52 protein-coding genes (1 of these 52 running past the window's edge) are annotated in these 57,671 nt (G+C 45.2%); 24 read left to right on the top strand and 28 right to left on the bottom strand.

Features of this window, described 5'->3' with window-relative positions; translation table 11 throughout:
- The 4 genes from cax to AAFP14_RS21590 form a co-directional block, all read right to left on the bottom strand.
- Nucleotides 1–1,057 carry the 5' portion of a calcium/proton exchanger gene (cax, locus tag AAFP14_RS21605; protein WP_341734265.1) on the bottom strand. 44 nt of this gene lie to the left of the window's left edge, so the window shows 1,057 of its 1,101 coding nt (coding positions 1–1,057); its start codon is at nucleotides 1,055–1,057; its stop codon lies off the left edge, out of view.
- Between the two features lie 204 nt (nucleotides 1,058–1,261).
- Nucleotides 1,262–1,975 (bottom strand): MORN repeat-containing protein, encoded by a 714-nt coding sequence (locus AAFP14_RS21600; protein WP_341734273.1) that lies wholly within the window; start codon nucleotides 1,973–1,975, stop codon nucleotides 1,262–1,264.
- Between the two features lie 102 nt (nucleotides 1,976–2,077).
- Nucleotides 2,078–2,830: an MORN repeat-containing protein gene (locus AAFP14_RS21595; protein WP_341734264.1), complete on the bottom strand. Its 753-nt coding sequence runs from the start codon at nucleotides 2,828–2,830 to the stop codon at nucleotides 2,078–2,080.
- A 216-nt stretch (nucleotides 2,831–3,046) separates the two neighbouring features.
- On the bottom strand, nucleotides 3,047–4,543 hold the full coding sequence (locus AAFP14_RS21590) for a hypothetical protein (RefSeq protein ID WP_341734263.1): 1,497 nt from the start codon (nucleotides 4,541–4,543) through the stop codon (nucleotides 3,047–3,049).
- 432 nt (nucleotides 4,544–4,975) lie between these two features.
- Here AAFP14_RS21590 and gpmI point away from each other — a divergent pair, with 432 nt between their 5' ends.
- The 4 genes from gpmI (at nucleotide 4,976) to AAFP14_RS21570 (ending at nucleotide 8,679) form a co-directional block, all read left to right on the top strand.
- Nucleotides 4,976–6,574, top strand: a complete 1,599-nt coding sequence (gpmI, locus tag AAFP14_RS21585; protein ID WP_341734262.1) for a 2,3-bisphosphoglycerate-independent phosphoglycerate mutase — start codon at nucleotides 4,976–4,978, stop codon at nucleotides 6,572–6,574.
- 347 nt (nucleotides 6,575–6,921) lie between these two features.
- Nucleotides 6,922–7,161 carry a preprotein translocase subunit SecG gene (gene secG, locus AAFP14_RS21580; RefSeq protein ID WP_341734261.1) on the top strand — a complete coding sequence of 80 codons (240 nt, stop codon included), beginning with the start codon at nucleotides 6,922–6,924 and terminating at the stop codon, nucleotides 7,159–7,161.
- Nucleotides 7,162–7,358: 197 nt separating this feature from the next.
- Nucleotides 7,359–8,084 carry a peptidase gene (locus tag AAFP14_RS21575; protein ID WP_472851076.1) on the top strand — a complete coding sequence of 242 codons (726 nt, stop codon included), beginning with the start codon at nucleotides 7,359–7,361 and terminating at the stop codon, nucleotides 8,082–8,084.
- A gap of 127 nt (nucleotides 8,085–8,211) precedes the next feature.
- Nucleotides 8,212–8,679 (top strand): bis(5'-nucleosyl)-tetraphosphatase, encoded by a 468-nt coding sequence (locus AAFP14_RS21570; protein WP_341734259.1) that lies wholly within the window; start codon nucleotides 8,212–8,214, stop codon nucleotides 8,677–8,679.
- 100 nt (nucleotides 8,680–8,779) lie between these two features.
- Here the strand turns inward: AAFP14_RS21570 and AAFP14_RS21565 are convergent, their stop codons facing one another.
- Nucleotides 8,780–9,259, bottom strand: a complete 480-nt coding sequence (locus tag AAFP14_RS21565; RefSeq protein WP_341734258.1) for a rhodanese-like domain-containing protein — start codon at nucleotides 9,257–9,259, stop codon at nucleotides 8,780–8,782.
- A gap of 534 nt (nucleotides 9,260–9,793) precedes the next feature.
- Here AAFP14_RS21565 and AAFP14_RS21560 point away from each other — a divergent pair.
- From AAFP14_RS21560 to AAFP14_RS21550, 3 genes are read left to right on the top strand one after another with little or no spacing between them, the layout of a single operon-like run.
- Nucleotides 9,794–10,504 carry a hypothetical protein gene (locus AAFP14_RS21560; RefSeq protein ID WP_341734257.1) on the top strand — a complete coding sequence of 237 codons (711 nt, stop codon included), beginning with the start codon at nucleotides 9,794–9,796 and terminating at the stop codon, nucleotides 10,502–10,504.
- A gap of 47 nt (nucleotides 10,505–10,551) precedes the next feature.
- Entirely contained in the window at nucleotides 10,552–12,531 is a 1,980-nt protein-coding gene (locus tag AAFP14_RS21555) for a P-loop NTPase fold protein (RefSeq protein WP_341734256.1), read from the top strand.
- Between the two features lie 2 nt (nucleotides 12,532–12,533).
- Nucleotides 12,534–14,000, top strand: a complete 1,467-nt coding sequence (locus tag AAFP14_RS21550) for a DUF1802 family protein (protein WP_341734255.1) — start codon at nucleotides 12,534–12,536, stop codon at nucleotides 13,998–14,000.
- A gap of 35 nt (nucleotides 14,001–14,035) precedes the next feature.
- Here the strand turns inward: AAFP14_RS21550 and AAFP14_RS21545 are convergent, their stop codons facing one another.
- From AAFP14_RS21545 to AAFP14_RS21505, 9 genes are all read right to left on the bottom strand, one after another.
- Nucleotides 14,036–14,752, bottom strand: coding sequence for a Uma2 family endonuclease (locus AAFP14_RS21545; RefSeq protein WP_341734254.1), 717 nt, complete (start codon nucleotides 14,750–14,752; stop codon nucleotides 14,036–14,038).
- Between the two features lie 84 nt (nucleotides 14,753–14,836).
- Nucleotides 14,837–15,427 (bottom strand): YdcF family protein, encoded by a 591-nt coding sequence (locus AAFP14_RS21540; RefSeq protein WP_341734253.1) that lies wholly within the window; start codon nucleotides 15,425–15,427, stop codon nucleotides 14,837–14,839.
- A 792-nt stretch (nucleotides 15,428–16,219) separates the two neighbouring features.
- Complete coding sequence (locus AAFP14_RS21535; RefSeq protein ID WP_341734252.1) at nucleotides 16,220–17,053, bottom strand: GUN4 domain-containing protein; 834 nt, start codon at nucleotides 17,051–17,053, stop codon at nucleotides 16,220–16,222.
- 377 nt (nucleotides 17,054–17,430) lie between these two features.
- Nucleotides 17,431–18,573, bottom strand: a complete 1,143-nt coding sequence (locus AAFP14_RS21530) for a hybrid sensor histidine kinase/response regulator (RefSeq protein WP_341734251.1) — start codon at nucleotides 18,571–18,573, stop codon at nucleotides 17,431–17,433.
- 176 nt (nucleotides 18,574–18,749) lie between these two features.
- The gene (locus AAFP14_RS21525) at nucleotides 18,750–21,392 is read right to left on the bottom strand and encodes a GAF domain-containing protein (protein ID WP_341734250.1); all 2,643 of its coding nucleotides are present in this window, start codon (nucleotides 21,390–21,392) and stop codon (nucleotides 18,750–18,752) included.
- Nucleotides 21,393–21,765: 373 nt separating this feature from the next.
- Entirely contained in the window at nucleotides 21,766–21,921 is a 156-nt protein-coding gene (locus AAFP14_RS21520) for a hypothetical protein (RefSeq protein ID WP_341734249.1), read from the bottom strand.
- 142 nt (nucleotides 21,922–22,063) lie between these two features.
- Nucleotides 22,064–23,197 carry a glycosyltransferase gene (locus AAFP14_RS21515; RefSeq protein ID WP_341734248.1) on the bottom strand — a complete coding sequence of 378 codons (1,134 nt, stop codon included), beginning with the start codon at nucleotides 23,195–23,197 and terminating at the stop codon, nucleotides 22,064–22,066.
- A 297-nt stretch (nucleotides 23,198–23,494) separates the two neighbouring features.
- Nucleotides 23,495–24,643, bottom strand: coding sequence for an NAD-dependent epimerase/dehydratase family protein (locus AAFP14_RS21510; protein ID WP_341734247.1), 1,149 nt, complete (start codon nucleotides 24,641–24,643; stop codon nucleotides 23,495–23,497).
- 112 nt (nucleotides 24,644–24,755) lie between these two features.
- Entirely contained in the window at nucleotides 24,756–25,346 is a 591-nt protein-coding gene (locus AAFP14_RS21505; RefSeq protein WP_341734246.1) for a chromophore lyase CpcT/CpeT, read from the bottom strand.
- Nucleotides 25,347–25,407: 61 nt separating this feature from the next.
- On the opposite strand from AAFP14_RS21505, the gene AAFP14_RS21500 reads away from it, so the two are divergent.
- The 3 genes from AAFP14_RS21500 (at nucleotide 25,408) to AAFP14_RS21490 (ending at nucleotide 26,162) form a co-directional block, all read left to right on the top strand.
- On the top strand, nucleotides 25,408–25,581 hold the full coding sequence (locus tag AAFP14_RS21500) for a KTSC domain-containing protein (protein ID WP_341734245.1): 174 nt from the start codon (nucleotides 25,408–25,410) through the stop codon (nucleotides 25,579–25,581).
- A gap of 106 nt (nucleotides 25,582–25,687) precedes the next feature.
- On the top strand, nucleotides 25,688–25,894 hold the full coding sequence (locus AAFP14_RS21495) for a hypothetical protein (RefSeq protein ID WP_341734244.1): 207 nt from the start codon (nucleotides 25,688–25,690) through the stop codon (nucleotides 25,892–25,894).
- 52 nt (nucleotides 25,895–25,946) lie between these two features.
- Nucleotides 25,947–26,162, top strand: coding sequence for a hypothetical protein (locus AAFP14_RS21490; RefSeq protein WP_341734243.1), 216 nt, complete (start codon nucleotides 25,947–25,949; stop codon nucleotides 26,160–26,162).
- 197 nt (nucleotides 26,163–26,359) lie between these two features.
- Here the strand turns inward: AAFP14_RS21490 and petL are convergent, their stop codons facing one another.
- On the bottom strand, nucleotides 26,360–26,461 hold the full coding sequence (petL, locus tag AAFP14_RS21485) for a cytochrome b6-f complex subunit PetL (RefSeq protein WP_340523689.1): 102 nt from the start codon (nucleotides 26,459–26,461) through the stop codon (nucleotides 26,360–26,362).
- A 77-nt stretch (nucleotides 26,462–26,538) separates the two neighbouring features.
- Here petL and aroB point away from each other — a divergent pair, with 77 nt between their 5' ends.
- Nucleotides 26,539–27,633 carry a 3-dehydroquinate synthase gene (gene aroB / locus AAFP14_RS21480; RefSeq protein ID WP_341734242.1) on the top strand — a complete coding sequence of 365 codons (1,095 nt, stop codon included), beginning with the start codon at nucleotides 26,539–26,541 and terminating at the stop codon, nucleotides 27,631–27,633.
- Between the two features lie 160 nt (nucleotides 27,634–27,793).
- Here aroB and AAFP14_RS21475 read toward each other — a convergent pair whose 3' ends face one another.
- Complete coding sequence (locus AAFP14_RS21475) at nucleotides 27,794–28,564, bottom strand: tetratricopeptide repeat protein (RefSeq protein ID WP_341734241.1); 771 nt, start codon at nucleotides 28,562–28,564, stop codon at nucleotides 27,794–27,796.
- Nucleotides 28,565–28,747: 183 nt separating this feature from the next.
- Here AAFP14_RS21475 and AAFP14_RS21470 point away from each other — a divergent pair, with 183 nt between their 5' ends.
- Nucleotides 28,748–29,587 (top strand): SPFH domain-containing protein, encoded by an 840-nt coding sequence (locus AAFP14_RS21470; RefSeq protein WP_341734240.1) that lies wholly within the window; start codon nucleotides 28,748–28,750, stop codon nucleotides 29,585–29,587.
- Here the strand turns inward: AAFP14_RS21470 and folP are convergent.
- The 6 genes from folP to purL all read right to left on the bottom strand — a co-directional run bounded on the left by folP (nucleotide 29,578) and on the right by purL (nucleotide 39,007).
- Complete coding sequence (gene folP, locus AAFP14_RS21465; RefSeq protein WP_341734239.1) at nucleotides 29,578–30,447, bottom strand: dihydropteroate synthase; 870 nt, start codon at nucleotides 30,445–30,447, stop codon at nucleotides 29,578–29,580. The two genes, AAFP14_RS21470 and folP, sit on opposite strands and share 10 nt — an antisense overlap.
- A gap of 81 nt (nucleotides 30,448–30,528) precedes the next feature.
- Nucleotides 30,529–31,611: an aromatic ring-hydroxylating dioxygenase subunit alpha gene (locus tag AAFP14_RS21460; RefSeq protein ID WP_341734238.1), complete on the bottom strand. Its 1,083-nt coding sequence runs from the start codon at nucleotides 31,609–31,611 to the stop codon at nucleotides 30,529–30,531.
- A 264-nt stretch (nucleotides 31,612–31,875) separates the two neighbouring features.
- Entirely contained in the window at nucleotides 31,876–33,465 is a 1,590-nt protein-coding gene (locus AAFP14_RS21455; RefSeq protein ID WP_341734237.1) for a B12-binding domain-containing radical SAM protein, read from the bottom strand.
- Nucleotides 33,466–33,655: 190 nt separating this feature from the next.
- Entirely contained in the window at nucleotides 33,656–34,669 is a 1,014-nt protein-coding gene (locus tag AAFP14_RS21450; RefSeq protein WP_341734236.1) for an NAD-dependent epimerase/dehydratase family protein, read from the bottom strand.
- A gap of 283 nt (nucleotides 34,670–34,952) precedes the next feature.
- Nucleotides 34,953–36,017, bottom strand: coding sequence for a uroporphyrinogen decarboxylase (gene hemE / locus AAFP14_RS21445; protein WP_341734235.1), 1,065 nt, complete (start codon nucleotides 36,015–36,017; stop codon nucleotides 34,953–34,955).
- Between the two features lie 308 nt (nucleotides 36,018–36,325).
- Nucleotides 36,326–39,007: a phosphoribosylformylglycinamidine synthase subunit PurL gene (gene purL / locus AAFP14_RS21440; RefSeq protein WP_341734234.1), complete on the bottom strand. Its 2,682-nt coding sequence runs from the start codon at nucleotides 39,005–39,007 to the stop codon at nucleotides 36,326–36,328.
- Between the two features lie 106 nt (nucleotides 39,008–39,113).
- Here purL and AAFP14_RS21435 point away from each other — a divergent pair, with 106 nt between their 5' ends.
- The 3 genes from AAFP14_RS21435 (at nucleotide 39,114) to AAFP14_RS21425 (ending at nucleotide 42,756) form a co-directional block, all read left to right on the top strand.
- On the top strand, nucleotides 39,114–39,719 hold the full coding sequence (locus tag AAFP14_RS21435; RefSeq protein ID WP_341734233.1) for a pentapeptide repeat-containing protein: 606 nt from the start codon (nucleotides 39,114–39,116) through the stop codon (nucleotides 39,717–39,719).
- 58 nt (nucleotides 39,720–39,777) lie between these two features.
- Entirely contained in the window at nucleotides 39,778–40,950 is a 1,173-nt protein-coding gene (locus tag AAFP14_RS21430) for a flagellar assembly protein H (RefSeq protein ID WP_341734232.1), read from the top strand.
- 69 nt (nucleotides 40,951–41,019) lie between these two features.
- A complete protein-coding gene (locus AAFP14_RS21425; protein WP_341734231.1) occupies nucleotides 41,020–42,756 on the top strand; it encodes a DUF3352 domain-containing protein in 1,737 nt (578 codons plus the stop codon).
- A gap of 90 nt (nucleotides 42,757–42,846) precedes the next feature.
- On the opposite strand, the gene mrdA is transcribed toward AAFP14_RS21425, so the two are convergent.
- Nucleotides 42,847–44,670, bottom strand: coding sequence for a penicillin-binding protein 2 (gene mrdA / locus AAFP14_RS21420; protein ID WP_341734272.1), 1,824 nt, complete (start codon nucleotides 44,668–44,670; stop codon nucleotides 42,847–42,849).
- A 273-nt stretch (nucleotides 44,671–44,943) separates the two neighbouring features.
- Between mrdA and cysE the strand changes: the two genes are divergently transcribed.
- Nucleotides 44,944–45,750 (top strand): serine O-acetyltransferase, encoded by an 807-nt coding sequence (gene cysE, locus AAFP14_RS21415; protein ID WP_341734230.1) that lies wholly within the window; start codon nucleotides 44,944–44,946, stop codon nucleotides 45,748–45,750.
- Nucleotides 45,751–45,880: 130 nt separating this feature from the next.
- On the opposite strand, the gene AAFP14_RS21410 is transcribed toward cysE, so the two are convergent.
- The gene (locus AAFP14_RS21410) at nucleotides 45,881–46,462 is read right to left on the bottom strand and encodes an Npun_F5749 family FMN-dependent PPOX-type flavoprotein (RefSeq protein WP_341734229.1); all 582 of its coding nucleotides are present in this window, start codon (nucleotides 46,460–46,462) and stop codon (nucleotides 45,881–45,883) included.
- A 165-nt stretch (nucleotides 46,463–46,627) separates the two neighbouring features.
- Between AAFP14_RS21410 and AAFP14_RS21405 the strand changes: the two genes are divergently transcribed.
- Both AAFP14_RS21405 and AAFP14_RS21400 read left to right on the top strand, forming a co-directional pair.
- Nucleotides 46,628–47,743, top strand: a complete 1,116-nt coding sequence (locus AAFP14_RS21405; RefSeq protein WP_341734228.1) for a tocopherol cyclase family protein — start codon at nucleotides 46,628–46,630, stop codon at nucleotides 47,741–47,743.
- Nucleotides 47,744–47,857: 114 nt separating this feature from the next.
- A complete protein-coding gene (locus tag AAFP14_RS21400) occupies nucleotides 47,858–48,358 on the top strand; it encodes a plastocyanin/azurin family copper-binding protein (RefSeq protein WP_341734227.1) in 501 nt (166 codons plus the stop codon).
- Nucleotides 48,359–48,390: 32 nt separating this feature from the next.
- Here AAFP14_RS21400 and clpS read toward each other — a convergent pair whose 3' ends face one another.
- On the bottom strand, nucleotides 48,391–48,684 hold the full coding sequence (gene clpS, locus AAFP14_RS21395) for an ATP-dependent Clp protease adapter ClpS (protein WP_340521737.1): 294 nt from the start codon (nucleotides 48,682–48,684) through the stop codon (nucleotides 48,391–48,393).
- A 230-nt stretch (nucleotides 48,685–48,914) separates the two neighbouring features.
- The gene (gene sodB / locus AAFP14_RS21390) at nucleotides 48,915–49,517 is read right to left on the bottom strand and encodes a superoxide dismutase [Fe] (RefSeq protein ID WP_341734226.1); all 603 of its coding nucleotides are present in this window, start codon (nucleotides 49,515–49,517) and stop codon (nucleotides 48,915–48,917) included.
- Nucleotides 49,518–50,317: 800 nt separating this feature from the next.
- Between sodB and AAFP14_RS21385 the strand changes: the two genes are divergently transcribed.
- Complete coding sequence (locus tag AAFP14_RS21385; RefSeq protein ID WP_341734225.1) at nucleotides 50,318–50,812, top strand: phosphate-starvation-inducible PsiE family protein; 495 nt, start codon at nucleotides 50,318–50,320, stop codon at nucleotides 50,810–50,812.
- A 132-nt stretch (nucleotides 50,813–50,944) separates the two neighbouring features.
- Here AAFP14_RS21385 and AAFP14_RS21380 read toward each other — a convergent pair whose 3' ends face one another.
- Nucleotides 50,945–51,490 (bottom strand): peroxiredoxin, encoded by a 546-nt coding sequence (locus AAFP14_RS21380; RefSeq protein ID WP_341734224.1) that lies wholly within the window; start codon nucleotides 51,488–51,490, stop codon nucleotides 50,945–50,947.
- Between the two features lie 130 nt (nucleotides 51,491–51,620).
- On the opposite strand from AAFP14_RS21380, the gene AAFP14_RS21375 reads away from it, so the two are divergent.
- Entirely contained in the window at nucleotides 51,621–52,955 is a 1,335-nt protein-coding gene (locus AAFP14_RS21375) for a peptidylprolyl isomerase (protein WP_341734223.1), read from the top strand.
- 58 nt (nucleotides 52,956–53,013) lie between these two features.
- On the opposite strand, the gene AAFP14_RS21370 is transcribed toward AAFP14_RS21375, so the two are convergent.
- On the bottom strand, nucleotides 53,014–53,769 hold the full coding sequence (locus tag AAFP14_RS21370) for a tetratricopeptide repeat protein (RefSeq protein ID WP_341734222.1): 756 nt from the start codon (nucleotides 53,767–53,769) through the stop codon (nucleotides 53,014–53,016).
- 107 nt (nucleotides 53,770–53,876) lie between these two features.
- Here AAFP14_RS21370 and AAFP14_RS21365 point away from each other — a divergent pair, with 107 nt between their 5' ends.
- The 4 genes from AAFP14_RS21365 to AAFP14_RS21350 all read left to right on the top strand — a co-directional run bounded on the left by AAFP14_RS21365 (nucleotide 53,877) and on the right by AAFP14_RS21350 (nucleotide 57,356).
- Nucleotides 53,877–54,077 (top strand): hypothetical protein, encoded by a 201-nt coding sequence (locus tag AAFP14_RS21365; protein WP_341734221.1) that lies wholly within the window; start codon nucleotides 53,877–53,879, stop codon nucleotides 54,075–54,077.
- A 51-nt stretch (nucleotides 54,078–54,128) separates the two neighbouring features.
- Nucleotides 54,129–54,860 carry a pentapeptide repeat-containing protein gene (locus AAFP14_RS21360; RefSeq protein ID WP_341734220.1) on the top strand — a complete coding sequence of 244 codons (732 nt, stop codon included), beginning with the start codon at nucleotides 54,129–54,131 and terminating at the stop codon, nucleotides 54,858–54,860.
- Nucleotides 54,861–55,022: 162 nt separating this feature from the next.
- Entirely contained in the window at nucleotides 55,023–55,754 is a 732-nt protein-coding gene (locus tag AAFP14_RS21355) for a cytochrome c biogenesis protein CcdA (protein ID WP_341734219.1), read from the top strand.
- 213 nt (nucleotides 55,755–55,967) lie between these two features.
- The gene (locus AAFP14_RS21350) at nucleotides 55,968–57,356 is read left to right on the top strand and encodes a cytochrome c biogenesis protein (RefSeq protein WP_341734218.1); all 1,389 of its coding nucleotides are present in this window, start codon (nucleotides 55,968–55,970) and stop codon (nucleotides 57,354–57,356) included.
- The last annotated feature ends 315 nt before the right edge of the window (nucleotides 57,357–57,671 follow it).

Genomic DNA, 57,671 nt, shown 5'->3' with positions numbered 1-57,671 from the left:
AGGTTGCTAAAAGCAGCACTCCTTCGAGCCAATTAGAGCGCCCATCGAGACTAATTAGATTCGCAATAGTCACGGCTATAGCCACTGCCACTACTTCAAAAGGATTAAAGTTCAAATCCATTGGCTGATGAATTACAAATCCGATAATCACCAAAACTGGCGCCACCAACAAAGCAACTAACAAACTCGAACCCATCGCCACAGAAACCGATAAATCCATATTGTTTTTCAGTGCTACTCCCACCGCTGTTACATATTCCGCAGCGCCACCCACAATCGGCAACAAAATCACGCCTGTAAACAGTGGTGTCAATCCCAATCCTTTGGTAGTTTCTTCCACAACTCCCACAAAGATTTCTGATTCAAAAGCAACAGCAACAGTTGAGGCAACTAGCACTCCTATCCACAGCCACAAATTCGGTTTGTGCGTAGTAGATTCCTCTTTAGTATTTTGAGGATTTTCTGACTCTAGTTCGAGTAATCCAACTTCGTAAAGATAGCTGTGAGTTTTTAATGAAAATAGCAGAGTTAGAGCGTAAACTGTAATTAGGACGATCGCAGTTATTAAGGAAAGATTCTGAATCGCTGCGGGTTCGACTCCATTGGAGGTATAAATGACCATTGTCGGCAGTAGAATTGCAATCACTGCTAGAGTCATGGTAGAACCGTTTACCCGCGCGATAATGGGTTTAAATTCCTGTTCTTTGTAGCGGATTCCTCCTAGAAGCATGGAAAGTCCCATGACTAAGAGCAAGTTGCTGATAATTGAGCCGGTAATGCTGGCTTTCACAATGTCAATTAATCCGGCTTTGAGGGCGACTATGGCAATAATTAATTCTGTAGCATTGCCGAAGATTGCATTTAGTAAGCCGCCGATGGAAGGCCCAGTGACGATCGCCACTTCTTCTGTAGCAGTGCTCAACCAAATCGCCAGAGGTACGATAGCTAAAGCGGATGTGATACAAACTGTGAGGGAACCCCAGTGCAGATACTCAGCGAGGATGGAAATGGGGACAAAAATTAACAAGGCTAGGGAAATGATTTTTTTGATTGACATAGGAACTCGGATAAATAAGAAAGAATCAATTTGAACAAGCAGCCGAAAGATTGGTGACGAAGTTACCTGAGTTAGGAGTCAATCCGAGCCCATTGAGAACTAACAATTTTATACGATTTCCCCGACTTCTTAAAGAAGTCAGGGTTCTTGATCTGTTTGGCAGTGGACTTACTTAATAGCGGACGATCGCACTTATTGCCATTTTTAACGTTCGACCCGCTGGCCGTCGCGGAACACTCCCGGAAAGCGCTTGCCACTGGTATTAATAATTGTGCCTTTACCGTGAGGTAATCCCTTGCGAAATTCTCCCTCATAGCGGATACCATTGGAGAACGAACAACTACCCCTAGCATCGAGTTCTTGATTAAAAAATTGTCCCGAACACCGGGTACCATCGGCGCGGGTGAATACCCCCGCACCTAAAGGTTTACCTCCCAAAAATTGACCGACAAATCGATCGCCATTAGCAAAAATGAATTGCCCCTGTCCAGTCGGCGTACCCACTTTCCAATCCAGAGAAAACGGCCCAATGTAGCGATCGCCATTCGTAAAAATAGCTGTTCCAGTGCTAATTTTGCCATCTCGGAATATACCCTCAACGCGGGCATCATCCTTAAAGATAAATTGTCCTCGACCGTTTGGCTGACCCAGGCGAAACTGCCCCTCATAGCGATCGCCGCTGGAGTAGATGTATACCCCCGTGCCACCGGGCAAACCGTTAACAAAGTCTCCGATGTAGCTGTCGCCACTGTCGTAATCGCACCTAACTCTACCTGTAGCGATCGCAGGGACACAGCGACCACTTCTAGCTTCTGTTCCTTGCGCCATTGATGGCAAGGGATAAATCGCGTAACTACTAATTCCCCAAACTGATGCAACTAATAGACTGATTCGACTGATTTTAACAGGGGAAATCATTAACCAAGTTTCTCCTATGCGATTCTGGATATTATTGTGCTTTGTCATTTGTCGTTTGTCCGATTTCTGGTGAAAACTTGCCTTTAAACCTCTATTTATGATTTAGGACAATCCCGGTTTACCGTTGCGAAATACCCCCGGAAAGCGCCTACCACTGGCATCAATCATCGTCCCAACACCGTGAGGCACTCCCTTGCGCAATTCTCCTTCATAGCGCGTACCGTTGGGAAAAGAGCAACTAACAGAAGCATCTAGTGCGAGATTGAAAAACCTGCCAGAACAGCGAGTCCCGTCTGCCCGCACCAATACCCCAGGTCCAAAGGGCGCACCAGCAAAGAATACTCCTTCATAGCGATCGCCATTAGTATAAAAAAATTGACCCCTGCCCGCAGGTTGGCTGCTAATCACATTAGTTTGAACATTTCTGACAACTCCGAACTCTCCGACGTAGCGCTCCCCATTGGGAAAAACCACCGACCCAGACCTCATCGTGCCGTCTTGGAAGATGCCTGTGTAACGGCCATCATCTTTAAAAATAAATGTCCCTCTGCCGTTGGGTACTCCATTCCGAAATTGTCCTTCGTAGCGATCGCCATTAGCATAGACATAAACTCCGGTACCATCGGGCAGGCCGTTGACGAAATCTCCCTCGTAGTTGTCTGCTCCCTCATAATTACATTTAACTCTTCCTGTAGGAGGATTGCCTTGACAGACGGGAGGGCGTTTGCCTTCTTCTGGTTTTGCATCGGGTTTTGGTTGAGCCATTGACTGCTGGGGATTCAAGAGATTAGTGGCAGCTCCGATGTAAGAAGCAACTAATATCACGATCCCTAATTTTTGAATTGAACCGAGCATGAGAAATCTCCTTTGACTTGAGAGTAATAGTAATAGTAATTTTCGAGCAGCTAAGACTTGCTGAAAAGTCTGGTATTGATTAATGCCTAATGGTGATTTTTCAGCAGCCCTAACTCTATATTGATTTTACTTTCAAACTTCGATATCAGCCTAAATGCAAAAAGGCAAAAAAGAAAGTTTTTGCCTTTAGCATTTTTTACACTTTACAGTCAATTGTTAGCGTCCCGTCGCTCTATTAGGATTTGGCAAACTGCTAATAACTGCATTGGCGGGTTTTTGTTCGCGACTTGGGGGTTTTTCCCCAACTGCTTTGGCTACCTCAACGCCGTTTTCCTCCAGAATCACGATCGGGTCTGCTCCTGACTTGACATCAACCCGCTTCACCAACACTTGCCCGTTAGACAACCGCTGGCCGACTTTGACATATCGACTGGTTGGTTCATTGGGTACTCTGACAATCACTTGCGTCTCGTTCCCAACTTTGACCACCCCGCTGACTTCTGTGCCTGTAGCGAGGTCAGTAGAAGGAGGTGGTGGAGGTGCAGGAATTGCAGGCACTTGCTTGACCGGAGGCGGATTGGGGTCGATCCACTGGGGTGGGCGCTTGTCTACTGGTAGTGGTGGCAGATTCGGCACTCCTAGGGGTCTAGCTGCAATGGGCTGGGGCGGGCGCGGGGGTGCTGGACGCCTAGGAGTGCTAGTAACTCTGGTGGCAATAGGATTGGGCGCTCTCCACTGGGGTGGGCGCTTGTCTACGGGCAGTGGTGGCAGATTCGGCACTCCTAGGGGTGTAGCTGCAATGGGCTGGGGCGCGCGCAGGGTTGCTAGACGGCGGGGATTCCTACCGTTAGTGGTTGCTGGATTTAGACGAGTTCCTAGTTGAGGAGTATTGAGGCCGGGAATTTGGCGGGGGGAGCCAACTTGGGCCCCCTCGCCCCCTGGCAAACCGGGCTGTCCAGGGCGACTGCCAAATTGAGGGGTATTGAGGCCGGGAATTTGGCGTGGGGAGCCAACTTGGGTCCCCTCGCCCCCTGGCAAACCGGGCTGTCCAGGGCGACTGCCCAATTGAGGCGCATTCAGCCCCGGAATTGGGCGCGTCGATCCAATTTGCGACCCATTGCCCCCTTGGGAAGGGTCTGTCTGGGAGCCTGTTGCTATCCTAGTGCCTGATCGATCGCCCCTGGATGAACTGTTGCGAGTTGCAGTTGGAGCGATCGGCTCTATTCTGGGGGGAGGCGATGAGTCTGGCAGTTTCGGTAGCAGGGCAACTTGTCGTTGTGCCAGTTTGGGGAACGGATTGGCAATCTGACCAACTTCTACATTAGCTCCGGCTGGGTTTTGAACTGCGATCGGTGGCAGCGGCCCAAAGGGGTCTATCTGAGCAGGATTTGGTGTCAACGCTCCCGACGGTATGGGTTGACCAGGGGCCGGTGGGTTTTTGGGCTCGCTCTTGTTGTCGCCAATCCCTGTAGCACTCTGTTGTGCCCGTTGGTCTGGGTTGGTCGATCGAATTAAGCCCGGAGGCTGAGCCGCTACGACTGGAGACTGGAAAGTCTGAGTTCCTGGGGTGGGGCTAGCTGCTGCTGACGGTGATGGAGAAGCTCCACTAGGAGTCGGGCTGGGGCTGGCTGTGTTGCCACCCCCACCGTCACCACAGCCTCCGATCGAGAAAGCTAGTAGTCCTATAGTTGCAAAATATAAAAGTTTGTGCATTGCCGATCGCCCCTAAATGCTTGATTTCAAGATCCAACAAGGCTTTGCAATTACAGCCTGTTATCGCTTTTAGTTTATCTGTGTTCGATGTTATGCGATCGCTTCACAATTGCCAAGTTCCCCCAGGTGTCATTCCCACCGTTCTCACCATCGCCTTGAGTCCGCAATTTTTCCCCTCACAGCCCTAGACCTCTCCAGAAAAGCCCCTCTGGAACAGGCTGTTTGACCTGTGCCACAATAACTATTGCAAAGGTCCATAGTCTTGACATCTAAAGGTCAATTATGTTAATTTGCCGTTTTAATAGTGAATGAAAATTTCATTCCGTAAAAAAGAAAATCCCCTAAAATTATCCCTTGGCTTCGGGCGAACAATCACACCGTATATATCTGTCTACTTAACTGAGAAATTATACTTACAAATAGGGTATTGTCATGGCACAAGCGTCTGTATCTCCTGTAGTGCTGATTATTCTAGACGGCTGGGGTTATCGTGAAGAAAAAGACGGAAATGCGATCGCCACTGCCAAAACACCAGTTATGGACAGTCTCTGGGCTGCTTATCCCAGAACTCTAATTCGGACTTCTGGCAGAGCTGTAGGCCTACCGGACGGGCAAATGGGCAACTCCGAAGTTGGTCACTTGAATCTGGGTGCGGGTAGGGTAGTCCCTCAAGAGTTGGTGCGGATCTCTGATGCAGTGGAAGATGGTTCTTTGCTGAGCAATCCGGCTCTAGTTAAGCTTTGCGAGGAAGTGCAAGCTAGGGGCGGGAAGTTGCACCTGACTGGCCTTTGTTCCGAAGGTGGGGTTCATTCCCATCTCAGTCATATTCTAGGGTTACTGCAATTGGCAAAAGCCCAGGGCATTTCTCAGGTTTGCATTCACGCCATTACTGACGGCCGCGATACTACCCCAAAAGAGGGTGTGGAAGCTCTCGCCAAAATAGAAGGTTATATCCAACAGGTAGGGATTGGCAAAATAGCTACTCTCAGCGGTCGCTATTATGCGATGGATCGTGACAAGCGCTGGGATCGGGTGCAACGTGCCTATGATGTGATGACGACTGAGGGCGCACCTGATGGTCGATCGGCTGTGGAGGTGTTGCAGGCATCCTATGGTGAAGGAGTGACGGACGAGTTTGCAGTCCCGACCCGGATTGCGCCCGGAGCAGTGGCATCCGGCGATGGGCTGATTTTCTTTAATTTTCGCCCGGACAGGGCTAGAGAGTTGACTCAGGCCTTTGTCGATCCAAATTTTAAAGGGTTTGAGCGACAGTTAATTGAACCGCTGACCTTTGCAACTTTTACTCAGTATGACCCCAAGCTTTCGGTGTTGGTGGCTTTTGAACCTCAGAATTTGAACAATATTCTGGGTGAGGTGATCTCGAAACAGGGTTTGCGGCAGTTGCGGACGGCGGAAACTGAAAAGTATGCTCATGTGACTTATTTTTTTAATGGCGGTCTAGAAGAGCCTTTTGAGGGAGAAGACCGGGAAATGGTGCAGAGTCCGATGGTGGCGACTTATGATGAGGCACCTGAAATGTCGGCGGCCCTGGTGACGGATGGGGCGCTGGCGGCCATTGAGAAGGGTATTTATTCGTTTGTGGCGATTAACTACGCTAACCCCGATATGGTGGGTCATACGGGGATGATGGGTGCCACTGTAAGTGCGATCGAAACTGTGGACAAATGTTTGGGGAGGCTGGTGACTGGCGTTACCAAAGCTGGGGGAACGGCAATTATTATCGCTGACCACGGTAATGCTGAGCAGATGTTTGATGAGGATGGGAATCCTTGGACGGCTCACACTACTAACCCGGTGCCGTTTATTCTGGTAGAAGGCGAAGGTCTGAAGATTCCTGGTCACGGAACGGATGTTCCTTTGAGGGAAGATGGCTGTTTGGCTGATATTGCACCGACGATTTTGGAGTTTTTGAGATTGCCTCAGCCTCCTGAGATGACAGGACGTTCTATGATTCGATCGGCTGATTTTGAAGTTCGCGCTAATCGCTCTCCGGTGCGAGTCCGGTTGTAGTAGGGACACGGCACTGCCGTCTCCGACTCTAGTAGGGACACGGCACTGCCCAAGGAGTGTCAACTTAAGCTGTGAGTCCGCCAGTCCTTGCGCCCACCCGCTAGTCCGCCAGGGAATGAATTCCCTGTCTAATAGCTAAAGTCCTCTTGCATAGGACTAATGAGTTCTTCAGTCCTCTTGAGAGGACTTTCGCTTTGAGGCAGGGGTTTAAACCCCTGCCGGACTATGGGTTTTACCTTAATTTGACACTAATGGGCACTGCCATGTCCCTACATAAATTGCGGGCGATCGACCAGATTTGATATGATAATAAGTCACCAATTACCGATTACCAATTACTCACAATTATGAATATTGTTTCTGTTTTACAAGTTATCTGGTCTTTGTCTGCTCTTGGAGTTGTGATTTTTGTGTTGCTGCACAGTCCTAAAGGTGATGGCATTGGAGGTATTGGAGGACAAGCTCAATTGTTTACAAGTACCAAGAGTGCTGAGACAACTCTGAATCGGATTACTTGGGGTTTGGCTATTGTTTTTATAGGTTTGACGGTGATTTTGAGTGCTGGTTGGTTGACTCCTAAGTTATAAAATTAGGCAATCATTCACGGGCCAGATGTACGTGCCACAATCAAATTGATTCGGGAGCATCCGGGTTTTGTAAGGGCTAGAGCATTCTAGGAATATATTTGCCAAACACAGATGCACCCATTGATTCTTTGTAGAACAGGCATTTTGCCTGTTCTTGAAAAGGGTGCAAGATATGAGGTTTAATTGCGGTTGCAAAAATGTGGTTGTGGAAAGTTACCAGAAGATTTCGGAGACTGTTTTCAGTCGCTTTATGTTGTTTTAGCCTGATAATTTTGACTCAGGTTAATACTCCTGCTGCGAGTCTTCCTCCTCTCCCCGACAGTTGGCCCTCTCCACAGGTTCATTCTTTGCCACCAACGCTGGCTAATTGGCAAGATTCAACTGATAGTGGCGATTATTTCGATCGCATCAAGCCCCCGAAAGTCGGTCATTTGGTTTGGTCAAAATTTCCAATTCGGGTTTATGTGCAACCTCCGGTGAATACCAATCGCTCTCTTGAATGGGTTGAGGCTGTGTTGGGTATTGTTCGGGAATGGGGGGTTTATTTGCCGTTGGTAGTGGTGGATAGTTCCGAGGTGGCTGATATTAAAATTTTAATTCAGGCTCCACCTTTGCGTCAAGGGTTGTTGCGATCGCGATCGGGAGAATCTGTCTATGAATTATACACCCGCAACGATGGCGATAAAACAGTGTTATCTCATCGGTTTTCGGTTTATCTGAATCCGAATCAGGTGGGCAAATATATGGCTGCGGTGGCCCGTCACGAGTTTGGTCATGCTTTGGGAATTTGGGGTCATAGTTTGATGGAAACCGATGTGCTTTATTTTGCTCAAGTGAGGAATCCTCCACCTATTTCTGTCAAGGATATTAACACTTTGAAACGAATTTATGAACAGCCTACTCGCTTGGGGTGGGAATTTTAGTGGAAATAAGTTAAAACTACACACAAATTCCCGGCGAATAGAATTCGCGTCTTGTCAAACGAAGTCCGCCTCCGCGGACTAAAGAAAAAAAGATTGGGATTAGTTAGTAATAGGAAATAGAAAAACCATGAAAGATGAAGCTTTTGGAATAGTGCCAGTTTTTGTGAATGAAACTGATACTTTGTTTTTATTAATTCAACATCAAGCCGGACATTGGGCGTTTCCCAAAGGTCATGCCGATCCAGGGGAATCTGCATTGGAAACGGCGAAACGGGAATTGGAAGAGGAAACTGGCATCCGTGATTATGAAGTGCTTGAGGAGCCTAGTTTTGTGGAATATTATTCTTTTGTTCAGGAAGCTGCTCCCAGTTCTGTGAAACATTATGCCTTTGCTAAGCAAGGGGAGGTAATTGAAAAGAGTGTGACTTATTTTGTGGCTTTTGTCAATTCAATGGATGTTGTTTTGCAGGTAGAAGAAGTTCAAAATTCTGCTTGGAGTTCTTTTGAGGAAGCTATTAATTTGATTACTTTTGATGGAAATCGACAAGTATTGAAGGAAGTTAAAGCATATTTGGACGGCAGGAAGGAAAATTAAATCGATTTAAAATTGGAGATTTGAGATTGAACCAATCGACTCTAGGTGACTCCGAAACCCGATTTATTTAATAAGTCGGGTTTCGGCATAGGAGCGGAGATTATTTGTTAGTTTTCTGTGCTTTGGCGTGCTGTTGTAGGCGAGAGAAAACGTTGTAGGCATCGGGGCCGGGATTTTCGTGTTCCATAGCACCATCGATGGGGCCGTCTATGGCTTTCCATGCCGGAATTCCGCCTAGGAGTTCGGCTACTTTTAGGAAACCTGCTTGGCGCAGAATACCTGCTGCTTCGGCTGTTTGTGCGTCGTTTTCGCCGTAGATGTAGATGTCGCGCACGGTTTCGAGGCTGGATTTTGCTAGTTCTACTAATTCGTCGATCGGCATTGGTAATGCGCCGGTAATGTGGCTTTTGTCGAAGCTTTCACGATCGCGCACATCGATGATTGTTAATCCAGGTTCTCCCCAATCTAAACGGTCTTTGAGGTCGTGGCTGGATGCTTGGGCTTTTAGGCCAGGAGGTGTGGGAGTAAGGTCTGGCAGTTTTTCTTTGATGTCGGAAATTTGGTCGGGAATGGTTTTCATAGGAATCTGCAACTCATTACTTTGTTGGTAATGTAACGAAATGTTTTGGTTGAATGCGTCTTTCTAAAGGATGAATAGGGTATTCAACTAAAGTCGCACTTGAGCTGGTGTGCTAGTTGTTGCTTAAAGTTGCGATCGCTATAATTTGTTGAGGTTGCTCAGGGAAGTTGATACTGGCGATTGTTTTGTAATACTAAAGCCGCTGTAGACTCTCATCGGCTTGAATAATTCATGTTGAATAACTTACCCAGTTTTTGATATTCATCCTGATTCTGCGAAGGATTGAATTGGTGGATTTACGAATCAATTGCTTTGGGTAAGACCGCATATTATATCAAATAACAGTTTTTTAGTCAACCCCTATTTTTTTAATAATCAACTTTAAGAATACGGATGAGTAATAAAATTATTGCAGCCGCAAATCTGCATAAATTATTGGCAGCATCTGGAGAAATTTGCCGGACAATTGAGATGTTTTTTAGCAGGATTTCTGATAAAATTCGATGATGATATCTGGTATTTGAAGGTATGAATATGTCTAAAAAAGCTGAAATTGCGTTGACGGCCGCAGAGCAATTGCTGTGGAATGCGAAGGCAAAAGTTCGGGTGCTGTTGAATTTGTGGGATGAGGGGGAAGGGAAAAATAAGGTTAATCAAGGGAAGTTGACTAAGCTGATTGCGAGAACTAATGAGACTAAAAAGACTTATGAGCCGATTTTGAAGGAATTAGAGGAATCGGGAGCGATCGCCTATTTGCGGGAAAAGGGACGGACTCAGGTGGAACTGACGGCGAAGGGGAAAGAAGTTTTAGCGGCGGGTTTGAAAAGTCAGGATTCTTTGTTTGAGTTTGATGGTTCTCAAATGGGTGCTCGGCTGGGAAATGCTCTGTTGAAATGGATGCGGCATGAGGATGGTGCGACGGGTGTTGGTGTTGAGACGGGGAAAGGGGATGTAGGGGCGATCGCCTCCTATGAGGATTTTATGTCTGTGGCGTTGGATGTGTATGACAGCTTGAACCGGGATTATAACTTAGACGATTTAGTGCCGATTTATCGGATGCGGCGGGCGATCGGGGAAAGAGTTGGGCGATCGCAATTCAACGAGTGGCTGTTGGAAATGCAGGCTAATGACATTTTCCAGCTAATGGCTGGAGAAACGCAAGACATCACCCCAGATAAACGTGAAGACTCGATCGCTATTCCTGGTGGTGCATTGCGTTACTACGCCAAACGTTTGAATTCCTAAAATTGCCCTCAATCTTTTTGTAGTTCGTTACCTCACACACGATCGCCATGAACAATATATCAGTTTCTCCGATAGAAGCTCTCAATGCTGCCATCCAAAATCACAATCCCTTTAGCAAAGCTGGAATTGTCAAAGAACAGGATATTTGGGGGAAAGGCTTTCCCGATATTCCGACTCTAAATGCTCACGCTTCCGATGCCATTTTTCAGGCTGTTGAAAAAGTACAGACTACTCAATCCAGCCAAGAAAAAGTGACTTCACTGGTATTAACAGCTCAACAAGGAGTGGGAAAAAGCCACATTTTGAGCCGCACTCGCCACAGACTAGAAACCAATGGAGGTGCTTTGTTCGTTTATGCCAGTGTTAATAATTACACCGACTTAAACTTGATAAAATACCAATTTCAGCAAACTTTAGCTAACAGCTTGAGCCATACAGGCAGCCAAAGAGTTATGCAATGGCAGGAAATAGCTGCTGCAATGGCAAACGAAGGTTTCAAAGCTATCAATTCTGCTACACCAAATCTTTCTCCTCAAGAACTTATCAAGCGATTTGACAGAGTATGTGCTAGTTGGGCTACTAAAAACAAGAATTTTATGAACACCCTAACTAAGCAAGTTCTCAAAACAAAATCCAAAGCCGATCCTTATATTGTTCGAGCTGTCTTGTGGACGTTATCTGAAGTTGAAACACCTTTTGCTATCAAATGGTTATCGGGTGAAGAGCTAGATACATCTAAAGCTGAGGAACTAGGATTGCCTGCTAATTCCGGCAAGACCAATCAGGACAGAGAAGCCGAATCTTTGAATAATGTCCAGCAAATTTTAAATTTGGTGAGTTACTACAGTCCTGTAATCATTTGTTTTGATGAAATAGATGTCAATACAAGTTGTAGAGATGATGGCTTGACAACACCGCAGGTAATTGCCGATCTAGTTAAACGTTTGTACGATACTCTCGAACACTCCGCTCTCGGTCAAGGTTTGGTTATTATCACAGTAATGATGCCCTATACGTGGACAGACACAGTTAACGTAATGTCTGGCGGTATACCCGATCGACTTTCAACATACACGCAGCGAAAACCAATCGATTTAAAATACTTAAATAGCGATTCTTTAGTCGATTTAGTCCAGTTGTGGTTGCAAGATTTTTATAATATCAGGAATTTAAACCCTCCTCATCCGGTCTACCCGTTTGAGGAAACTCAACTGAGAGAATATGGCAGAGGTAAGCCAACTGTACGGGAAGCTTTGACTTGGTGTGCCGAGAATTTTAAAGTTTTTATGCCTCCAGTGCCTGAACTTCCAGAAGATCCTGTTGAGCGGTTTGAGTTGGCCTTAAATCAGGAACTTGGGGCTGATATCCAAGAGGATATCGAAGATAATTCCACAATTGCTCAGGCTATTTACTTTGGCTTTGAAACCTTGAAAGGTCAGACGATTGACAAGGTAACAGTTGATGACATTAGCACAGATATTAAACCAAAAGCAAAAAATGCGGGTTGGATCGGATACAAGATAATTGGCACCGAAAACGGAAAAGCTATCAAGATTGGTGTTGCAATTATCCAATCTGCTCAATCCGAATTGGTTGCTGCATTAAAGCGCTTAATTGATTATCAAACTTTTGATTTGACGCGCGGTTGTTTAGTACGTTCCCAATCCAAAATAGAAAATATCAAGAAAACTTCTAAAGCGTACAAGCTACTAGAGGAACTTGTCTCAGTTGAAAAAGGCGGTGAGGTAGTGTATTTGATTGAAGAGCAAATAAAGCCGCTGCTGGCTCTCCGTACTGTTTGTAAAAAATGCCGAGATTACAATTTAACAGAAGACCAGGTTTTTGACTTTATATCTCAGAAGCAGCTCACTTTTGAGAATCTTTTATTGCGGGAAATTTTGAGCGATCCCTCCGGTGAAATGCCTGCGGTTGATGATGAAGATGAAAACCTACTTTTAGAAGACATTTTCAACCCCCCCAGCAGTGATGATACAGATGATGGGGATCTAAGTGACCTATTTAGTTAACCATGAGCAAATCAATTTTGCTTCAAACAGCTCTGGCTTTACCAAATCCAGATATTGAAGCTTTAATCCAAGGACGAATGATTGTAGCTATGCCTCGGATGTTTCTGAATCCGGGGCGAACATTTGCTTTGTATCCAGCCAATCTTTCGGTTGATTTGCTATCGGGCGATCGATATTATCGATCGCATTTTTTGCCTGTCGCTCAAAACACACTTGCTGTGTTAAGTTCTGAGAAAGTTTTGATTAAGGCTTGGGCTAGATGCGAATTGTGTCAAATGCTGAATGATCCTGAATCATTAGAGGCTTTGTCGCAGTTAACAGTCTGGACAACAGAGGCATTAAACCAAACTCTCTTAGAAAAACCTTATCTTTTTCTAGCTCATCTTCGCGTCTATCTGCTACCTCAGCCGCTTGAAATGCCTGTGCATCACAGCGGCAATTTTGTATCTTTGCCCAAATCCCGAACAGTGACTGATTCAACGCCTGTTTTGAGTGATTTTCTGTTTGCTAAACGCAGTCAAAATCTCAAAAAACTAGAGCCTCCTGAACATCCAGAATTGGAAGAGTTGCAAAGTGCATTAGTGCATTTATCAACTACTAACCCAAAAGCCAAACAACTAGATGCAGAAATCAAAAAATTTCTAGGTTGGTCAGAAAAATTACCAACAGCAAAACCTGATATTGATTTAGATTGGATTAAAACGATCGCACAAATCGGAAACTCTAGCGACGGTAATGGCTTTGAAAAATTAGTCCGCAAGAGTTTTATCAAGCTAGGATTTGCCAATTCTAACAATAAACCAGAAGCTAGCCTCGATCCAGAATCAACAGGCGGTGCTGGCGGATTAGATTTCTACTGTGAAACTCCCTACCAGGTAGTGGGAGAATGCAAAGCTACCAAAAGTGAAACCGTAGCTGATGGAACGCCAGCGCAACTTATCAAGTTAGGACATAAGCATCTTCAGGAACAATACAACTGCTGTATTAAGATAATTATGGCCGCTGGTCAGCTAAATAGACACGCTAAACAAACTGCTATCGGAAACCACATGAACGTCATCCGCCCGGAAACATTGCAAAAACTTGTTGAATTGAAAGCTAAGCAACCAGGTTCGATCGATTTATTAGAGTTAAAACCTTGTTTGGAACAACAGCCCTTTGGTGAGGAAGCCGATGCTAAGGTTAATCGCTATATTGACGACGTGCGGGAAAAGCTTAAAGTGCGATCGCACGTTCTTTCTATTCTGAAAAAGTATTTAGAAACTACAGGTTCTAAAAGAGCCAGTGTTGATTCTTTGAGCGGTGCGTATTCCATGTCTAACCCACCCAAGCAGTTGTCCCGCGAAGAGTTGCACGAAATTTTAGTAGAACTTTCTTCTCCGCTGACAGGTTATGCAGGGCGAATTAAAGGAGATAATTTATGGCGCGATCGCTTTTATTTCCTGCGCGATTTACTGCTAGACGATTGAGCATGAGAAAGCGCTATTGCAATCATTTTAATCCCTTAAACAGAATCAGGATCTACGCCCAACTCCCGCAACTTCGCCGCCAACCTTTCAGCTTTCTGCAATTGGGCTTGTTCTGCTTTGACTAACTCCTCCACCAATGGCGGATTTAGTATTTCATCCACCGATAAAACTAAATCTGGAAATACTACAGACACCATATCTTCACCAGGAAAGAAATCTGTCTGATTGTAACCATCTTCACCTTCAATCAATGCTAAAAGCCTAATTTTTTGCTTACCACTTTTTGGATCAACAATGCAATATTCTGGCACATTCGCTAGTTCGTACTCCCCTCGTTTGATCACGTAATCTGCCCGCCGGTCTTCACTCACTACCTCTACCACTAATAGCGGCTTTTCATCAAAATCGAGAATGCCTGCACCGGATCTAGCAGCAGCTTGTTCCAAAAGACTTTGAGTGCAGACAACTACATCGGGAATCCGGGATTTATCTTCATCAGTTCTCACTCCCAGACCAGTTTTTACTACTAAATCAAGATTATGAGCAGCTAGGTAACGCTGCAATTTATAAACTAAATATTCGCAAATTTTGATGTGTAAAACTGTTGCTGTTGGCATCGGAATTAATTTGCCTTTGTACAGTTCATATTGTACATCAAGTTCGCCTTGATAAACTCGGTATTCTTCAAAGGTTAATGTGGGTGAATCATCAACTTGCTGGTCTGTTAAAACTGGCGCAATTGATTGAGACATATGTTTTCCTATGAGTTGAAATTGATCTAGTTTCTATTGTAGCTCACAACCCAAGGTATCAAATATAAGTCATACTTTCTTAGTTTATTTAATTCTGGCTTGACTGAAATTAGCCCCCGTATAACCGGTAGTCAGCCAAACAATAGCTCTCACACCATCGCGCACTGCTTTTTGCACCGGTTCGGGTTCTCGGCCCGAAGGAACAGCCACAGGCTTGAAACGAATACCTCTACTACCGAAAACAATCTCTCCGATGATCCAAGCTCGTCTCATGTGATCGTCTGATGTAATCAGATACAAGCTATCAATTCCCCGATCGCGCAACTCATCTACCAATGTGGTAAAGTTGGTTACAGTATCCACGGCTCTGTAGTCCAAATGCAGGCGATCGGACCTAATACCCGCCTCAGAAAACACCCATTGAGCGAACTCAGGATTACTCCCAGAAGAAACCCAAATCGGCAAATCAGGATGCTTGCGAGCAAAGTTAGCGGCAAACACCTCCCGCTCCGTCGCCCCACCCAACACCAACAAAGCTTGGGGTCTTTGAAATTCAGTCTTGAGCTGTTGATAGCCCAACCAAAAAGCCATCAACAGTGCTACTAGCAACCGAACTTGCTGCGAACTCCTCAAACGTTTGTAACGTCGCTTGTTTAAATTGACTCTTAACCACATTTAAACCTATAAAAATTTTGTGTAGCTGACATAGGAACAATAACAAAAAATACGGCACTTACAGCCTATTAACAGGAATTTAAATCTAAAAATTAAGAAGTGGCCATCATGCGGATGTGTCAAAAGGACCCATGCAGAAACCCAGTTTTTTAAGGCAATTATGTCAGCGAAACTTGTTGGGACTGAAAACCAGAAAGCTAGTGTGTGGGGTCTACCCTCCCTCCAAAACCTTAAAAGAAAAGGGCAAAACCTAGACTTTGCCCTTTTGCTTTAAATTGTCCTTAATTTGTCTACGGGACTGGCCGGGTTCGAACCGGCGACCTAGCGCTTCAGATTTGTGTGAGTTTCCCCACTCTCTGGACTATTCCTTCACCGTAGGCTTGCGACCTTTAGGTGGTGGCCGTATGTTTAGGAGGTTTTATGATGTTTACTTCCTAAAGCCAGTCTCTGCACCTTCTCTACCAAAATTTGAGTATTAGTAGAGCTTGGCTCAAGATTACCTTATCCGTTGTCAGACTTAGGCTTCCTTGAGTTTGACCACATTCACTCCCAGAGTTTCCTACCAGGGTGCCCGATTCTTCAGGAGGCGCTTGCTCTATCCATCTGAGCCACAGCCCCAGTTGCTGAACCGTTTTGATTATAGCAGCTAATGTCGATTTTGGATTTTTAATTTTGTATTGGGGATTCAATTTCTCGGCACCCACCAGGCCAAAAACCGGGTTTCTGGGAAAAATTGGGGATTAGTCTGAGATATACACGCACAAACCGGGTTTTTTTGTCTTAGTCCAAAGTTTAAGGATTTCCGCAAGCTGCAAGTCTTTGAGTAATCGCGACAAAGTTCTCTGCTGCGGTGAGTTGGCCAGCACCGTAACAAGCGCGCCTCCGCCAGACTGTGATGGGGAGATGTCCAGGCGGGGCACTTTCGCGGAAGGATAATTCTTCGTAATATTTCCAATTATCCTTGACTCGCCAGCCTACCCGATCGCAAAATTCCGTATATTTGCCCCCAACACTTTCCCAAATCTGGTGCTGTACGCTCAGCCCAAAGCGTCCATCGCTGTATTGTTGCCAAAGTTGGTCGATCGTGCGAAGGTCTGTACAAGGAAAATTGTCAATATCCGCAGCACTGAGCCAACCTTCCTCTTCCCTCAAACTTATAGACAGCAAAATTTCCCAAGTATGCTCGTCAGCTTTCTGCCATTTTCCAGTTTTTAAGAACTTTGTCAATGGGCGGTAGTCCATCCCGACTTCCGACAGCCGTGGAGTTTGCTCAGGCATTTGCCCTATTTTTTCTTCCAGCCGTTCGAGAGTGCTGGAAATAGCTTCTGGGTTCAATTGTTCCAGGCGGTACAAAACCCAGTCTAGCTGAGATTGGGTGTGCGATCGGGCGATCGCATTTTGCTGCAATTCCCCTTGCAACGCATCAAACCTTGTCTCCCAACTTTGTTGAGTGCAGGCAAATTCCCACATTTTTTTTGCCCACTCTAATCTAATTGCTTCTTTTTTTAAATATATTTTTGTAGGCTTATAACGCAATGGATAAGGTGTCAAATCCCAGCCACAAGTTGAGCAAAATACTGCTGTTGCTTCGACATATTCTGTATCGCATACTGGACAGTTAGGCATATATTAAGAAGGAAAAAGGAAGCAGGAAGAAGCCCCCCAAGGGTCAGGGCGGTTTGGTTCTCTTGTAGGGGTCGTGCCAAGAGTGCCGGCCCAGGGCGGTTTCATTCTCTGTAGGGGCCGTGCCAAGAGTGCCGGCCCGGTCAGCCCCAAACGCGCATTGGATCGTTGGTGGCAGGGGTAGGCACTCTTGGCGCTACCCCTACAAAACCCTTTTTTTGGTGAGAATGAAACAGCCTTGCGTGCCGGCCCTCTTTGCCTGAGAATGAAACCGCCTGCCCCAAGGGGGGAAAAGAAGGAAGCAGGAAGAACGAAGAAGGAAGAACTAATAGTAGAGGCGATGCCCGTGAGTGAGTGCCTCCCTCACCTACTCTCTGGCCCTAACAAGGCAAACGAATAGTAAACAAACTACCGTTTCCTAGCTCCGATTTTGCCTCAATTGTACCGCGGTGAGCTTCTACTATTTGCCGACACAAATGGAGTCCCAAACCGGTACCAGATCTTTTGTGAGTTCCCGGCCCAAACCTTTGAAATAACTTGGCTTGTTCCGCTGGGGAAATCCCCGCACCAGTATCTTGAATTTCAATGACAACCCAAGCTAGTGGTTGGTTTTTGAAGCTCGTAAAATCGGGAGAATTTGCTGCTTTTAAGCGAACGTCTATGGAACCGCTGTCAGTGAATTTAATCGCATTTCCGATTAAATTTGTTAGCAAACGGTACAACTCCAGGCGATCGCCCGGATACTTAGCAATGGGAGCACTTTCTGCACTTTCTGTCAAGTCTAAATTCACTGACAAACCTTTAGCATCGGCTAAGGGTGCGAGCTCTTGGGCTACCTCAGCGATCAGTTGTCGCAAGTCAACGGGTGCAAAACTTAGGGATTTGCCACCTGCTTCGTAGCGATATACTTCCAGCAGCATATTTACCATATTAATCAGGTTTTTGTTGCTGCGAACCATCGTGCCGAAAGCCTCGTGCATGGGGAGGGAGATTTCTCCCAGAGCTCCTTGCTGCATTAAGGTTAACATTCGATCGGCTGCTACCAGGGGTGTCCGCAAGTCGTGAGCGAGTCGGGAGACAAAATCTTCTCGTTGAAGCGCGATCGAATTGCGCTCGTCTACGCTGTGTTTTAGTCGTAGGAGCGATCGTACCCTGGCCAGTAGCTCGTCCATTTCCACCGGTTTACGGATGAAATCATCTGCTCCCATGTCCAACCCTTGCACTACGCTAGCACTGTCATGAGCGGTGATCAGCAAAATCGGAATAAACGGCAATTCTGTTTTTTGCCTAATTCGTTTAGTCACTTCGTAACCATCCATTCCCGGCATCATCACGTCTAGTAATAGTAAATCTGGGGGAGATTTTTCAATTTGGAGCAAGGCCGAAAAACCATTATCTGCGCTACTAATTTCGTAACCTTCTTCTTCCAGAATCGTCTCTACCAATAAAACATTATCTGGAGCATCGTCTACAACCAGAATGCGATCGGCCTTGGTAGCATTCGGAACAGATAAATATTTCATTGAATTCTTGACCCACTATTTTATAGTATTTTTTTGATTCTTCGCCACCATTTTTCCATACTTTGTAACTTTTGAGCTCTGTCCTAGGGAATATAAATATATAAATATCTTCACAATATTTATATATCAACTTCAAAATCTTTATATTTTTTTACACGCTGATGCCATATAGTTTACTACTTTGTCGCCATAGTATGCACCCCGTCCCAATCATCGGGTGGAGGGACTTTCAAGTAATTTAAAGAGCGTTCGATGTGAACTTCAACAGGTTTATCCTTTTGTCTAATTGCCAAAGCAGCCTCAAAAAAACTAATAGCTTTGTGAAAATTTCTAGCAATATAAGCCTCACGACCATTTTTGTAAAGTTCCAAGAACCTTTGAGTTTCTCCCTCCATAGGTTCTGAACTACTTTGTAGCAATTCGTAAATACCAACTGGCTGATTTTTGCCTTTAACTCGCACCTTATCTAATTCTCGCACCCAAATGCGATCGCTACACAAACTGTAAGTAAACTCACTCAAAATTATATCGCAGCCATACTCCTTGGTAAGCTCTTCCAGGCGAGAACTCAAATTCACAGCATCCCCAATTACCGTATAGTCCATCCGCTTTTGAGAACCAATATTTCCTGAAACCACCTCTCCCGAACTAATCCCAATACCAAAACGAAATGGAATTTCTCCGGGGCGAGAATCATTAAACTCTTGGAGCCGTTTCCTCATGTCCAAAGCTGATTTAACCGCCATCCAACCATGAATTTCCGGGGGATTGAGCGGTAACGGCGCGCCGAACACAGCCATTAAAGCATCACCAATAAACTTGTCTAAAGTACCCTCGCAGTGGAAAACAGCCTCCACCATAGTCTCAAAATACTGATTGAGGAGAGCAACAACTTCCGATGCTCCCAAATTTTCCGTCAGCGTGGTATAGCCGCGAATATCTGAAAATAAAATAGTGACATCCTTGCGTTCCCCCACCATCAGGGCGTCGTCACCCAACGCCATCACTTGTTCCACGACTCCCGGAGTCATGTAGCGAGACATAGTAGTTTTCATCCGCTTTTCGCGACTGATATCTTCGAGTACCACCAAACCCCCCCGCACCCCTCCTTCGGGATTAGTCAGGGGGTTAACAGTCAAATTCAAACTGCGTTCAATTACCTTAATGTGAGAGCCGGAAATGGGGAGGGGACAGTAAGGGTAATAGGTAGCAGAATTATCAAGGGCAAATAGAGATTGGGAATTAGCCAATTGTAGCACTGCTAATTCTTCAGCCCAAGCAGCGTTTTCGCCCCAAGCATAATAGGAATTAGGGTGATGGGGATCGGGAACTGCCAAAATATAATTTTCTGCCTCTGGTAAATCCAGGGATTTTTCCACCAACAGTCCTAGGGTTAAACTTTGTTCGGGAACGTAATGTCTAGCAGCATGATTCAGGCTGTCTTCCAGTCTAAATTTCAAATTTTCGATCGGCAAAACTTCCCAAACATAGCGATTTATCAGTTTGTGTTCCCAAAGCTGGGGATTATCTTTAGTTTTATCTTGATTTACCGGACAGCCCAAAAGTTCGAGAGCAGCCTCATTGATAGTCACGATCCGGCCCTGAAAATCAGTGGAAATAACTGCATCAGAAAGACTTTGTAACATATCTTTCTGATACTGTTTTTCGACCATCATATTTTCAAACAATTGAGAATTTTGCAGTGCCATGCCCGCCTGGGAATTGAAAGCCCGCAGAAATTCTTCATCGGAATTAGTAAAAGTTCCTTGGTTTTTATTAATTAGCTGAGTTACGCCGATCAACTCACCTTTAGCGTTATAAACTGGCATACACAAGACAGTGCGAGTGCGATATCCAGTTTGCTGGTCTGTAGTGGGGTCAAAACGGGGATCGTCGTAAGCATCTGTAATATTGAGAATTTGACCTGTAGAAGCCACATAGCCCGCAATTCCCCTGTTAGCGGGAATGCGGATTTTCATCATCGTTTTGCCATCAGCCTTGGCGACTTTTGTCCAGAGTTCGTTGGTTTCCCGATTTAATAAAAATAGCGTACTGCGGTCTGCCTGCATCAAATCACGAGCTTGATCCATGACAGCTCGCAAAGTAGTTTCCAAGTCAAGACTTTGACCCAAAGTTGTCGTAGCTCTCAACAGTGCCGCCACCCCTCGCTGATTGCGAGCGACGACATAGAAAGACTGACAGCTTTCGAGAATAATCCCGATCGAATCTGCAAACACCCGAAACTGTTGTTCGTCGTCTTCGTCAAAAGGTACATCCCCTGCTTTATTCAAAAGTCTGACTACAGCTACGGGTTCTGTTTCGCTCTTGCTACTAAAAATTGGCATACAGAGGATGCTCTTGATTTGATAATCAGAAGGTTCATCTACTTCCGCATTGAACAGCTCGTGTTCTCTGGCTTCTACGACATTGATCGATTTTCCAGTAGTTGCGACATAGCCCAAAATACCTGCATCCATCGGTAAACGAACTTCTACAGGTTTGCCAATAGTAACATCGACAGTTTTATGCCAAAGTTGATTTTTGCTGGAGTCCACCAAAAAAATTGTCGTCCTGTCTGCTTGGAGGATGAGACCAATTTTGACAGTGAAGGCATCTAAAAGTTGCTCTAAGAGACTTTCGAGGGCTTCATTGTTAATCAGATCCATCGCCCGGATAAATTGCTGAAATTCAGCCGTAATAAAGTCCAGCAGACAGACTAATTCAGGAACTGGCAGGTTCTTAACACGGGAGGTTAATGCTCCCATCAGATTGACTTGAGTCAGTGTAGCCAGAACGCTACCAGCATTGGAGAATGTCATGATTAACTGCTTTTTTCGGAGGGTAGAGTGACCACTTATCAAAAACTAGATTTTGCTCGTGATTAAAAGTTTGAGAGAATTTAACATTAAATGACTACGCTAACCCGATTTTTGTATTTTGGTAATTTGGGTCCTTCAGTAAATTTACTTGGGTGTTTTGTATAAGCTTTGAGTGTGGTTTTATGTACTACCCAAGCTCGCTCTAACTGCCTGATTTGTTGATTTACTTTGGTCAGAATCACATTATTGTAATCAGGGAAATGAGACATAATTATTATAGACATCGTTTTTTTAACCACCCCGATCTGGATGATGACCAGTCAAAATCGAGGTGCACTTAAGTTATAATACCCAATTAGCTGTATCTGCCAATTCACGATCGACTCAAAACCTCCAACGGGGAGATAAGTTCGGAGTTTTTTGCCCGATAGACAGTCACAGCATTGGATTCCTGGTATTGATGTGTCGCGGTTTCAGCCCATGCACCAGACCAAATACAGTCCGATCGAAGGCGTTTGATGTTACCCACACAATATTTTCAGGAAGCTATTCATAGTTTAATGTTAAACCAAGGAGGAGAATAGCTACGGCGATTGGAGCAGTAAAAAAACTTGGACTCTCGACAGAAAATCCTCACCCAATCCCTACTGTAATAAATTGTTGTCAATCCGTCACGCCACAGAGGACATGGACTCAGCAAATATCACCGATTGATAGTAGCGTCGCAATTGTCCAGAAGCCGCGGCCCAACCCCAGCGTTCGGCTTCTCGGCGGGCGCTTTGGCGCAGATGTTCCCGTTCCGCGGGGTTTGCAAACAAACGCTGGGTAGCAGTAGAGGCTCCCATGTCATCAGTGGGGTCAAATAAATAGCCGTTAACGCCGTCAGTGACAATATCAGGAATTCCACCACTGCGTGCCGCCACTACGGGTGTCCCCGCAGCCATTGCTTCTAGGAGCACCAGGCCGAGGGTTTCGGTGCGGGAGGGAAAAATGAAGGCATCAGCAGATGCGTAAGCTGTTGCGAGTTCTTGGCCCTTGAGATAGCCGACAAAATTGGTGGGAGTGCCGGCAAAATATTGTTCTAGGGTTTGTCGGTGGGGGCCATCTCCCACGAGGGCGAGGCGGGCGTTTGGAATGGCTTCGAGAACTGGTTTGATAGCTTCGATTTCCTTTTCTGCACCGAGGCGGCCGACATAAAGTAACAGGGGACTATCAGGGTGATTTTGGGAAAGACGCGATCGCATTTCTCGACTAGCCAATTCCGGGACAAACATTTCTGTATCAACACCCCGTTGCCATAAGTCTACGCGATCGATCCCATGACTTCTAAGTTCCTCCACCATCGCAGTGGAAGTACACAAATTCAGCTCTGCTTGATTATGAGCACCTTTAAGTAATTCCCACAATAAAGGTTCCAGCATTCCAAAACCGTAGTGATGCAAATACTTAGGTAAATGAGTGTGGTAAGAAGCCAAAATAGGAATATTGAGCTTTTTGCCATAATATATGCCACCCAATCCCAAAATCGCGGGATTAACCACATGAATAATATCCGGTTTAAACTGCTCTAATTCGCGACCAATCGCCGGAGAAGGAAGTGCCATTTTTAATTCCGGGTACATCGGCAAAGGCAAACCCTCAACACCATAAACTCTAGCCCCTTTGTATTCTTTTATGCCGTAATCTGGGGAAAAGATGAGAACCTGTTCGCCCGCGCGTTGTAAGTGGTCTACAGTGTGAATCAGCCTAGTGACAATGCCGTCTATTTTCGGCCAGAAAGTTTCAGTGAAAAGAGCAATTCTCATAATAAAATATTTAGAAAATCGAAAATTTTGCCAGAATTTGACGATCTGTTTTTGGCCATTTACTCGCTTGATTTAAATAGGGTTCTGTTAGCAGCTTCATCACCAGTAATTACGATATCTAATTTTTTTAATTAACCGCAGAGGACACAGAGGACACAGAGCAAGAGAGTCAAAGATAGAGGCAAATCAATTCATAACTTGTAAACCCTTCTCTTCCCTTCTTTCCTCTTCCTTCGCGCCCTTCGCGCCTTCGCGGTTCCTTAAAAAAACTATTGCACCGCAGCTATCTACCAGAACTTACCGCCAAGAAACCTTGGGTAAAATCTGATTCTTATCGACCCGATGCTGATATTTTGTAGCAAAATTCAGCAGAGAATCAAGCAGAGAATCCGACAAGTAATGCGGTTGCAAACCGAGGTCTAACAGATTGCTGTTTTTTGCATTGAAATAATGTTCTTCTTTCTCGACCCTCGGATTTTCCAGGTGATTGATTTCTACCTTTAATCCCATTGCTGTGCCGGATTTTTGCACCAATGCAGCCAAGTCGCCGACACTGAATTGTTCAGTGAATTGGTTGAAGACGCGCAATTGTCCAGAAGCGGCGGGAGTGGCGATCGCCAATTCGACGCATCGCACAGTATCCCGAATGTCCAAGAAGCTGCGGGTTTGCCCGCCAGTACCATAGACTGTCAAAGGATGACCGATCGCAGCTTGAATGCAAAATCTGTTCAAAGCTGTACCGAATACTCCGTCGTAGTCCAAACGGTTGATTAACAGTTCGTCCATGCCGGTTTCATCTGTGAGTACGCCGTAGACGACACCCTGATTCAAGTCGGTGGCTCTTAGCCCCCAAGTTTTGCAGGCAAAATGGATATTGTGCGAATCGTGGACTTTACTTAAGTGATAAAAACTTCCAGGCTGTTTGGGATAGGGTAGTGTATCCTTGCGCCCGTTGTGTTCGATCGTAATGTAGCCTTCTTCGATGTCAATATTCGGCGTGCCGTATTCGCCCATTGTCCCCAATTTCACTAAGTGACAGTCGGGGAAATCTTGGTGAATGGCGTAAAGCAGGTTCAGGGTCCCAACTACATTATTGACTTGGGTGAGGACTGCGTGTTCGCGATCGATCATCGAAAAAGGTGCCGAACGCTGTTCGCCGAAATGGACTACAGCCTCTGGTGCAAATTTTCTCATGCTTTTGCTGAGAAAATCATAGTTGGTGATGTCACCGACAAACAAGTCGATCGACTTACCAGTTAAATCTTGCCATCGCTGGAGTCGTTGCTGAATCGGTGCAATGGGAGTGAGGGTGTCGCTGCACAGTTCCAGATCCCAGTGCCGCCGCACAAAGCTGTCGAGGATGCCAACTTCGTAACCTTTGTTGGAAAGGTAGAGTGCGGTTGCCCAACCGCAATAGCCATCGCCACCAATAACCAGGACTTTCATAAAACAAAGGTGAATCTTGCTTACCAATACTGGGTTAATGTACCAGGTATTGGTGCATTCTGAACCTTTAATCAAGGGAGTTCTTTGCTAAATCGCCCCTTGTTTTTTTGTATTAAACCTGAATTTCATCAGCGAAGCTAGCTCGACGGGTGAATTCAAAGGGACCGGCGAGGGCTCCCCAGACGTGGGCGTCGGTTTCTGGGTCCCGCCCGCGATCGTGACTAATAAATTTGTCTCCATCGATCTCGAATTCGCTGTCTAGATAGGTGTTTTTGCCCTTTCTGACCACCATACAGCCTTTTCCTGGTTCAACGCACCCTTTGAAGCTGTGGCCGGTCCAGTGCGTAATAAAGGTGCATCCCGGCATTAGTTTAAATTCTGCTTTTTTGAGTTCTTGGAGTCGTTGGAGATCGCGGGAGGCACCGTAGAATTGCTCTTCGTTTTCGATCGCGTAATTTTCGATATCGATGCGATCGCCCTTCGGCACTAATTTTAACACTCGAACTCGGTACGGCGTGTTGAGTTCGATGTCATAGGCTTGTTCTAGATAGAGACTGAGGCCGCCCAAAAGTTCCACGGGTAGGGGTCTCATGCAGACGCGGATGTGGGCAAAGAAGGGCGGATTTTCAAAAGCTTGGGCTTGGTTGCTGAAGTCGGAGGCCATCCAGCGGCCGAGGGTGAGGATATCGGTGGAATGAGACATTGCGATTTGAGATTGAGGGAAGTAGAAATTATTTTAGGAGAAAATGGATTGCATTATTACCATGAAACTAGAACCAGTCGAATCTAGCATGATCCAAGCTGTGGGTTATGACGAAACAACCTCTACCCTCGAAGTTGTTTTGAATAGCAGCAAGACATATCGATACTTTGAAGTTCCCAAAACTGTCTACTTGGAACTGATGGAATCTGATTCCAAAGGTAGTTATATGCTATAGGATGTTATTAACTGCTTTCCCTACCAACAGGTGAAGAAATGGCGACGATAAGTACGACATTAATCTAGGAATTTTGAGCCTTTTAAAAAATCGGAAACAGAACAGTTTGAGCCTTTCGCAAGAAGGTAAAGAAATTGTCAACACTGCTATGTTTATGCGACCTTGGACTCAACAAAGGTGGGCGGATGAAATTAGCCTATTTGTACCTCCTCAATTCACGCGCCTTTCATCCCACACCAACCGAAGCGGTATGGTGTGGGGATTCCCGTCTGTCAAGCTAAAAACGATCGCCCTCCGAGCCTCGAAAACTTAAGGGCGATCGCCTTTTCTACCAAATCCCGCTTTCGGCGGGGAAGGATTACCCTATGATACCAACATCAAAGCCCAAATTAAACACTCATCCCTGGTGTATCGTGCGGCAATTGCCAAATATGCAGCGATTGGTGGTTGCAAGGTTCCACCGCCGCGGTGATGCTGACGGATACATCCAGATTTTACGGCGTTTGTTGCCGCAGGCTAAACACGCGATCGTTTTTGATACGACAGGGGCCTTTGAAATTGCCCGAAGTTCAATCGGCTGAATTAGAACTAATTCTGTAATTGATGAAGAGCGATCGTGTTTTATCGCAAGTGCGATCGCTCCTTGATTAAATTCAAGATCAGTATTTACGCCCTAAATCTACAGATCAAACTACAGATTTTTGGCGTAAATACTTCTGCAAAATGTTACTTTTACCAGAGGTTAAAATCCTCTGGTTCTCGCATCTAAATTAGTAAATTAGATGAGTTTGACAGCCCGCAGACCAAACATCAACACTGTCGCCAAGCCCAGCATTCCGCCGAAAAGCCCAAAATAAGTTATTGCTCCGCTAAGAGTCATTGCAATTTCTCCAAAACAATCAATAAAAAGACCTATAAGAACTATAATCTAAAATCTATAATCTAAATTAGATAAATATGAAATCAGTAATTAAAGTTGACTTGGGACCACAATCTTACAATATTTGCGTGCGATCGGGCGGTTTAAACGAACTAGGCAATATGCTCGGTGGGCTGAATTTGGGTAAAAAAGTGCTGCTAGTGTCGAATCAGTCGATTTTTCGGCATTACGGAGAAAAGACGGCTGCTTCCTTGGAATCGGTGGGTTTTCATGTTGGTAACTGCATTCTACCACCAGGAGAACAGTACAAAACTTTAAATTCGGTGCAGAAGATTTACGGCGCTGCTTTGGAAAACCGCTTAGAACGTTCTTCGACGATGGTGGCTTTGGGTGGCGGAGTGGTTGGCGATATGACGGGTTTTGCTGCTGCTACTTGGTTGCGGGGAATTAATGTTGTCCAAGTTCCGACTTCTTTGCTGGCGATGGTTGATGCTTCTATTGGTGGTAAAACTGGGGTCAACCATCCTTTAGGGAAGAATTTAATTGGGGCTTTTCATCAGCCTCGTTTGGTGTTAATTGACCCGGATGTACTCAAAACTTTGCCGGCGAGGGAGTTTCGCTCCGCCATGGCGGAAGTGATTAAGTACGGGGTGATTTGGGATGTGGAATTGTTCGAGCAGTTGGAGAGTTGCAAGCGTTTGGATCAGATGCGCTACGTGAAGGCGGATTTGCTGGCAGAAATTTTGAGCAGGTCTTGCCAAGCTAAGGCGGATGTGGTAAGTAAGGACGAAAAGGAGTCTGGTTTGCGGGCGATTTTGAATTATGGGCACACCATTGGCCATGCGGTGGAAAGTTTGACTGGTTACAAGTTGGTGAATCACGGGGAAGGTGTGGCGATTGGTATGGTGGCTGCAAGTCGGTTGGCTGTGGAGTTGGAAATGTGGGACCGAGAGTGCGATCGACGTCAGTTAGCTTTGCTGGAAAAGGCTGGTTTGCCTACGAAATTGCCCGCTGGTATGGATGTTGAGGAGATTGTGAAGACTTTACAATTGGACAAAAAGGTGCAGGATGGTAAGGTGCGGTTTGTGCTACCAGTGCGCCTGGGTGAGGCGGCGGTGAGCGATCGGGTGGATGGAGATGTGATCTTACAAGTTTTGAAGGAAATGCTTTAGGAAGTCAGTAGTCAGTAGTCAGTAGTCATTAGTCATTAGTCAGTAGTCAGTAGTCAGTAGTCAGTAGTCATTAGTCAGTAGTCATTAGTCAGTAGTCAGTAGTCATTAGTTTGTCCTAATCACCAATAACGCATAATTCATGACTCATAACCTATGCAGCTTAGGAACCGCTAGATTGCGAATTGATTTGCTGCAAAATTTGCTCGACTTTTTTGGCTTGTGAAACTCGGCCTTGTTTGATGAATAATTCCTGAGCTTTTTTGAGGCTGGCTACTGCTTCTGCTTGGTCTTCTTTGACTCCTTGTTGGTACAGTCCGACTCCTAAATTGTTTAATGCATCGGGATATTGGCTGTTAATTTTAATTGCTTGTCTCCACTCCAAAATTGCCTCTGGCAATTGCCCTTGACTTGCCATGGCTACGCCCAAATCGTTGTGAGCTTTGGCGTGCTGCGGGTTTAGTTGAATTGCTTTTCTAAATTGGACGATCGCATCGCTCATTTTACCTTGGGCTGAGAGCAAGGTTCCCAACTTATAGTAAGCATCTCCCTGTTTCGGAAAACGAGTAATCAGTTGTTGGTACAAAATTTCGGCATTGGCCAGGTTTCCTTGATTGTAAAGGTCGTTGGCGATCCTCAAAGCTACTGTGTATCCTTTGCCGACAACTTCGCACTTTTTGTCGGAGTTGCCTTCCTGTTTGCAAATCCTGAGTTCGTCTCCCTTCATCTCGTAGGAGAGAACTTCCCGAACTGGGCCGCGGGGACTTCGTGGCGGGGTGTTTTGGGACTGCAAGTTTTGGGAAATTTGGAGGCTGCTGGGTTCAGCTTGTACCGCTGGTACCACTGCTAAAGCGCCCATTGCTCCCGTTGCCAAAATGCTTGGGGCGATCCAGATCAAAATTTTTAAAGGGCGAAACTCTCGATCGTTTTTCATATATTCTGTAGCAACGTGTTTTTGATATCCTGGGTTTCACACCCTGTCAGAGTCTGAGAAATGGGTGCGCACTATTAAGAAGTTATTAACAGTCGAGATATTTTAGCACTCTGTGGCATATTTTGCGTTAAATTAGAGTAGAATTCCGATCAATTATTCAGTAAACTTAGCAGGAAAGTAGAAATGGGGCAGTCTATTCTAGCCATGCTCGTTGCGCTCATCCTCGGCTACGCTGTTAACTCCTCTGTGAAAATAGTCAGCGGCGGCGACGAAGCTTTAGTCGAACGTTTGGGCCAATACAAGCGCACTCTCAAGCCCGGATTCCACTTTATCAGTCCCGTGGTAGAGAAAGTCGTCTGCGTGGACACAACCCGCGAAAGAGTTTTAGATATTAAACCTCAGTCAGCCATCACGGTAGATAATGTGGTTCTCGACGTCGATGCCGTGGTGTATTGGCGAGTTGTAAATTTGCAGAAAGCTTATTACGGCATCGATCAAATTGAAAATGCGATCGCCAACTTAGTTTTAACTACGTTTCGTGGTGAAATTGGTCGGTTGCCGATGAAAGAGATTTTCGGTTCCAGAGATGACATGAATAAGCAGTTACTCAAGAAATTGGACGAAGCTACTGAAACTTGGGGTGTCAAAGTCATCCGGGTCGAAATTCAAAGCATTACACCTCCAAAAAGGGTGCAAGAAGCTATGGAATTGGAGCAGGCAACCAAGAGCGAGTGGCAAGCAATGGTCAATAAAGCTACTGGTACTAAGGAGTACATGAAACTCTTAGTGGAGGCTCTCGATTCCCATCCCAATAGTAAGCAAGTTTTGAATTACTTAGTAACAGAAAAATACTTAGATGCTCAACAAAAATTGGGCGAAAGCGATAACGCTAAAATTCTGTTTATGGACCCAAAAAACATGACAGAAGCTCTGAATGAGTTGATGGGTTCTATGTCTGATATTGAACCGCACTCTCCCCATGAGGACATGAAAGTTATCGATACTCACGCTACTCAAGACTGATTTCTGAAGATGGCGTCGGCTACCTGACAGACATCGTGCATTTCTCTGACGTCGTGAACTCGTAAAATATCCGCCGAATTCGCGATCGCACCTGTACAAGCCGCCGCTGTCCCCCAAACTCTTTGTTTCGCTTCGGGCTGATTCAAAATCTTACCTAGGAAGCTTTTGCGCGAGACTCCGACTAAAATCGGACAGTCTAAATAACGAAATTTCCGCAAATCCCGGAGAATTTCTAAATTCTGACTGTGAGTTTTAGCAAAGCCAATACCGGGGTCGATAATTATTTGAGATGTGTGAATACCTGCTGCAACGGCTGCCGCAATTCTCGCTTCTAAAAATTCGCTAATTTCGCCAATTAAATCGTGATAATCGGTGAGCGTTTGCATGGTTTGGGGCGTTCCCCGAAGGTGCATCAAAATTATTGGTACTTTTAATTTGGCAACCGTTGACAGCATTGCTGAGTCAAAGGTAGCTCCTGAAATATCGTTAATTATATCAGCTCCCGCAGCCACAGCCGCCTTGGCAACCAGGGATCTGGTAGTATCCACAGAAATAGGTATATCTGCAAAAATATTGGCTTTTTCTCTCAAGATTTGGACAACTGGAAGGACTCGATCCAGTTCTGCTTGTAAGGATATTTCGGCTGCACCGGGTCTGGTAGATTGACCACCAATATCAATAATATCAACCCCGTTTTTTACCATATTTTCAGCTTGCATTAGAGCCGATTCTATGGTATTGAAATCGCCACCATCACTAAAACTATCAGGGGTAACATTTAAAACGCCCATTAAATAAGTGCGTTTTCCCCACTCGAAAGATTTATTTCTAATTGTAATTGTTTTGGGATTAACAGTCATATTATGGCACTAAAATATGCAGAAAGGACGGGGAGGGTAGGCAAAGTTTGACTTCGCTCAAAAAGCTATTTTTATCATCTGTCAATCAGCAGAATTACAAATTTCCGCCTGACTTCTCATCAACCGTTGCACGCTTACTAAAGCCCGATTTAATTCATAATTTTTTCTTTCTGAGTTTTGTAAAAAAGCCTGTTGTTCTTCCTCAATCATCAACACATCCTGCCGCACCAAACCATCCAATAACTTTTGAGCCGCACCGAAACAAATATCTTTAATAAACCTGCGGAACCACACAGGCAATTTGTGCAGTCGCCAAAACGCATTTAATGAGGTAAAGTGAATTAAATAAGCGCGGGTTGCCGTCTCGCTCACCGGACAAACCAAGCAATAAATCTTAAAGTCATTGCCCAAAGTGGAAACCCAGTGGGGGTAAACATAACTCACCTCTAAAGGTTCCGGGTGCAGTTGTCGCAAAGATTTAAATAATAACTGAGAGATTGACCAAATTTTATCTATTTTGTAATAACTTTCGGCCTGGTAAAGAGCCGTTACTTGGTGTTTATCTTCTTTTAAAGAATCTAGGACAGGATTGGCCCAAGCTTGCCAGTCTTCGTGCAAATGTCCGTGATACATATCCATCAAATTTTCAATCAAAAATGAATGGTGTGCCTGACAGTCTATGACTGCAACGGTGGCAATATAATTGAGATGTTCCCACTCTGGTAAGCTCAATAAATTAATTGCTTCGGCTTTGGTCTCATCGCCGGGAAATATCCAGATAAAACCAGATTCTTCCTTGACTGGAAAGGAGCGAATTTTGCAGTTAGGTAACTTTTGATTTTCGGCTAAATAATCAACTTCTGCACATTCTCCTCTGGTATTTAAGCGCCATCCGTGGTAGGCACATTCTATTAAGTCACCTTTGATTTTACCGTGACTAAGTTTAACTTGTCGGTGCGGACATCTGTCTTCTAAAGCGTTGATTTTGCCTGCACTATCGCGAAATAGGACGATCGCCTGATGCCATACCATCGCAGCTAGTGGCTGAGTTGTGACTTCTGTACTGCGAGCCACAGTATACCAGTGATTGAGATTAATTCCCAACTGGCGGATGTGAGTTTTTTCCGTGTTCTGAGAAGGAGATTGTAGGGTATTATTTTGCATGATAAATATTTCCTAACTACGGCAAGCTTAACATTCGTGTAGGGGCGGGTTTCACCAAGCATAAATAACGATGACAAAGCATCTAAATAAACCCGACCCCACTGGATGTAGCAGCAAGAAGCAAGAAGCAATAATCAATAACAGCAAGAGTTTGAGCTATCAAAAAAGCGATCGGGGGCAATTAGCAGTTATCAATTACCCAAGAACGCTTATAATTCCCATGGAAATGGATTTGATATTAGAAAATCTTCAAATATTCCCACTCTAAACTACTTGCACTTCTTTTTCCCCAGCTACAGGTTCTTGATATACTGTCTGAGATTCATTAGCCAAAAATTCAGCTAATTGAGCTTCTATTTCATCCCGCACAATCTGACGGTATTCCAGAAAATGCTCGTTGTGAGCACACACCGTCAAGTAATGATCCCAAACCGCAGGATTGCGCTTGAGAATGCTGAACAAATGATGCCAAAATTTCCAGCGAGTGCTACGCTTGACTCCTTGTCGCCAAACGACTGTTAGCAGCGCCCGCAAATCGATCAAACTCGGAATTCGAGCAGGTATCTTGGCTGTGGGTGCGCCTAACATTAAGAAATGCCGATAAGTTCGGTCTAAATATTTCTGGGGATCGTATACATCAGAAAAGGCTTGGACATACTCCCTGGCAATATCTTCTAAAGGCCGCGTGGGGATAAAGTTCATTAAAGTAGTCTGGTTGAGATTACCAGATTTGTCGCGCAGTCGCCCTTCTTTGGCGAGTCTGTGGGACAATGCAGTGTGGGGCAAAGCTTGCAGCATTCCAAAGGTTGTACTGGGAATGGCGGCTGCTTCGGCAAAGTCTACAATACGCTGACCGGCACCGGGTTTTTCGCCGTCAAATCCGATGATGAATCCGGCCATTACTCGCAAACCTGTTTTTGCAATCAACTCTACGGATTCTATCAGGGAATTTCGGGTATTTTGGAATTTTTTGGTCATTTGCAGGCTTTCTTCATCGGGAGTTTCAATCCCTAGAAATACTGCATTGAAATTGCAAGCTACCATCATCTCCATCAATTCTTGGTCTTGGGCTAAATCGATGGAGGCTTCTGTGTTGAAAGTAAAGGGAAATTTGTGTTCTTCTTGCCAGATTTTTAAGTCGGTTAGCAATAGTTTGACGTTGCGTTTGTTGCCGATAAAGTTGTCGTCTACCATGAACACGCCGCGCCGCCAGCCTAGGTTGTAAAGGCAGTCTAATTCTGCGATTAGTTGTTGGGGGTTTTTGGTGCGTGGTTTCCGCCCGTAGAGGACGATGATGTCGCAGAATTCGCACTGGAAAGGACAGCCTCTGGAAAATTGAATTGACATGGAGTCGTAGGCGTCTAATTCCAGTAAGTCGAAGCGGGGAACAGGGGTTGTGGTAACATCGGGTTTGATGCCGTCCGATCGATAAATTCCACTTGTTTCGCCTCTGTTTACCGCTGCTACGAACATTGGTAGGGTGATTTCGCCTTCGTCGAGAATCAGATAATCTATGCCGGCTGCTTGAGGTTCTTCGGGTACGGAGGTGGGGTAGGGGCCGCCACAAGCCACTGATTTACCGCGCCGTTTGGCTTCGCGAATGATGTCTAGCAAGTCTTCTTTTTGGACAATCATGGCTGAGAGGATGACGAGTTCGGCCCACTCCCATTCTGCTTCTGTGATTTGTCTGATGTTGCGATCGACTAACTTAAATTCCCATTCTTGTGGTAAGATAGCTGCTACTGTTACCAAACCCAGCGGTGGTAGTAGGACTTTGCGATCGACTAATTCTAAGATTTTCTCGTAGGACCAAAATGTTTTTGGAAACAGGGGATAAACCAGTAAAACTCGCATCGTATGTTAAACCTCACATTAGTATCAGATTTGTGATGGGGCTGGAGAGTTGAGAGTGCGATCGGCCCTCAAGACATCATGTTAATAGTAAAATCCAGATCTTGCACCTCGATCGCACATTTCTTATCCCAGCCTCGTAGTCAGGGCTTTAGTCATCCAACCAAACTACAGACCATTTTGATTTTCGAGTTTAACTCTTCATCTCTTTCCCCGGAATCCCGCTAGTCCTTAACATATCAGCAATCGTACCGCAATAGCTCGGCAATCCAATAGTTTGGGGATTGACAAAATTTTGATAAGTAAAATGGCGATAGCTAATACAAAATCTATCCCAAGCAGCTAATTGAATTCGGAACAGCCAAATAAAGAAGTTTGCCAGCCCTGGTGAGAGAGTAATCCGAAAAAATATCTTTTTATTCAAATAAGCACAAGCTTGTTCTACTGCTTGATTAGCTGTAATCGGAGCATTTCCTAGCACAAAATGTCGCGGTTCCTCAGAAACCGCCGGATGTTCGACTAAATAATTCACTACTGTGGCAATATCAGCCCCGTGGATGAAGTGAAAACTGCCATCTGCCTTTAACCAACGAATCAAACCAATCCATTTTGCTACTTGTGGAATACCTGACGAAAGGTGAGAAACAGGTTTATTGGCATCTCCGCCCAAGACTAATGTGGGGTAAAGTGCTGTAATTGGAGGCACATTTTGTAACTCAGACAATTGAGTCATACACTCATATTTCGACCGAATATAATCAGTACCTAATTCCCCTGCTTCCTGGAGCAAATTGTTATCATTGCCAAGAATGCTGGCAGTTGAAAAGTAAATTACTTGTTGACAAATTTGGGGTGAAAGTAACTGAATCAGGCGGAGGGTTTTGTTGACATTAACATCAAAAACTTCTTGAGTTCCCCCCCAAGCCGTCGCCGCTAAAATTGCCACATCTATTGTTTGGAGAAGTTCGGCATATTTCTCGATATCTCGCATATCGCCTTGCAATATGTTGATGCCGGGGCGGGCGTTACAGTCAAATTTTAACTTGTCGGGGTTCCGAACTAATAAGTAAAGTTCGTGGTTTGTTTGTTGAATTAAGGTTTCGGTCATGTAGTGACCAATACAGCCACTTGCACCCGTTATGAAAATTTTTTTTGTCATTTGCAATAGGGGAAGAGTGGGGATGGGGGGAGAATTGGGCTGTTTCATTCTCCTGCAATCTGCCAGGAGTTGAAACCCCTGTCTAATAGCAAAAGTCGGTTGAAACCGACTGAAGAGAAGCATTTTTAATAACAGGCAAGATACCTGTTATACAAAGATTGAATTGTGGGGCGTTGTTTTTAGCCCGCCTCTAAAAGCTTTATTCACAATAGTACAAAATGTGAGTCAAAACCGACTGAAATATGAATCTTTAGTCCTCATAGCGAGGACTTTCGCTATGAGACAGGGGTTTAAACCCCTGTCGGACTGTCGGACTGTCGGACTGTCAAATTCAAGCAGTAACTGCAAGCAATTTGTCGGCTTGTTTGGCGGTTTCAAAGAAGAAGCGCACGTTGTCTTCCGGTGTTCCTGGTAAGACGCCGTGTCCCAAATTGAGGATGTGCCCGCGCGGGCCAGCTTTACGAATGGTATCAAGAATGCGATCGCGAATAAACGCTTGAGAGCCAAACAAGACACCGGGATCGAGATTTCCCTGAACGTTCATGTTGGGTCCCAAACGTCGGCGCGCATCGGCCATATCCACAGTCCAATCGACGCTAACAATATCGGCACCGGAGGTTGCCATACGTTCGAGGATACCTGCACTTCCAGTGACTAACAGAATGAGTGGCGTGTGGGGATGGGTTTTTTTGACTTGCTCGAATACTTGTTTTTGGTAAGGTAGAGCAAAAGTATCGTAGTCTTGGGGGGAAAGTTGGCCAGCCCAGGAATCGAACATCTGCACTACTTGGGCGCCACAGTCGATTTGATAGCGGACGTAAACGGCGATCGCATCTGCAAACTTTGAGAGTAACTGATGTAGTAAAGTTGGATCGGAAAATGCCATGTTTTTGATAATCGCATAATCCTTAGAACCTTTGCCCTCAACGGCGTAGGCGGCCAAAGTCCAGGGCGCACCGACAAAGCCGAGTACAGTGGATTTGTTGCCCACTTCCTGGCGCAGAGATTGGAGGATAGTTTTGATGAAAGGCAAGCTTTCTTCTGGGTTGAGGGGTTGCAGTGCGTCGATTTGCTGCTGAGTGCGGATTGGTGAGTGGATAATCGGGCCTTTACCTTCGGCAATATCCATGTCGATGCCCAAACCGGGCATAGGTGTCACAATGTCGGAGAACAGAATTACACCGTCGGGTTGAAATGCGCGCCACGGCTGGAGAGAAACTTCGATGGCAACTTCGGGAATTTCGGAACGTTCGCGAAAGGATGGGTACTTTTCTCGCAAATCTCGATAGGCTTTCATGTAGCGGCCGGCTTGGCGCATCATCCACACGGGAGGGCGTTCTAGGGTTTCGCCACGGGCTGCGCGCAACAGCAAGGGAACTTCATTTAATGCTGACATCTTAATTTTTCTGGGATTTAGGTATTTTAATGCCTTTGGTAGCTTACCATTGCCCGATCGCCCTTTTTGACAAAAAATTAATCTGTTAGTCCTGACGGGCCATGGGGACACGGCGGTTTCATTCTCAGGTATAGTAACCGCCAAGTCAGTCAGTCAGTCGGCGGTTGAAACCGCTCCTTGTCAAACAAAGTCCACGCAACGCGAGACTGAAGAAATTCAACCCGCTTGGAGTGGGTTTCGTCTGCGTAGACGCGGTTTCAACCGCCTGGTTTCTAACTGGTTTCAACCACCGCATTTATAAGCGACAATCAAACAGAGCCAATGCGACGCTCGATCGCATTATAGAATCGATCGCCCATATCACCCATCCCCACCTCAATCAACCCTAGATTATCAGCACTCACCACCCGCAAAGGCGAGTTAGCACCCCCAACCACACCGATTTTCTGCCACATTTTCGGCAAATGTTCTTCCAGGTAAGCTTCCCAAATTCCTTGATTTTTGGGGGCTACAGAAACAACAATGCAATTACCCATTTCACCAAACAAAACCTCATCCCAACGGCTAACATTTGCCGAATTCCCACCTAGATGAACCTCTGCACCCAGTTTACCAGAGATACAAGATTCTGCCAGGGCGATCGCAATTCCACCCTCCGCAGCATCATGGGCAGAACATACCCAACCTTGCCGAATTCCATCGCGACAAACTGATTGCACCTTTCTTTCCAACTCAAAATTAATAGTTGGCGGTTTCCCGGCAATAATCCCGTGAATTGCCGCCAAATATTCCGAACCTCCCAAAGTAGGATAACTGGCATTTTCTGAATTTTCCGATGACGAATATTCAGTGGAATTCATGGTAATGGCATCGTCGGCTTTCCCAATTCCCAACACATAAATTAAATCGCCCTTATTCTGCCAACCTTGACCGCAAATCTTCGTCAAATCGGGAATCAATCCCACCATTCCAATTACCGGAGTTGGATAAATGGGTTGAGGATTGCCATCAGAATCGATAGTTTCATTATAAAGAGAAACGTTCCCACCAGTCACAGGTGTTTTCAACTCCCGACAAGCATCTGCAATCCCGCGACAAGCTGATGCTAACTGCCAATATCCAATAGGTTTTTCGGGACTCCCAAAATTCAGATTATCTGTAACTGCAATAGGTTCCGCACCCACACAACTTAAGTTTCTGGCAGCTTCGGCTACGACGGCTTTTGCACCTTCATAAGGATCGAGATAAACGTAGCGAGAATTGCAATCAACCGTGGCTGCAACTCCGGGAACAACCCCCCCCGGTCCCCCCTTGCTAAGGGGGGGAGAAAGTTCAGGAGTTTCTCTACCTTGTGCCTTCTTAAATAAGGGAATACCCTCTGCTTCCTCTTGAAGCGTCGCCTTACTAAGGGCAGGTTTTTCCTCTTGAAGCCCCCCCTTAGCAAGGGGGGGTTGGGGGGGTTCTTCCTCTTGAAGCCCCCCCTTAGCAAGGGGGGGTTGGGGGGGTTCTTCTTGCCCCTTAGCAAGGGCAGGTGCTTCCTCTTGAAGCCCCCCCTTAGCAAGGGGGGGTTGGGGGGGTTTTTCTTGACAAGGTTCCAAAGGCCGCAATCGCACAACCGCAGCATCAGCACCACCGGGCAAAACAACAGTATTATTTTGCACTTGATGGTCGTATTGACGATAAACCCAGCGTTTAGAAGCGATGGTAGGAGTATCTAAAAGTTTGAGCAAAATCTGATTCCAATTTTGCAAATTTCCATCTATTGCAATGCCGGCCAGCGTACATTGTGGCAAGGAATCCGCCGTCCATTCCCAAGCTTTGATAGCATATTCTGGCGGTTCTGTCAACAATTCTCTGTGATAAATGGGCGTATTATCTGCTAACGCAGTTGCGGTTATTTCTGCTGCAATTTCCCCTTTAAATAGAATGCGGACGATCGGCTCTTCAATCACTGTACCGGCAACTACGGCGTGCAATCCCCAGCGGTGAAAAATATCGATTAATTCCTGTTCCCGTCCCTTTTCGGCCACAAATAACATCCGTTCCTGGGATTCAGAAAGTAGATATTCGTAGGGAATCATACCACTTTCTCGAACGGGAACTTTGTCTAGATCGAATTCAATTCCCACTCCACCTTTGGCCGCCATTTCTGATGTCGAACAAGTAATTCCGGCTGCACCCATGTCTTGGGCGGCGACGACTGCACCGGTTTTGAAGGCTGCTAAACAGGCTTCAATTAAGGACTTTTCTAAGAACGGATCTCCTACTTGGACGGCGGGGCGATCGTCCATGGATTTGTCGGTTAATTCTGCACTGGCAAAACTGGCACCGCCCATGCCATCTCGCCCGGTAGTCGAACCGACATAAAGCACGGGATTTCCGATTCCAGATGCACCGGATTTAACTATTTCTTGGGTTTCCATTAAACCCAAGGCCATGACGTTAACTAAGGGGTTGCCGGAATAGGCGGCATCGAAGTAAACTTCGCCACCTACTGTGGGTACGCCGATGCAGTTTCCGTAATGGGAAATTCCCGATACTACGCCTTTGAATAACCTCTGAGTTTTGCTATCATCTAGGTTGCCGAAACGTAGGGAGTTTAAAAGGGCGATGGGGCGTGCACCCATTGTGAAGATGTCGCGGAGAATTCCTCCGACTCCTGTGGCGGCACCTTGGAATGGTTCGACTGCTGATGGGTGATTGTGGGATTCTATTTTGAAGGCTAATTGCAGTCCGTTTCCTAAGTCTACAACGCCGGCATTTTCTCCGGGACCGACGAGGATGCGATCGCCCTCTGTGGGAAACTGTTTTAATAGGGGCCGCGAATTTTTGTAACAGCAGTGTTCGCTCCACATGACGCCGAACATTCCCAATTCTGCTTTGTTGGGGTGGCGGTTGAGACGCCGTACAATGTCTTCGTATTCTTCGGGCTTAATGCCTTCGGAGGCAATTTCTTCGGGGGAAAATGGAGATTCTGAGATGACAGACATGGAATTTCGATATAAACCACAGGATTTATTTTAAATGGCTTTGGTTTGTTATTCTCAAATCTCAATTTTCTCATCTGCAACCAAAAATATTAAATCTATAATCTCTATGATTGAATCTGTAAATCTCAATTTTTCTCACCAAAATTTACGAAATCGCTCTTTTAAAGGCTTGGATTTGTCCGGGGCTAATTTCAGTGGTTCCGATATTCGAGGCTGCAATTTCACTGGGGCGATGTTGAGGGGGGCAAATTTTCAGGGTGCCAGAATGGGACAAAGCCGCAGACGGGTGAGAACTTTGATTGCTAGGGCTGGGGTTACTGCGGTGACGGTGACGCTGGCGGGGGCTTTGATGGGATTGATTCGGGGTGCGGATGCGGGGGCGGTGGCGGTGGCGGCGGTGGCTGCGACTGCGATTGCTGCGACTAGGGCTGAGGCTGGTATTGTGGCTGGGGCTGTGGCTGGGGCTGCTGCTGCGATCGGCGCTAGTGGTATTGTAACTTTTTTTGGGGGGGATGCGATTAGGGGAATTGTGTTAGTTTTGGTTTCTGGAGTGATGCTTGGCTTAACTGCGATCGGTTTTTTTATTGCTGTTGAAGAGATAGAAAAGTTGTCGGTGACTTCGTTTAGAAAGGCGGATGTAACTGATGCTATATTTGATGAGGATGCCATGGTTAATGCTGATTTTTCGGACGCGCGAGGATTGCGGTGGTAAATAAGCTGGTAAGCTCTATCCCACTATATAACAGTTAACATCTCCCATCTAAAATCGGATGACTAAGTTTCCCCACGATCAATTTGCGAAAGAATACTTACAAGAGTTATTGTCGCCTCTTGGAGAAGTAGAAACCAGCAAAGATGTCACTGCTGAAGTTAGAGAAATTGATGTTTGGTTTCAACCGACTTCTGTTGCTGAGGGCGAATATGCCCAAAGTTTGGGTTTGTTAGGTAAAATGGCTGCGACGGCTGCAATAATTGAACCGTTTCGCAATCCTGTGGCTGCTGAGGGAATTTTTAGTTGTGTGGTTAAATTATTAAATAGTAGGGCTGAACTGGGACGGCGAGCTAATCGAGAAGACCAACGTTTTGAGGAAAGACAATTACCGATGTTGTGGATTCTCACTCCTACTGCTTCGGAACTTTTATTAAACAGTTTTGGTTTTCGGACTCCCGAAGCGTCTGAGGGCTGGGGGAAGGGAGTTTATTTTTTATCGCAGGCTTGGAGAGTTGGGTTAATCGCGATTCACCAGCTACCGAGGACTCCAGAGACGATGTGGTTGCGGATGTTGGGTAGGGGTCGGGTGCAGCAGGGGGCGATCGCAGAATTAACTGCATTTCCCGTGAACGATCCGCTGCGAGTGAATGCGCTACAATTATTATACAACTTGCAAGCAAATTTGCAAGCGAATACACCAACTAATCCCGCAGGGGATGATGAAGATCAGGAGTTAGTTATGGCGATCGTACCCCTTTTTCAACAACATTTACAAGAAGCACAACAACAAGGTATCGAACAAGGTATTCAACGAGGAAGGGAAGAAGGAAGGGAAGAAGGAAGGGAAGAAGGAAGGGAAGAAGGAAGGGAAGAAGGACAGCGATTGATTTTGGAGAGTTTCTTGCAGGTGAGATTTGGGGAATTAGACCCCCTAACTCTCACCTTCTTGCGCCCGGTATCGGCTTTGCCTACTGCCGAGTTTACGATGTTGTTAGTGCAATTGTCCATGCTGCCGATCGCCCAAACCGATCGCCAACCAGTCCTGAATTTGCTTGCAGAAAGTATTTTGAACAACCGCTTCAGCGAATCAGGACAATTAGAAGCGCGCCCGGTTACTCTCATCCCCAATTTGCTGAGCTTATCCCCAGAAAACTTATCATTACTGCTGTCAGAATGGCCTCAATTATCGCTGAAAAATCTGATAGATAGATTGACAGAACGATCGAGTTAAAAACTAATAACGTGGCGAGAACCTCGGCTTCTTAAACAAGTCCGGGTTCTGGGTGTATAATGAGAGACTGTGGTAATTTGTTATTTGCTGATGAAGTTGCGATCGTTCTTCTATTTTCTAATTGCCGGTGTGTTGGCGCTGTTAGCCCTGAGTGCAGGCGGTTTTTACTGGTTGACAACTCACACTCCCCTTAATTTACTCAAGGGCGGGCCGACAACTACTCCGGCGGCTGCTGTGTTTGTCTCGAAACAAGCGCCTTTGTTAGCGTCAATGCTGGTAAATCCCGATCGCCTGGAATCCCTGCGACAAGTTTTTGCTACTCCCGCAGAAAGAAGCAGATCGCACGCTGAATTTGAACAAATCAAAAACACCCTCCTCGCCAATACAAACCTCAATTACAGTAGAGATATCCAACCTTGGATAGGTGACGAAATCACCTTCGCGATCGCTACACGAGACATCGATCGCGACAGCAAAAATGGCAAACAAACTGGATTTTTGGTAGCCCTTTCCTCCCAAAATCCCGATCGCAGCCAGCAGTTTCTCGATTCCTACTGGAAAAAACAAGGTCAGTTTGAACAATATAAAGGTGTTAAACTCAGTTATAAACAATTACCCACAGTCCCCAAAAAAACTGAGCCGATCTCACCTTTGAGTCGCTTTGCTTTGCCAAGTTCCAGTTTACCCTCAAGCTTTGCTACTGCTTTAGTTAGTAGCAGTTTAGATGGCACAAATTACCACAATTTTGTTTTATTGGCTAATCATCCGCAGGTGCTTAAAGATGCCATCGATAACGTAGAAGTGGCAAACCTCAATCTTCACAATAAGCCCGAATATCAAAAAGCTTTGCAGCAGCTAAAACAAGGCAGAATAGCTTTAGCATTTTTCAATCTACCGCCGTCGGAAACCCAGGAAAAACCTGATTTTTCTCTGGCTTCCCTAGGAGTGACTGTGGGAGTAAATAGACGGGGATTAGTGGCCGAAACTGCTTTAGTGACCGATCGCCAAAACAACGCAATTCCCACACTCTCGGAACCTGTACCAGCCTTACAATACATTCCCTCCACCAGCCCTTTGGCAGTTGCTAGCACCAGTTTAAACAATTTTTGGACTGAATTTTCATCGGCTATTTCTGGCAATGCAGAAGTGTCAAAATTAGTCGATCGCACCCTCAGAAATATTCAGACAGCTTGGGGCATTAACTTACCCCAAGATATATTCAACTGGGTAACAGGAGAATACGCTTTAGCAGTGCTTCCAGGTGCATCAAACAGCAGCGATTGGATTTTTGTGGCTGAAACATCTGCTGATTCCCAACAGGCGATCGCCCGCTTGGACGAAATTGCCCGCAGCAAAGAATACAGCATAGGCAATTTCACTCTCAGAAACCAAAAAATTACCGCTTGGACGCAGTTGACAACTAGCCCGAATTATGGTATGGGAAAAAAGATGAAAAGTGCGATCGAAACCGAGGCAAAAGGAGTCCGAGCGACAGTTGGTAAATACGAAATTTTCACAACATCAGTAGAAGCAATGGACCAAGCTCTGAAAGCTGCTGAAACAGGTTCTTTGGTGGCAAATCAAGACTTTCAAACGAGTATCGAACCCTTACCGCCATCTAATGACGGCTATTTTTATTTAGATTGGCCTTCAAGCAGAGGAATTTGGGAAAAACAAATTCCGCTGTTGAGGTTAATTGAACTTTCCGCAAGACCATTGTTCGACCATTTGCGATCGCTCACAATTACTAGCACCGGAGAAACAGCAGGCATTCGCAAAGCCACCATATTTATGCGATTGTATTAGTAATTAGTAATTGGGAATTGGGAATTGGGAATTGGGAATTGGTAATTGGTAATTGGGAGCGGGATGCTCCCAACAACTAACAACCAATAACTAAGGACTAACCACTACGGACTCATCCACCTTTTTTGGCTTACCAAAATAAGCTTGAAACACATCTTTGGCGATCGGGGCCGCCGCTATAGAACCAAAACCACCATTTTCCACAACCACGGCGATCGCAATTTCTGGTTTCTCCGCAGGTCCATAGGCCACATACAATGAGTGATCCTTCTGTCCGATCACCTCCGAAGTCCCGGTTTTGCCAGCAGTCAGCGGAATGGAACCGTCATTGAGTGCCCGTCCCGTACCCTCCGTCACCACCGCCACCAGTCCTTCCTTAATCACCTCAATCGTCCCCGGTTTAATCCCCGTAGGCACCGGTTTGGTTTCAGGTGTGCCAGTCATCGAAGCCAAAAGATGGGGCTTGACACGACTACCACCATTGGCGATCGAACTCATCATCACCGCCGCTTCCAAAGGAGTCACCAACACCAAACCCTGGCCGATAGACATCGTTACCGTATCTCCCGCATACCAAGGTTCCTTATAAATATTCTCCTTCTCCTCCGGCGTCGGCATTTGACCATGAGCTCCGCCACCAAGGCCCAAAAGCTTCAAATCCGTATCCTTGCCAATTCCCAAGCGGTGTCCCCACTTAGCAATTGCTTCGGGCCCAGCACTCATGCCGATTTGATAAAAAAACGTATTGCTGCTAAAAGCCAAAGCGTCCCGAAAGCCGATATCGCCGTAACCACCACTGTGTTCGTTAAAATCAATTCCCCCCACAGTAATGTAAGACGAAGTACCAATAATAGAGTCCGGTGAAAACTTACCCGATTCCATACCAGCGACGGAAGTCACAATTTTAAAAGTGCTGCCGGGGGGATAGCCTTGCATGCCTCGATTCAAAAAGGGATTTTCCAAATCTTGCAGATTTTGCCACTCTTCCTTGGTGATTTTTCGCGTAAACAGATTGGGGTCAAAAGTAGGGTGGCTGGCTAACACTAATACTGCACCAGTTTTGACATCCAGGGCTACTACTGCCCCCCTTCGGTTCCCCAGGGCTTCTTCAGCCGCTTTTTGCATCTTGAAATCTATAGTTAGCTGCACTGTTTCACCTGGTTTCGGAGGTGTCTCTCCGATCAGGCGCAGTTCTTGATTTTGGGCATTCGTCTCGATCAGTCGATAGCCCCAAACTCCCGCAATCTTACTGTTAGAACTCGCTTCTATGCCCATTTGACCCACAATCATTCCCATCGGATATTCTGGATGAGCTTTCAAGTCTGCTTCGGTAGCTTCGCCAATATATCCGAGAACGTGAGCAGCTAAACTGCCTTCTGGATAGTAGCGTCTGGCTTCGGGGCGCACTTCCACTCCTCTCATTTGTCCCACCTGTTCTGCTAGTGGCACAAATATCTCTGGTGGCATTGCTTGTCTCAGTCGTACCGGTCTGTAGGATGAAGGATCGACCTGTTTTAATTTTTCGAGAATTTCCTGGGCGGGAATTTTCAGCAGCGGACTTAATTTGTCTGCTGTTACTTTCCACTGTTCGGGGGTTTGTTCTTTCGGCCACAAATAGATCGATCGAGCTAAATTGTTCCCAGCTAGCAGTTTACCTTGGCGATCGACTATATGTCCGCGATTGGCTGGTTTTGGCACTTCCCGAACTCGATTGTTTTCGGCTCGTTCCCGGTTTTGTTTCCCTTCCACCAGTTGCAATTGCACCAGCCTACCGACGTGCAGACTCAGCAAACCCGTTGCAATCAACATCAACACGATCGCCCGCTGTATCGGACGGGACTGTTTCCTAGGAGTTTCCCCCAGGGTTAGGTCAGAAGCGCGAAATCCAGATATGGAAGAAATTTGTCGTTGCATCATTCTATAGGTAGATGTCACATCCTAGATATTAGATAACTAATTATTAACTATGAAAGATCCTGCCGAGCCTAGGTAATAATACCAAAACTTGTCTTCATCAGGAGTTCAGCACTCAAAATGAGCCCAAAAGTATCCAAAGCAGGATATTTGGTGCACTGTTAACTGTTGAACGATCACATATTTGGTGATTCGGTTTGCACCATCGGCAGCTATCTTCCCCCATCCGGTAAAATAAAATGGCGTGTTTAACCAAAATTGGTAACTCCGAAAGTGCTAAAGACTCTTAGAGCTGACTTCAGTATTATTTTCGATCGAGACCCTGCTGCTCGCAACTGGCTGGAAGTTTTGTTTTGCTACCCTGGTCTTCAGGCCCTGGTATTCCACCGCATCGCAAACTGGCTGTACTTGGTGGGAATTCCTTTCATCCCCCGCTTGATGTCCCACATCGCTCGCTTTTTTACAGGAATTGAAATTCACCCTGGGGCAACCATCGGTAAAAGCGTTTTCATTGACCACGGTATGGGAGTTGTCATCGGCGAAACCGCGATAGTCGGCGATTTTGCCCTGATTTACCAAGGAGTTACCCTCGGTGGTACTGGCAAAGAAAGTGGCAAGCGTCACCCTACTGTCGGCGAAAACGTCGTTATCGGTGCTGGTGCTAAGGTACTGGGCAATCTTCAAATTGGCAATAATGTCCGCATCGGCGCAGGTTCCGTCGTGCTCCGGGACGTACCATCTGATTGTACAGTGGTAGGGATTCCCGGCCGCATAGTTTATCGATCGGGAGTACGAGTAAATCCCCTAGAACACGGTAGTTTACCAGATTCCGAAGCTGTGGTGATTCGCTCTTTAGTCGATCGCATCGAATCCCTAGAACAGCAACTTAAAAGTTTGCAAACTCAACAGCCTGTTTCCTTCACCTCCGAACCAAATTCTCACAATTTCAATTCAACATTCCCAACTTTACATCAAACGACTAATTTAGCCCTAGCCGAAACAACTAAATTAGCTGTTGCTAGCACTTGTCAGTTAAAAGATAAAGCAATTCAAGAATTTTTCGACGGCAGTGGCATCTAACCCTTGGGAATTGGGAATTGGGAATTGGGAATTGGGAATTGGGAATTGGGCAACCCCCCCCAAGGGGGGAAGAGAATTAGGCATTGGAAGCAACAAATAACCAATAACCAATCACCAATCACCAATTCGTTCAAGGATTCACCTCACGCACAGACCAATTTCCCTCCCCATCCCGCCCATAAAGCAACCTATTCTGGGGGGCACCTCGCAACTCCAACAAATCCACAGTTTCCGGTTCCAACAACAGCAAACAAAAATTAGACAGAGGCTCGATCGCATCTGGGGCAGTAGGTTCAAAAGCGCTGGAAACACCCCTATTTTCCCCTGGATGTGGCCAAGCAAATTGCACCCGCGCCGCCTCAGAAATTTCCTGCCAAGCCCTTCTACGCGACGCACAAAGTGCAGAATCTGGATGTTCTGCACTTACCAACACCAGTTGTCCAGCAATCCGAAATTGTTCGCGAGTTTGGGGAAAATACCAACAAATCTCCCCCCAAGGATAGAAATTAATTTCTTCTACCTTTTGACTCCGAAGATCTGTAATAAACTGTAATTGGTTGGTATCTTCCAAAAACCCTCGAAACACAACCGTGCGGTTGGCCGGACGCCCGTCAACCCGGACTGTTGCTAGTTGTAAGTATCGGGAAACAGGAAGACTCCGATTGCGATGGAGAGTACCAGCAAGATGCGATCGCCAAGGTGCTAAAGTCATAACAAAAGGAAGAAGAAAGAAGCAAGAAGGAAGAAGGAAGAAGTCACCCCCCAAGGGGGGAAATTCAGGAACAAGGAATCAAGCCCTTGAGCAAAGGTGAGTCGATAAGAATAAAAAATAAAAAGACAGTTTTTGTAAATTTACCCTCCTCCTATTCATAATTTTATGTCAAATGCACTCTCAAAATACAAAAGTATTCAAACTCCCCACAGCGGCTATCACTGGGACGGCAGTTACCGTCGCTTTTTTGAAGGTTGGTACTATCGCATCACCTTACCAATCCACCAACAATCCTTTGCATTCATGTACTCCATCGAAGACCCCAGAGGCGGTCAACCTTACAGCGGCGGTGTCGCTCAAATTCTCGGCCCCCAAGACCAATATTTGTGTCGCACTTTCCCCGATGTAAACAAATTTTGGGCAGATAGAAACAAACTGGGATTAGGACATTGGGGCAAAACAGATTTACAAATCAAACCAGAATATTTAGCACCACAAGCATTTGATAACCACATCGAAGAAGGCTATCAAGCTACAGCTACCTTGCACCAAGGCTATTTACACGACCCCGGAAGTGGCAAACACTGTTATTGGCAATATGAAATTCAACCAATTTACGGCTGGGGAAACTCCGATTCCATCCAGAAATCTACCGCAGGAATGCTATCTTTTCTGCCCATATTTGAACCCGGTTGGCAAATTTTAATGTCCCACGGTTTAGCCACAGGCTGGATCGATTGGAACGACCAACGCTATGAGTTTAAAGAAGTTCCAGCTTACAGCGAAAAAAATTGGGGCGGTGCTTTCCCTCAAAAATGGTTTTGGATTAATTGCAATTGTTTTCAAGGCGAATCAGATTTAGCTTTAACTGCCGGTGGTGGCAAACGAGGCGTTTTGTGGTGGATGGAATCGGTGGCAATGATTGGTATCCATTATCGAGGAAAATTCTATGAATTTGCACCTTGGAATTCTCAAGTTAGTTGGCATATCGAACCTTGGGGATACTGGAAAATGCAGGCAAAAAATAGTCAATTTGAAGTTGAGTTAGTTGGCACTACTAATACTCCTGGTACCTATGTCAGAACTCCCACCGCCAAGGGGATGGCTTTTTGTTGCCGGGATACGACACACGGTGAATTGCGGCTACAACTGCGAGAATTTTTGGGGGGAAATATTGACAAAAGTGGCAAACAGCCTTCTAGAATTATTTTAGAGGCTGAAAGTTCTTTGTGTGGTTTGGAAGTTGGGGGCGGGCCTTGGGATGAAGTTTGGCAATTTTAGATTTGAGATTGCAGAATTTATCGTCTTTTCTCCCAGTGCGCGCAGGCGCACTTCGTTTGTATAGTAGCGACTTACAGTCGCCATAATTTAGCTGTTACGTGATAATTAAATCTGATGCTCAAATCATTTCGATCGCAATTAGTACAATTCTGCTACCGCAGCCGGCGGTTCCCACAAACCTTAAAGCTAATTTTAGGGTTAATTCTCTGTTTGGGCACTGTATTAACTCCTGCCACAATTGCCAATGCAGGAGATTTATCACGCCAACCCATCACTGAAATTACTGTTAGTTTGGGTAGCGAAACTGGGGAACTCAAATTTTCCCCCAATCAGCTAGAATTTGCCTCGGGAAAACGTTATAAATTAGTGCTGACCAACCCCAGTCCGCAAAAACATTATTTTACTGCTAAAGACTTTGCGGATGCGATTTGGACACAAAAAGTAGAAGCTGGGAAAGTGGAAATTAAAGGAGCTATTCACGAGTTGGAACTTAAACCCGGAGCTATGGCAGAATGGGTATTCATCCCCATGAAGTCTGGAAGTTATAACCTGCGATGTACGGTAGCCGGACATACAGAGGCGGGAATGATTGGCAAAATTGCGATCGCCCCTTGAAATCCCATATCCCAGTTAATATTAACATCCACTTAAGCCGACTCTAACGGTGCCATCGTCAGTCCAGCGCGGCTCAACTGCATATGATAAAGTTCTGCTTGCTCTTGTGGTCCAACCCAAACCGTAGCTTGGCCTTCGTGATGGATTTGATTAGCAAGTTCCCAGGCTCTATCGCTTGTCATCCCTGGAATATATTTGGTCAAACATTCAACAACGTGCTGGAATGTATTGAAATCATCGTTGAGAACAATTACCCGATAATTTGGATAAGGCTTGCGGGTAACTTGACTCGATCGAACTGGAGCTATGGTCGGTGAAGAAGTCATCGCGCGAACAGCCACTGAAACTACAAACAGCATAAAAAATTTACCCTTACTATTCTAACACGATCTCAGCCGATTTAAAATTTAAAATTTGAGATTGGACAATTACTCCTACGGCTCAATCTGCGTGGCTGTGAAGTTGACAAAAAGGCAGTCACTTTTTACAGAGTGACTGCCTCTAGGACTATTTTAGACTTTTGCCAACAGCGCGATCGCCGAGGGCAAAACCTGTACTAAGCCGCAGCCAAATTGGCTGCTGCAAAATCCCAATTAGCCAAGTTATCCAAGAAATTAGCAATGTAGTCAGGACGGCGGTTTTGGAAGTCCAAATAGTAAGCGTGTTCCCACACATCCAAAGTCAACAACGGGATTTGACCATGGGCCAAAGGAGTATCGGCGTTGGCGGTTTTGGTAACTTTCAAAGTGCCATTGTCTAAAACCAGCCAAGCCCAGCCACTACCGAACTGAGTTGTCGCAGCAGTCTTGAATTCTTCTTTGAATTTGTCGAAGCTGCCGAAGTCAGCGGTGATTTTGTCAGCTAAAGCTCCTGTCGGAGTGCCACCACCACCTGGTTTCAGAGAATTCCAGAAAAAATTGTGGTTCCAAACTTGACCTGCATTGTTAAAAATGCCTGCTTTGGACGAGTCTTTGGCAGATTCCTTGACAATCTCTTCGAGAGATTTGCTGGCAAGTTCAGTGCCTTCAATCAGTTTGTTGAGGTTGGTCACGTAAGCAGCGTGGTGCTTGTCGTGATGGAACGAAAAGGTATTGGCCGACATATGGCCTGACTCTAGAGCGTCAGCGGCGAAGGGTAATGGTGCAAGTTCAAATGCCATTGTGTTCAATCCTCTCTGGATTACTTTTAGTTTTTGGGTTGACTCTCAGGCTTTTGTGTGATTAGAGCCTTTAGTCCCTAGCCTGAGTCGATCGAGCTATTTGACACTCCCCTGCCTAAAGGCGAGGGGATTCTTAATTCAGCGACTGACCTTTAAGTGTTACGTCCTTTCGGCAATACTCAAACCTTTTAACCGTGGGAATTCCACCAATTAACGAGCCTGATTCGCAGCCACCCCAGAGGGTCTATCTCCAAAAGCTTACTAGGATACTGACCTAGAGTTTGGGTGTGCCCCACCCTACTTAACAAGACTAGAATAGTTTGTTTTTCTGGTTTTGAGACTGTGTTAAGCCTCTAGCTGTTTAAAGAGTTTTCGCCGCTCTTTGCCCCCCCCGTTTATGCCTAAAAGTGTGTCTCATGTCCCGTTTCACGATGGCAAAGGAGTTTAACCTCGACTATTGCAGTATACTACGATTACTGGAATTGGCAGAAGTTTTAGGAATAAATTAAAGCCGTCCTAAAAGGACGGGGTTTTCGACCCGACTCCTTTGATAACAATTACAGCATTTAAGCATTTTCAGTTCTGGCTTTTACCTGTAAAAACTTTCAAACGCCAGCCTTTAATACCATAAAGCTTGGCAGAATGTCAACCCACCTGCGATGTACCTAAAAGTTTGTGTAAATTTTTAATGTGACGCAAGTTTTATCATGGTTATAAATAAATTAAACCATTGTCTTGTCAAATATTAGCTCTATTTAACTTAAGCTGTAAACAAGTCAAACAAGTCGCAGGAGCCGCCAATGCAAAAGCCTTTAAACAACTCCACGAGCCATGGCTCACCATGGTTAAATCTGAAACTAATTGTTAGCGCTCTGGAAACAGTCCAAGACTTAATTGTAATTTCCTTATGTATCGGTTTGTTCTGTTTCATGGTGCTGGAACTTCGAGAAATGTTTTTCTCGCTGTTGCCTCCGTTGAATTTCAAGCAAGTCACCGCTGATATTCTATTTCTATTAGTTTTAGTTGAACTATTTCGATTATTAATTATTTACTTGCAAGAGCAGCGAGTTTCAATTGGTGTTGCTGTGGAAGTTTGTATTGTATCAGTTTTGCGAGAAGTAATCGTGCGGGGAGTGCTGGAGACTCCCTGGGTTCAGATATTATCTACAGGTGGATTTTTGCTAGTTTTAGGAATGTTGTTGGTAATCCGAGTCTGGTTGCCCCCCACCTTTGAGGGAATTGACCCAGAACGCCGGATGTCTAAGGTAAATAGAAATCTTTACGACCAGGACTAAAATCCTGAGTATGCACCTATTTGTCATGGAGGCGATCGCTTTGCTAGTCAGGAATTGAGTCTCGCTCGAATGCTCAATTTCTGACTAGCCACCCATTAAATTGGTATGATTCCAGGTAATGCAATATTATCTCTAAGCTTGCAACTCACCCAACTTTGCCAGGACTTCTTGAGAGTGAATTGCCGGGTTAATCTTCACAAAAGTTTCCCGCAAAATGCCCTGGGGATCGATAATAAAACTGTGCCGTGCCGAGATAAAACTCATCCAAGAACCGTAAGCTTTACTCACTTTTCCGTCCGTATCAGCTAACAGCGGAAATTTCAAACCTTCCGAATCACAAAATTCAGCGTGGGAATTGACATCATCAGCGCTAATACCGATAATGCGAGCATTCTTTGCCAAGTATTTGGGCAAGTCTTGCTGGAATCGGCGCGCTTCGATCGTACAACCGGATGTAAAATCTTTGGGATAGAAATAAACTACCAGCCACTTACCGCGATAATCGGAGAGAGACACTTGTCCGCTACCGCTATTAGTCGGTAAAGTAAACTCCGGTGCTGGTTGATTTACCTGGGGAAGCTTGCCACCGAGGGCGGCAGCGGGGGCTGCAAAATTAAAACTTAAAACAACTAGACAAATTGCCACGAAAGTGCTAAAAAAGTAGCGGCGGGAGAGCATAAATTTAGAAGTAGAACTGTACTTAACACAAGTTTACAGTTTTCTGATTAAATAGGTAGGGGCAATTTGTGGATTATCCCTAGATTGTTCCGAAAAGCTAAATATCACTCACTAAAATAGCAATTTACTTATGGCCGCTGCACTCCCGTTATCAGGCAAAGCCACTGTAGTCCAGGTAATTAACGGTCAACCCGTTGCGATCGAAGTTGATGGCACTAATGCCCCAATTACCGCAGGCAATTTTGTAGACTTAGTTGAGCGTGGCATCTACGACGGGGTGATGTTTCACCGAGTTGTGCGCCAACCCACTCCTTTTGTGGTGCAAGGTGGCGATCCGCGCAGCAAAGATACCACAATTCCGGCAAGTCAATTAGGAACGGGTAATTTTATTGACCCGGATACCAATCAGGCCCGTTTTATTCCTTTGGAAATTAAGCCCCAAGGAGCTACCGAACCTGTTTACAACCAAGTTGTTACCCAAACTCCGCAGTTACAGCACACTGTTGGGGCTGTGGCCATGGCTCGTGCTACTGCTTTGAATACGGCTTCTTCGCAATTCTATTTTGCTTTGGATGATTTGGCATTTTTAGATGGTAATTATGCGGTTTTTGGCTATGTTACTCAAGGTTTTAATACGGTAAATGCGGTGCAGCAGGGCGATCGCATTTCCAGCGCCAAAGTTGTTCAAGGAATCGTCCCCAGTCGGGTTTCTAGTATCATTAGCGATGTTACTTTACTGAACAATTTCGTTAATACTACTAATCTGGTCAATCTGCCTTTGCGATCGCTCAAATTGGCTAACACCCCCAATAACTATCAAGTCACTTCCCAAGATTTTCAGCAAAATCCTAGCGGTGTAGTAGGAGGTAATGCCAGCGATCGCCTTGTAGGTTCACCAACCAATGATGCAATTAATGGTAGCCAAGGCAATGATACCATCACTGGTGAAGTTGGGGACGACTTTTTGCGAGGTGGCAAAGGTAATGACTCAATTAGCGGTGGTGTTGGTAACGATATTTTGATGGGAAATCTGGGTGACGATAATCTCAATGGAGATGCTGGTAACGACTTTTTGCGAGGTGGGAAAGGTAACGATGTTTTAATTGGTGGTGATGGCAACGATATTTTAATTGGAGATGCTGATGCTGATACCCTGACTGGTGGTGCAGGTGCTGATAGTTTTGTTCTAATTACTGGTAACAATATACCTGTGGATAATACGAGCGATCTAATTCTTGATTTTGTACCAGGAGAAGATCGCATTGGGATTACCAGCAGTTTATCCAGCGTTGCATTTACTGCCTCTGGAAGCAACACTCTGATTCAATTGGGAGGGGCAACTTTGGCAACAGTTCAAAATGCCACCCCTACCGCAGTTCAAAACGCGGCGTTTGCTATTAACTTTGCTACTATTTCTCGTCCCAATGACTTGCCAGTCGGTGATGCAGCTTTTAGAATTGGCTAAGTTGGCGATCGCTCTGAGAACCCCGGCTTTTTTTAAGAAGTCGGGGATGTAGGTAAATCTAGTACCATAATTCTGTGATTTTAGCAACAGCTTCGTGATAATCTTCTATTTTATCCTGAGCCTTAAACAGCTCTGCTGATTTCTGAAAATCCTCAAATCCTCCGGGAATATCTTTCAAATTATATTTAGCTATTCCTCGGTTAAAATAAGCTTTACCAAAATCAGGTGTGATGCGAATTGCTGAATCAAAATCTGCCATTGCCGCGACATAATCATCTATTTTTAAGTAGATAGTGCCACGTCGGAAGTAACTTTTGCTTGCATAGGGATTAAGTAGCACAGCTAAACTATAATCGGCGATAGCTGCCGGATAATCTTCTAAGCGACTTAGGATAAATCCCCGATTGTTGTAATACTTATCTCGTTCGGGATTAATATCAATGGCTGTGGTTAAATCTTCTAAAGCTAATAGTTTATAACCTAATTTGTAACGGGTTATGCCTCGGTCATTATAAGCGGGAGCGAAGTCAGGATTTATTTCAATAGCGCAGCTAAAATTTTTTACCGCACCGTGCAAGTCGCCGTCTTCTAAATTTTTCAAACCATGAAGGTAAAATTTTTTAGTCTTAGCATTTAAGATTTCTGACTTTCGCGAATCAGAAGTACAGTCAGACAATAATTTGTCCGCCAGATTAGTTAATCCTAAAAAATCCATCGAATTTACAATACTTGTGACAATTAATCTGCTGGGAAGGATGGCGATAGTGGGCATAGGAAAGCGAGGATTTAACTGTACTCTTTTATTTTCTACCATTTTTTAGCTTTAAGCAGTGATGTTAATACTGTCAGGATAGTGATTATATTGATGAGATGCGGTGATGGTTGGGTATTGACTTGTGTGAGGAGATTTGGCCTTAGTGAGTGAGGCAGATCACAACTCAGGGTAATTTCCCCCAGAAACTATCTAGTCTAGCCTTTGCAGGTAATTGGTCCGATCGGGTACTGAAATCTATCTACACACCTCAACCAACAGAATACCCAGATATCCTAGTGCTTACAGAAGTCGGGCACATAACAGCAGAATTACTTTTCAGTAAAATTTCTGATGAAAGTGGCCGATAATTTGCTATGATTTAGTTATTCATTAAGAATCTCTTGCTCAACTTAGTGTCAATGAAAATAGTTCTGAAGTTAAAAAAAATCGTGGTGACAATAGGAGCGATCGCCCTATTCACTCTTTGTTTAACTCCTCCAGCGATGGCAGCTAATGCTCAGGATATTAGTCAAATAAAAAAAGATAATTGGTGCGTCAGCTTTTTGTGGAAGCAGTGCGATTTAAGCGGTGCTGATTTAAGCGGTGCTAATCTCCAAGACGCTAACCTCAGCGGTGCTAATTTAAGCGGAGCAAATTTGTCCGGCGCTAACTTGAAAAATGCCGACCTTTCTGATGCCGATCTCAGTGGTGCCAACTTAACAGATTGTGATATTTTTGGCACAGACCTCAGTAAAGCTAACTTGACCGCAGCTAATTTCAATCATAGTCGATTGTGGGATGCAAATTTGACTTTAGCAAATTTGAGTATGGCTAATTTGAAAAAGGCTAATGTTTTAGATTCTCGACTCTGGGGGACAAATCTCACCAAAGCTAATTTAACTGATGCTACGTTACATGGCGCTGATTTACAATATGCCAATTTGGCTGATAGTAATTTAACGGGTGCGGACTTGCAAAGCTTCTTTTTCAGAGGTTATAAACAACTAACAAACCTCAGTAATGCTAATTTAGAAGGTGCGGTTTTAACGAGAGCTAATCTCGAAGGTGTCTTACTGTCGGGGGCGGTGATGCCTGACGGTTCTATAAATGACGAAGTGGCGATTAATTTCAAGTCTAGCTCCTTTGATTAATGTCGATAATAACCAAGCTACCAGTGCCACTTTTTTGGGGTGTAGTCTACTTTTTTTCTGTTAGCTAGTCAATCAATTTAACTAAAATTTATATTTTTTAACCGAAGTACACCCTATCTGTTACAATTTTAAATAGAGTCAGAACAGCACCAAACACTCGTAATGGAAACCCTGCAAAACAAAATTTACGAACTAGCACAATTTGCTAATACTTTAGTCAACTCTCAACTTACACACCTCAGTTTCGTTAGCGTCGGAGTCATCTTTTTGGCTGGGTTGCTAACTAGCTTAACTCCCTGTATGCTTTCCATGTTGCCGATTACTATCGGCTATATCGGCGGCTACGAAGCTAAAAGTCGTCTCCAAGCTGCTACTCAGTCGGCTTGGTTTTCCCTAGGATTGGCGACAACTCTTGCTGGTTTGGGTATTTTAGCTTCCTTTGCTGGCCAGGTTTATGGCAAAATAGGCATAGGTTTGCCGATCGTGGTGAGCATTATTGCTATTTTAATGGGGCTGAATTTACTGGAAGCTTTACCTTTGCAAATGCCCTCTTTTGACGCTGTGGCTTTGGTGCCGAAGAATTTGCCCGCTGGAGTGCGATCGTACTTATTGGGCTTAACTTTTGGTTTGGTGGCTTCTCCTTGCAGCACTCCTGTTTTGGCTACCCTCTTAGCCTGGGTTTCCAAGACTGGAGATACATTTTTAGGTGGTGTTTTATTACTATTTTATGCTGCGGGCTATGTGGCTCCTTTGATTATAGCAGGAACTTTTACTGCGAGTATTAAAAAGTTGTTGGAATTGCGCCGTTGGTCTAGTTGGATTACGCCTGTTAGTGGTATTTTATTGGTAGGATTTGGCGTTTTTTCTCTGCTTTCTCGCTTACTTCCTGCTTGAGTTTTGTAGTCAGGATTTGACCGAGGTTTCAACATATAGTAATCACGGCTGCATGGGTGAAGTTTTTTTACGAACCGCGAAGACGCGAAGAACACGAAGGAAGAAAGGAAAGATTAGGGAATCTAAGTTGATAGAGTTGTCTGAGGAAAATAATATCGCGGTTCTCTATTAAGTGATGTACGTCAGCTACCAATTACCTATTACCTATTACCAATGACATCTAAAGAATTATTTCTATCTAAGTTATCGGACTGGGCGACTGCTCCTCAAAGGTTTTTTAAGCGAGAAGTTTTACCCGTACTGGCTGATTTGCGGTTGGCAATTATTTTGTTGTTGGCGATCGCCTTTTTTAGTATTTCTGGTACGGTGGTCGAGCAAGGTCAATCTGTGGCTTTTTATCAGTCGAATTATCCAGAACATCCGGCTCTTTTTGGATTCCTCACTTGGAAAGTTTTATTAATTGCAGGATTAGATCATGTATACCGCACTTGGTGGTTTTTGTCAATCCTGATTTTGTTCGGAAGCAGCTTGACGGCTTGTACTTTTACTCGACAGTTTCCGGCGCTAAAAGCCGCCCGTCGCTGGAAATTTTATGAAGAACCTAAGCAGTTTGAAAAGTTAGCCCTGAGTGCGGAGTTGGGAACTGGTTCTTTAACTGGTTTAGAAGAACTTTTGCAGCAAAAAAAATATCTGGTGTTTCGCGAAGGAGATAAAGTTTATGCTCGTAAGGGCATAATTGGTAAAATCGGCCCGATTATTGTTCACGCCAGTATGCTGATTATTTTAGCTGGGGCGATTTGGGGTACGATGACTGGTTTTATGGCTCAAGAAATGGTTCCGAGTGGTGAAAATTTTCAGGTGCAGAATATCACGGATACGGGACCTTGGGCGGGGCCGCAAATACCGAAGGATTGGTCGATGCGTGTCAATCGGTTCTGGATCGATTATACTCCTAGTGGTGCGATCGACCAGTTTTATTCTGATTTATCAGTTTTGGACAAAGCAGGTCAAGAGGTCGATCGCCAAACTATTCATGTTAACAAGCCTCTGAGATACCGAGGAGTGACTTTTTATCAAGCAGATTGGTCGATCGCTGCTGTGCGGGTTCGCCTCAACAAAAGCCCGGTTTTGCAACTACCAATGGCTCAGTTAGATACTCAAGGTAAAGGCCGGATTTGGGGTGCTTGGATTCCTACTAAACCTGATTTGAGTGCTGGTGTTTCTCTCTTAGCTAAAGACTTGCAAGGAACTATGTTAGTTTATGGTATGGATGGCAAGTTGTTAACTACTGTTCGCGCTGGTAGTGCTATAGAAGTTAATGGAGTGATGCTGACAATTGATGAAGTTGTTGGTAGCACGGGATTACAAATTAAAGCCGATCCGGGAATTCCGATTGTTTATACTGGCTTTGGGTTGCTGATGTTGAGCGTTCTGATGAGCTATCTGTCTCACTCCCAGATTTGGGCTTTGGAAACAGAGGGAAAACTTTATGTTGGTGGCCGGACTAATCGCGCTCAGGTGACTTTTGAAAGAGAGGTTGTGGAGATTTTGGATAAGTTAGCTGCATCGAAACAACAGGTTGAACCAAGTGCTATCCGCTAATCACTGGACAAAAGTGGACAAGGTAGCCAGTCTAAGCCTTTAACTAGGCTACGTTAGCAGGGTCACGACACCTACGGGTGCTTTCCAGCCTGTAGCTCTGTCGCCGGAGATTAAACATCTTTATTTAGCTAAGGAAGTGTCTCCGGCACGACAAGCCTCGCTAACATTGACGAGGAAAACATAACCTGATTGACACTCCCCGGCCTTGAAGGCGCGGGGATTCTTGGATCAATCAGTCGATTTGCTCGTTGATGCTGCCATCAAAGAGTAGAGATCGGTCTGTCCCCAAGCGTTGATTTCGGTGTGCCCCACCGT

The organism is Microcoleus sp. EPA2 (assembly GCA_020882975.1).
Classification (GTDB): Bacteria; Cyanobacteriota; Cyanobacteriia; order Cyanobacteriales; family Microcoleaceae; genus Microcoleus.
This window is presented reverse-complemented; position numbering and strand designations above follow the sequence as displayed.

Excerpts from the sequence above, each read along its gene's own strand:
- AAFP14_RS21590 (WP_341734263.1), bottom strand. The coding sequence starts at position 4,543 with ATGCACAAACTTTTATATTTTGCAACTATAGGACTACTAGCTTTCTCG.
- clpS (WP_340521737.1), bottom strand. The coding sequence starts at position 48,684 with ATGACTTCTTCACCGACCATAGCTCCAGTTCGATCGAGTCAAGTTACC.
- AAFP14_RS21455 (WP_341734237.1), bottom strand. The coding sequence starts at position 33,465 with ATGCGAGTTTTACTGGTTTATCCCCTGTTTCCAAAAACATTTTGGTCC.
- AAFP14_RS21435 (WP_341734233.1), top strand. The coding sequence starts at position 39,114 with ATGATTGAATCTGTAAATCTCAATTTTTCTCACCAAAATTTACGAAAT.
- AAFP14_RS21355 (WP_341734219.1), top strand. The coding sequence starts at position 55,023 with ATGGAAACCCTGCAAAACAAAATTTACGAACTAGCACAATTTGCTAAT.
- AAFP14_RS21560 (WP_341734257.1), top strand. The coding sequence starts at position 9,794 with ATGTCTAAAAAAGCTGAAATTGCGTTGACGGCCGCAGAGCAATTGCTG.
- mrdA (WP_341734272.1), bottom strand. The coding sequence starts at position 44,670 with ATGCAACGACAAATTTCTTCCATATCTGGATTTCGCGCTTCTGACCTA.
- AAFP14_RS21575 (WP_472851076.1), top strand. The coding sequence starts at position 7,359 with ATGTGGTTGTGGAAAGTTACCAGAAGATTTCGGAGACTGTTTTCAGTC.
- aroB (WP_341734242.1), top strand. The coding sequence starts at position 26,539 with ATGAAATCAGTAATTAAAGTTGACTTGGGACCACAATCTTACAATATT.
- AAFP14_RS21360 (WP_341734220.1), top strand. The coding sequence starts at position 54,129 with ATGAAAATAGTTCTGAAGTTAAAAAAAATCGTGGTGACAATAGGAGCG.
- AAFP14_RS21555 (WP_341734256.1), top strand. The coding sequence starts at position 10,552 with ATGAACAATATATCAGTTTCTCCGATAGAAGCTCTCAATGCTGCCATC.
- AAFP14_RS21500 (WP_341734245.1), top strand. The coding sequence starts at position 25,408 with ATGAAACTAGAACCAGTCGAATCTAGCATGATCCAAGCTGTGGGTTAT.
- AAFP14_RS21460 (WP_341734238.1), bottom strand. The coding sequence starts at position 31,611 with ATGCAAAATAATACCCTACAATCTCCTTCTCAGAACACGGAAAAAACT.
- AAFP14_RS21410 (WP_341734229.1), bottom strand. The coding sequence starts at position 46,462 with ATGACTTTAGCACCTTGGCGATCGCATCTTGCTGGTACTCTCCATCGC.
- AAFP14_RS21565 (WP_341734258.1), bottom strand. The coding sequence starts at position 9,259 with ATGAAAACCATTCCCGACCAAATTTCCGACATCAAAGAAAAACTGCCA.
- secG (WP_341734261.1), top strand. The coding sequence starts at position 6,922 with ATGAATATTGTTTCTGTTTTACAAGTTATCTGGTCTTTGTCTGCTCTT.
- AAFP14_RS21430 (WP_341734232.1), top strand. The coding sequence starts at position 39,778 with ATGACTAAGTTTCCCCACGATCAATTTGCGAAAGAATACTTACAAGAG.
- AAFP14_RS21450 (WP_341734236.1), bottom strand. The coding sequence starts at position 34,669 with ATGAAACAGCCCAATTCTCCCCCCATCCCCACTCTTCCCCTATTGCAA.
- AAFP14_RS21545 (WP_341734254.1), bottom strand. The coding sequence starts at position 14,752 with ATGTCTCAATCAATTGCGCCAGTTTTAACAGACCAGCAAGTTGATGAT.
- AAFP14_RS21470 (WP_341734240.1), top strand. The coding sequence starts at position 28,748 with ATGGGGCAGTCTATTCTAGCCATGCTCGTTGCGCTCATCCTCGGCTAC.
- AAFP14_RS21550 (WP_341734255.1), top strand. The coding sequence starts at position 12,534 with ATGAGCAAATCAATTTTGCTTCAAACAGCTCTGGCTTTACCAAATCCA.
- AAFP14_RS21375 (WP_341734223.1), top strand. The coding sequence starts at position 51,621 with ATGGCCGCTGCACTCCCGTTATCAGGCAAAGCCACTGTAGTCCAGGTA.
- AAFP14_RS21385 (WP_341734225.1), top strand. The coding sequence starts at position 50,318 with ATGCAAAAGCCTTTAAACAACTCCACGAGCCATGGCTCACCATGGTTA.
- hemE (WP_341734235.1), bottom strand. The coding sequence starts at position 36,017 with ATGTCAGCATTAAATGAAGTTCCCTTGCTGTTGCGCGCAGCCCGTGGC.
- AAFP14_RS21525 (WP_341734250.1), bottom strand. The coding sequence starts at position 21,392 with ATGACATTCTCCAATGCTGGTAGCGTTCTGGCTACACTGACTCAAGTC.
- AAFP14_RS21595 (WP_341734264.1), bottom strand. The coding sequence starts at position 2,830 with ATGCTCGGTTCAATTCAAAAATTAGGGATCGTGATATTAGTTGCTTCT.
- AAFP14_RS21535 (WP_341734252.1), bottom strand. The coding sequence starts at position 17,053 with ATGCCTAACTGTCCAGTATGCGATACAGAATATGTCGAAGCAACAGCA.
- AAFP14_RS21490 (WP_341734243.1), top strand. The coding sequence starts at position 25,947 with ATGATACCAACATCAAAGCCCAAATTAAACACTCATCCCTGGTGTATC.
- AAFP14_RS21530 (WP_341734251.1), bottom strand. The coding sequence starts at position 18,573 with ATGAAATATTTATCTGTTCCGAATGCTACCAAGGCCGATCGCATTCTG.
- AAFP14_RS21400 (WP_341734227.1), top strand. The coding sequence starts at position 47,858 with ATGCTCAAATCATTTCGATCGCAATTAGTACAATTCTGCTACCGCAGC.
- AAFP14_RS21405 (WP_341734228.1), top strand. The coding sequence starts at position 46,628 with ATGTCAAATGCACTCTCAAAATACAAAAGTATTCAAACTCCCCACAGC.
- gpmI (WP_341734262.1), top strand. The coding sequence starts at position 4,976 with ATGGCACAAGCGTCTGTATCTCCTGTAGTGCTGATTATTCTAGACGGC.
- AAFP14_RS21350 (WP_341734218.1), top strand. The coding sequence starts at position 55,968 with ATGACATCTAAAGAATTATTTCTATCTAAGTTATCGGACTGGGCGACT.
- AAFP14_RS21370 (WP_341734222.1), bottom strand. The coding sequence starts at position 53,769 with ATGGTAGAAAATAAAAGAGTACAGTTAAATCCTCGCTTTCCTATGCCC.
- AAFP14_RS21505 (WP_341734246.1), bottom strand. The coding sequence starts at position 25,346 with ATGTCTCATTCCACCGATATCCTCACCCTCGGCCGCTGGATGGCCTCC.
- purL (WP_341734234.1), bottom strand. The coding sequence starts at position 39,007 with ATGTCTGTCATCTCAGAATCTCCATTTTCCCCCGAAGAAATTGCCTCC.
- AAFP14_RS21510 (WP_341734247.1), bottom strand. The coding sequence starts at position 24,643 with ATGAAAGTCCTGGTTATTGGTGGCGATGGCTATTGCGGTTGGGCAACC.
- AAFP14_RS21600 (WP_341734273.1), bottom strand. The coding sequence starts at position 1,975 with ATGATTTCCCCTGTTAAAATCAGTCGAATCAGTCTATTAGTTGCATCA.
- AAFP14_RS21380 (WP_341734224.1), bottom strand. The coding sequence starts at position 51,490 with ATGCTCTCCCGCCGCTACTTTTTTAGCACTTTCGTGGCAATTTGTCTA.
- sodB (WP_341734226.1), bottom strand. The coding sequence starts at position 49,517 with ATGGCATTTGAACTTGCACCATTACCCTTCGCCGCTGACGCTCTAGAG.
- AAFP14_RS21540 (WP_341734253.1), bottom strand. The coding sequence starts at position 15,427 with ATGTGGTTAAGAGTCAATTTAAACAAGCGACGTTACAAACGTTTGAGG.
- petL (WP_340523689.1), bottom strand. The coding sequence starts at position 26,461 with ATGACTCTTAGCGGAGCAATAACTTATTTTGGGCTTTTCGGCGGAATG.
- folP (WP_341734239.1), bottom strand. The coding sequence starts at position 30,447 with ATGACTGTTAATCCCAAAACAATTACAATTAGAAATAAATCTTTCGAG.
- AAFP14_RS21570 (WP_341734259.1), top strand. The coding sequence starts at position 8,212 with ATGAAAGATGAAGCTTTTGGAATAGTGCCAGTTTTTGTGAATGAAACT.
- AAFP14_RS21515 (WP_341734248.1), bottom strand. The coding sequence starts at position 23,197 with ATGAGAATTGCTCTTTTCACTGAAACTTTCTGGCCGAAAATAGACGGC.
- AAFP14_RS21475 (WP_341734241.1), bottom strand. The coding sequence starts at position 28,564 with ATGAAAAACGATCGAGAGTTTCGCCCTTTAAAAATTTTGATCTGGATC.